Below are 57,671 nucleotides of genomic sequence, written 5' to 3'. Positions count from 1 at the left end.
GCGGAGTGCCCGCACAGCTAAACATAATGGCTGCCAGTAAGCTGATAACTAAGATTCTCATGGTTTTTATACTTTTGGTGAAATATAGCATCTGTAAATATAAGCATCCTCTGGCGTTAAACTTCTTTTCCTGGGTGCTAATATCTGCCTTTGCCCTGCTGTTAAAAGTTTTTGCAGCCATTGATACAGCTGATGATATTAGTGATGGCAGAATCGGTGAGGGAGTAGTAAACGTGCTTGCCTTGGCGCTGGGTATCTACCACCCCCTTGTCGCGCATATTGGTGAGGTGGTGCGACAACAGCGACTGCTCTACCTGCAGCACCTCCTGTAGCTGGCTCACGGTCAGGCGTTCACGCTGCTCCAGGAGGTCTATAATACTGATACGGACCGGATGCGCCACACACTTCAGCACGTATGCCGCCCTCTCCAGTTTCTTCTGTTCCACCCGAACTTTTAAGGTACTCATGTAAAGGAATATTAGGTTGAGCTTATACATGAACATATTTTCATGTACGCCCTTTTACTACACCTCCCACCCGCTTATAGTTCCTGTTTGTAGTCCATTTAAGTCAATTTGAAGTGTAATGCATACTTACAATTTCAGAGTGGCACCTATTCAAATTATCCTACAAATTAATCTATAAAAATATTAATAATACCATTGAACTATAAAGGGAAACTTAAAGTTGGGGCTAATATTGACCTCACTATCATAAACCCTGACCATTAACTGTTTATCCTTGCTTTTAAATGAAAACACTCTTTACACTTACCAGGCGCATCTCTGCCCTGTGCTGTGCCTTTCTGGTTGTGTCAGCAGCTGCTCAAGCCCAGATAGGCATGGGGCCACGCCAGAATAGTTATACCCAGAACTTTGATGAGTTGCCCGCTACCGGTAAAGCCACCTGGAAAAACGGCCAGGAATATTTGCCAGGCTTGGCCGTATACCGTTCTAAAAATGACACTATCATTACGGCTAATACAGGCCAAGCCAATACTGGAGGGCTCTACAGCTACGGCGCTACTGGATCAACTGACAGGGCTTTGGGCTCTCTTGCGTCCACAAACGCTGGTCAGTTTACCTATAACATGCTGTTCCAAAACAACACCGGCAATACGATAAAATCGGTTGAGGTGAAGTATACAGGAGAGCAGTGGCGCATCTCAAATGCTACAGCCCCACAGCATGAGCTTTCTTTCTGGTATGCCATAACTAGTGATCCAGCAAGTGTCAGCACCATTCCTACTAACAACAAAGGCTGGACAGAGGTGCCGGAATTAAAATTCTACGGGCCAAAGTTTTACCTCACAGGTGGACCTCTTAACGGTAATGCTGCTGAAAACAAAGCGTTGCTACAACACATGCTGCAAATAGAGGTGCCGGCAGGCTATTACCTGATGCTGCGCTGGAAAGACGCTGACGAGATAGAGGCTGATCATGGCCTGGCAGTTGACGATGTAACAATTACCTGGTATGCCCAAACTGTGGAAGCGCCCGCCCCGCTGCCTGTTGAGCTGGCACATTTCGGAGCAAGTATAAAAGGTGCGCAGGTAGAGCTGCAGTGGCAAACTGCCAGCGAGGACCAGAACAGCCATTTTGTGGTGGAGCGGAGTCCTGATGGAAAAAGCTTTGAGGGTATTGGCCTCGTGAAAGGCAACGGCACAACCGCCCTCACAACAAACTATACTTTTGTGGACCAGGTGCCATTGGCCGGGATATCTTACTACAGGCTGAAGCAGGTGGATGAAGACGAAACTTACACTTACTCCAAAGTAATCTACCTAACTAGAAAAGTGGCCCAGGAGATTAAAGTGTACCCCACCATTACAACCAACGAGCTTCAGGTTACGTCTGACAGGCAGCTGCGCCAGATGTTTGTTGTGGATGCGATGGGCAGAAAACTGCTGGAGAAAAACCTGCATAAACCCGCATTGCAACATGCCATTGATGTAAGCAGGCTGGAGAGCGGCACTTACGTACTGGTTCTGCTGGATGAGCAAAGCAAGCGCCACACCAGCCGGTTTGTGAAGCGGTGAAATTAACTTCCGGGTGCAGGCATTACATTAAATTTTATACCTTTGGGTTAAGTCAAGCCTCAGAAAGATGAATCTATACTTTACCCCATCGGTTACGAAACAGCTTAGAAACGCAGCCTTTATACTTGCACTTTGTACCGTCGCCTCCTGCCAACCAGCAGAAACTGAGCAGCAGGAACAAGCACCAGAAGTTACTGAAGCGCCTGCGCAAACAGCAGCAGTAGCCGCAGAGAAAAGACCGGCGCCGGAATTCTTTGTGATTCCGGAGAATATGCTGAAAAAGCGTGTCTGGATTTGTGAGGATGGTGTATCGGATATTTTCCATGTGCAGCACGACTGCCCCGTGCTGATTGAGTGCCGGGGGAAAGGCACTTTCCGGAACCTGGTGCTGCCAAGGGCTATTGAAGACTACGGGCGCTATAACTGCCAGGTATGCAGCAAAGACCTGGACATGATCTTCGATAAAGATGCTGTAAGAGAGATGAACAGATAAAAAAAGTCCCCGCCTCGGCGGGGACTTTTTTTATAGCGTAGATTTATTTCATACTTCAGGCCTTTATTCTTTCCCTCCGTGCAGTACCAGCAAAGGTACCTTCGCCTGATAAGTCATGCGTTCCGCCAGACTCTGGGAGAACAGACTCTTCAGAAACCCTTTCTCCCTTCTCACTAAAGCCATTATATCGCCACCAGACTGGGTGTAATACTGCGTAAGCCCCTCGTCACGGTGTTTGCTGGTGATCTCCTGAAAAGTAAGCGGTACGCTCGGGAAAAGCCCCTGCAGTTCCGTCCGGAAGGCTGCGGCCTCTTCTCCATCGTGCTCTTCACGTTCCTTCACAATGTGCACCACATCTATTCTGGCTCCAAAGCAGCTTCCCAGCTCTACCACTTCCTTCATGGCTGGCACGTCTTCGCCGCTATAGTCGGAGGCGTAAACGATATGCTCTATTTTGGGCGCGGGCGCATTTTTTGGTACAGATAGTACCGGGCATTTCACTTCCTCTATTACCGCTTCGGTGTTGCTGCCAATCAGCAGCTCTTCCATGGTGCTGTCACAGCCGGTAGTGCCCATCACGATCAGGTCGTACCCTTCCTGTTTGCTCAGCTGTTCGGCAACGTCTGTAAGTAAGGCTTCTTTCAACAGGTAATCGCAGGTAAAACCGCCGTCGCGGTTAGCCCCGTACTTCTCCTCCAGTTGCAGCACTTTGGCTTTCAGCTTGTCAGCGGCATCACGCATCTGCTCCCCCAGCAGTTCGGTTGCCACCAGCGCCGTCTCCGATGTGTCTACAATCGGCAGGTGCACCACATGCAATAGCGTGAGGTGCGCCCCCGCATGCTGTGCGATGTACACAGCATACTCCACAGCTTTATCCGAGGTACCGGAAAAGTCCGTGGGACATAGTATTTTATCCATTTTAGCGTTGGTTGGTTATTTTGCTTGTGTGTTTATATCAACATATTACTATGTATCCGTCAAATTAAAAAGCGATTGTAAAACTATTTTGTTGGCGCAATAGCTTTTATACTAGTTTAAATCCATAATATTCGATAAAACCAAGGTATATTCCTATTATACGTTCATACCTTTAAATTAAAACCACAAGCGTAAGTCCAATTCAGAAAAAAACCACCCGCCCATAAGGCTGCGGGTGGAGCATTCTTAATTTTAATACTTTATTAACCTGTCATCAACGCGCCGGAAGATTGCTCCGCTGCACTGTTCTGCACGAGGCGGTCCAGCATTTCGCGGGCTTCCTCGCAAGTATCCACGTGGTACTTGGCCACTGACGAGGCGTTACCTACTTTTATCGTGTAGGAGTTGCGGGGCATGGCCTTAAAAATATCTTCGTCGCCCCAGTCATCGCCCATGGCCATCACGAACTTGTGCGGGAACTTGCTCAGCCAGTAACTGGATGCCTTGCCTTTGTTTATCTCCTGCGCCTTTACCTCTACGGCCATCTGGCCATCCAGCACCTGCAGGTTGCTGTTAGAAGCCAGGAAGTTGAGATGGCTCACCAACTCACGGGCACGCAGCTCGCCTAAGCCGGTCTCTACGCGGCGGTAGTGCCAAACGAGTGAGTATTCCTTCTCTTCGATAAAGGAGCCCGGCGTGCGGTCCACGTACAGGTCCAGTATCAGGCGGATATCCTTTTTCCAGTCGTCCATGAGGCTGAGCATGGTTTGCCAGCCGGTGCCGCGCTGCTTTATCCAAACGCCGTGTTCGGCTATTATATCGATGTTGAGGTGGCCCAGCCAGTCCTGCATGGTGGCTTTCTCGCGGCTGCTCATCACGACCACCCTGTTTTTGGGATTGCTGCTCAGGCGCTCCAGCAGCTCCATCAGGTCATCATCAGGCCGTGCCATTAGCGGGCGGTGGCGGTAGTCTACTAGGGCGCCGTCATACTCCAGGAAGAACAGGCGTGAGCTGGCTGACTCATAGGCATTGCTCATCTCCAGGAAGGTAGCCTCGTCGAGGTAGGTAGTGGCCAGCGACAACTGCTTGATCTTGACGTAAGAAAGCCGATCCATGAACATACTTACCCAGTGGTGTATGTTGTAGCGCTTCAGCGACTCCTGCATGGTTTCCATGTGCTGCTGCTGCTCCTCCTCCGGCATGGTAAGCGACTGGTGAATGGCCTCCACCATCTGGTTAATATCGTTCGGGTTGATCAGGATGGCGTCTGAGAGCTCTTTGGAGGCACCGGCCATCTCGCTAAGTATAAGCACGCCTTTCTGGTCCAGCTTGCTTGCCACATACTCCTTGCACACCAGGTTCATGCCGTCGCGCATGGGGGTTACCAGGGCCACATCGGCCATGCGGTAAAAGGCCGAGAGCGTCTCCAGCGGGTAAGAGCGGTAGAAGTACTGGATAGGGTTCCAGCTGATGTGGCTATACTTGCCATTGATGCGGCCCACCAGTTCGTCCACCTCCTCTTTCAGCTCTTTATACTTCTCCACTGCATCGCGACTTGGCACCACCAGCATCAGCAGCGTTACCTTATCATGAAACTCCGGGTACTTCTCCAGGAAAAGCTCAAAGGCGTTCAGGCGTTGCGGTATCCCTTTCGAGTAATCGAGCCGATCTATGGAAAGTATGATTTTCTCCGCATTAAGGTTGCCACGGTAAATACGCTCCCGCTTCTTCACTTCTTCCAGTGCGGCAGTTCCGGCATACTTCTCATAGTCAATCCCCATCGGGAAAGAATCTACCAGCAGGGAGCGGTTGGGGGTATGAATCCAGCCGTGCATGCTGCCGTAGCCCACGATGCGGTTCACAGAGCTGAGGAAATGGCGCATGTCGTCGTAGGTATGGAAACCGATCAGGTCAGAGCCCAGCATCCCCTCCAGAAGCTCTTTGCGCCAAGGCAGCAGCCGGAACACCTCGTAACTCGGGAACGGGATGTGCTGGAAGAAACCGATGGTACTATCGGGAAGTTTCTCGCGCAGCATACTTGGCAGCAGCAGCAGTTGGTAATCGTGCACCCAGATAGTATCCTCGGGCCCGGCCTGCTCCACCACCGCATCGCAATATTTCTGGTTCACTTCTACATACGTCTCCCACAATTGCTGATCGTAAACGGCGTACTGGCTGAAGTAGTGGAAGGTTGGCCACAGTGTTTCGTTACTAAAGCCCTCGTAAAATTCTTTGATTTCTGTTTCGGTGAGGAAAACGGGGTGCATGTTTTCACTCTTGATGTCCTGGGTTATCTGCTCCTGCTTCTCCTGCTCGGTTACCACAAGGCCCGGCCAGCCGATCCAGACGTTATCGCCCTCTTTGTAGATCGAGCCCAAGCCGGTCGCCAAGCCCCCCTCGCTCGTCTTGTAGCTTAGTTCTCCGTCTTTCTCTTGCAGTTTTACAGGTAACCTGTTAGAAACTATAATCAGTTTTGCCATGCTCTGTGGTTTTTTCCCGGCAGGCAGCGCAGCAAATGGTTCAGGCGCAGTAAGAAAACTGCAGCTGTATGCCGGGTATTGGTTTATCTCCAGCGGTTGACACACATCAACCTACCTCACATACGTATAATTTGCGCCTCTCGTTCTCTAATATAGTTAAATATATATTAAGAAATAAATCTTAACACAAGTTGCAGGCTTTGCGCTGTCAGAATAACCCTTAGCGGCCTTACACAGTATTTTCATCACACAGCGGTATAACGAATGTCTATGAACTACTTTGATTCCCTTTACGAACGGTTTGAGAGCATCCTTGGCGGGCTGGCTGTGGTGGCCGTGGCTATAGTGGCGGGTATTATCACAAAGTACCTGCTCTTCAAGCTGCTGGATATCTACAACCGCCGCGAAAACCCGTTCTTCTTTAAGTCCCTTACCGCACACCTGAGCAAGCCACTCGCTCTTTTTATACCCTTGCTGTTCGTGTCTATTGCGCTGCCTGCCCTGCCCTACCGCGAAGAGTTGCTGTACAACCTGCGGCGGCTGGTGGAGACCCTGAACATTGTTACCTTCGCCTGGATTCTGATAGAGCTGACCAACGTGGCCCGGGACCTGGTGCGGCATAAGTATAACATTGAGCAGAAACCGGATAACATGCGCGAGCGCCGGCTGATAACCCAACTGCAATTTCTGCGCAAGGTAACCGTGGTCACCATTATTTTTCTGGCTGTAGCGCTGATACTGCTCAGTTTTGAGCCCGTGCGCAAGCTGGGCACAGGATTGCTGACCTCGGCCGGGGTGGCAGGTGTCGTGATTGGTTTTGCCGCCCAAACTTCTATTGCCAACCTGCTGGCAGGAATGCAGATAGCCTTTACACAGCCTATCCGCCTGGACGACGTGCTGGTGGTGGAAGGCGAGTTTGGCCGCGTGGAGGAGATAACCCTGACCTATGTGGTGCTGAAACTGTGGGACAACCGCCGCCTTATTCTGCCGCTAAACTATTTTATCCAGAAGCCGTTCCAGAACTGGACACGCACCGGCTCCGATATCTTAGCCTCCGTGTACCTCTACACTGATTATACCATGCCCATAGAACCCTTGCGTGTAGAATTTGATCGTATACTTGCCGGCACAGACCTCTGGAACAAACAGGTTTCGGTGCTGCAGGTAACCGACTCCAAAGAACGCACCCTGGAACTGCGTGCCCTCATGAGTGCCAGGGACTCGGCCATAGCCTGGGACCTGCGCTGCCTGGTACGCGAAAAGCTCGTCGGGTTTATCCAGCGTAACTACCCCGATGCACTGCCCAAAACCCGCAGCGAGTTTATCGGAGATAAGTTGCCCCCTTTATCAGACCTTTCGTAACTTAAGGCTGCCTATCATTAAAGTATAGCTTATGAATTTCTTTGAAGGAGTTGACCCGGTGGTTGTTGACTGGGTTATCATACCTGCCCTTATATTTTTTGCACGTATCTGCGATGTTACCCTTGGCACCCTCCGCATTGTGTTTGTGTCGAAGGGGGATAAGATAGTAGCTCCCATACTTGGTTTCCTGGAAGTGCTGATCTGGCTTGTTGCCATAACGCAGGTAATGGAAAATCTGAACAACGTGGCCTCATACCTGGCCTGGGCCGGGGGCTTTGCCATGGGCAACTTCCTGGGCCTGCGCGTGGAGCAGAAGCTGGCGCTGGGGCAAATGGTGGTGCGCGTAATCACCGTGGAGCCTGCCGATAAGTTGATCAGAATCCTGTCGGAGCATGGCTACCGCCTGACCTGCATCGATGCCAGGGGCACGCGCGGCAAGGTAAACCTGCTTTTCCTTATTGTGAAGCGTAAAAAGCTGCAGCACGTGCTGGACATCATCCGCGACTACAACCCGCAGGCTTTTTACTCGGTGGAGGATGTTCGTTCTGTTTCCGATATAGAAATTCCACAGGCCGAGAATGAACGCGCGGTAAGTATGCGCAGGTTCTTTCCGCTCCGTAAGGGGAAGTAAGTGTGCTATTATGCTTGAGTCAGATGGTCTAAAGCTTTACCTTGATTCCATTTATACTTTGTCCGGCACCTCAGCCATCATTCAGGGCTTTGTGGGAGTGTCGCGTAAAAGAGTAAAACCTTCCTGCAGACCCTCACTTTCAGAGATTGCCACCTCAGGTCTGCTGACAAGCAACAAGAACAGCTAACTATACTTGCGTACATTAAGCTCTTTTATGCCACGTCCTGCATCTCTTGAGGCATTTTTAGAAAAGTCTCAAGAGATGCAGGACGTGGCATAAAAAATTCCGGAAAAGCTCAGGAAGTGCGTACCGGCTACTTAATACTATCGGGTGCAACCAAACTATCGGCTGCAGTTATAGATGTATCGCTCATCATAACCCCTATTGGGTTTGTTGTATCGGAGGTTGGAGGAGGCGTGGTGCTATTGACAGTTGCCGTGCTGTCCGCATCGGCAGAACTCCCCCCTCCCTTTCCGCACGCCGTGAAAACAACAGCCAATAAGAGGGCTAAATATATCTTTTTCATATCTCGTTCATTTCTTATCTGAGAACTGTCTCCTTAAACCAGCGGTTGTTTGTCCTGCAGGAAGGGCTGGTTGTATTTCCGCTGGCCTGTTGCCCTGTACAAGGCGTTTGCCAGCGCCCCAAAAATAGGTGGGAACAACGGTTCTCCTAAGCCGGTGGGATCCGCCTCACTTTTCACAAAGTGAACTTCGATAGACTTTGGCGCCTCGCTGTGCCGAATCATGCGATAGGTTTCAAAGTTGCTCTTCTGGGGCACCCCATCCTGAAAGGTCATCTCTCCGAAAAGGGCATTTCCGATACCGTCCACAATGCCCCCTTCCGCCATGTTGGTGGCGGCATCCGGGTTCACCACCACACCGCAGTCAACCGCAGCATACACCTTCTCCACTACAGGCTTGTTTTCCTTCATCAACAGCTCAACCACTTCCGCAACGTACGTGTTGTGACAAAAATAAGCCGAAACACCCCGGTGCACATCGCTCTTACCCCTCTTCCAATCCGACTTGTCCTTCACCAATTTCAATACGCCGGCATAGCGGTCCGGGTCATAGTCATTCTGCTTTCCCACAGGCTTGCGTTTGGCACGCTCCAAAAGCTCCAGGCGAAACTCTATCGGATCCTTGCCTGCCAGCTCGGCCACTTCGTCCAGGAAAGACTGCTCCACCCCACCCAGGAAATTGGAACGAGGCGCCCGGAACGCCCCGATGGTGATGTTGGAATTCAGCGCCCACTCCTCTGCCAGGTAGTTGTCCACGGCACCGGCCGGGAAGCGGTTCTGGGCAAAGCCAAGAGGGCTCTCCGGAATACCCCCTGCCTTCACTTGGTACGCAATCATGTTGTTGTTTTCATCCAGTGCAGCTTTATAGGTAGCTGTGTACGTGGGCCGGTAAATGCCGTAGGTCATATCGTCTTCCCGGGAATAAACCAGCTTAACCGGGGCCTTCAATTTTTGGGAAATCACCGCTGCCTCCACCAAATGGTGCCCGTAAGCTCTTTGGCCAAAGCCGCCTCCCATTCTGGCCAGTTTGATGTGGATCTTTTCCTTAGGCATATCCAGGCGGGCCGTAAGGGTTTGCATGATAGACTCCGGTGCCTGGATGGGGCCGATGATTTCAGCTTTTTCTGCGGTGACATGGGCAAAGCAGTTCACCGGCTCCATGCAGTTGTGTGCCAGGAAGGGAGCCGTGTACGTTCGCTCGATCACTTTGGCCGCTTTTTTAAAGGCTCCTTCCGGATCCCCGTCTTTCCGAAGCTCTTTCCCGGGCTTTTTTGCCATTTCCGCCATCTTAGCCAGATGCCCTTGGGTGCTCTCCAGCCCGGCCGGGATGGTGACGGTCTGCTGATTACCGCCCCAGCCAGCCACTGTAACAGTAGAATCTGAAATCTTTTCCCATTCTACTTTCAATGCCTTCTTGGCGTTCATCACCTCCCAGGTGGTATTGCCCACCACCACGACCAGCTCTGTAAAACTGGTGGTATCGAAACCGTTTCTTACATAACCCTCCTCCAGCGTTTTGATGATAAATACATCCTTAATGCCAGGCATGGATCTGGCAGCACTGTCATCTACTGCTTTCACTTTCTGACCGAATGCCGGCGGATGGGCAATCATGGCAATAAGCATTCCCTCCTGCTTGTGGTCCAGCGTGAACAGGGGTTTCCCGGTCACGATATTCAGCCCCTCAACGTTCTTTTTCGAGTTGCCGATGATCTTGAAGTCGCCCACTTTCTTCAGGGGTACCTCCTCTGGCACCGGAAGCCCAGCTGCCTGGGAAGCTATCTCCCCATATCCCGCTTCTTTGCCGCTCGCCTCGTGGTACAGCATGCCGTCCTTCGTGGTGATTTCACCGGCAGGCACCTGCCAGGCTTTTGCAGCTGCCTGAACGAGCATATGCCGGGCGGTAGCACCTGCGGTGCGCAGCGGTTTCCAGGCCATCTGCATGGCCAGGCTGCCCCCGGTAAACTGGCGGTCAAACCGTTCAGGATAAAAATCAGCCTGCTCCACAATGACGTTCTTCCAATCAATGTCCAACTCCTCGGCCAGCATCATCGGCAGGGAGGTCTTGACGTTAGAACCGAACTCCGGGTTAGGGGCCATCAGGGTGACTACCCCGTTGTCTCCGATTTTAATGTAGCTGTTGAGCTCAAACCACTCTTTAGATAGGTTCGAAACCTCTTCCGGTGTGGGCTTGCAGCCGGCCAGCCAGCTAAAACTGAGCATCATACCCCCGCCTGCCAGGGCAGAGACTTTCAGAAAAGATCGTCGGTTCATCGGTGTTTTTACCTGTGTCATTTGCTCGGAAGGTTTAAGTGGTTAAGACTGAGCGGCTGACTTGATGGCCGCCTTGATACGCAGATAGGTAGCACAGCGGCAGATATTGCCGTTCATAGCCGATTCTATTTCCACGTCGGAAGGATTGGAGTTGCTTTTCAGCAAGGCCGCCGCGTTCATGATTTGCCCGGCCTGGCAGTAGCCGCACTGTGCCACATCGTGCTCCAGCCATGCCTGCTGCACCGGGTGGTCGCCTTTTTCTGACAGCCCCTCGATGGTTGTGATCTGCTTGTTCTCCACGGTTGATACCGGCAGCACGCAAGAGCGCACGGCTGTTCCATCCAGGTGAATCGTGCAGGCACCGCACTGGGCCATACCGCAGCCATACTTGGTTCCGACCAGGTTCAAATGATCCCGTAGTACCCAAAGCACAGGGGTGTTGGGGTCAACATCCACCACTCGCTTCTCACCGTTGATTTCAAGGTTGATCTTTGCCATCGTGATTTAATTTAAGTATGTCTAAATATAGGTCATTTTTACCCAAAAAGGTGCATCATTCAAAAGTTTTACTGCCTGTTGTACTCTTCATCCGTTACCGGTTCCAACCAAACTGTTGGGCCTTTTTCTCTTCCTGTTATAGCGATTTGTATAAATTCACTACCCGCACTTGCCCCGTGCCAGTGGGGTAGATCTGCCGGACACTTTACCACGTCCCCCTTGCGGAGAATTACCTTCTGTTGTCCTTTTTCTTGGTAGTACCCTTCCCCATCAAGCACCAATATAATTTGGCCGTTCGGGTGGGAGTGCCAGTTCGTCCTTGCGCCGGGTTCAAAGGTGACACTTCCTACTGAATTTTGGTTGATACTATCTGCTTGTACCAACATGGTTAGAAATGCGTTGCCTTTAAAGTTGTTGTTCTCAATTTTTTCACCCTTTGGGAAAATAGTTTTTCCCTGAGTTTCCAGATTCATTCTCTGTGTGGATTCGTTTTGCTTTGTGCATGAGAATACCAGCGCACCAATAAGAAATAATATAGGTATATTTTTAAAGTTCATCATATTGAATTTCAGAGATTGGATTGGTAAAAAGTGCCCAGTTTGTCCACCGCCTGCGACACATACTCGGGTTTCCAGTACGTTTGTATATGAGTAGCCCCATTGATAAGAAGCAGTTCCTTATTCTTGGCGTTGACGGCTTTACTGAAGGCATCATCCGTCATATAGTAGGTGTCGGCTTCACTACCCGCCATCATCAATAATGGCTGGTTTATCAAATCCATATTCGTACTGGCATCAAAGGTCATCAAGTCCAGCAAACTACTCATCGTGTACCTGAATGTGGAGTTCGGGTGTGCATGTGTTCTGTGGTAATAATAATGGCCTTCCCGATACAGGTCAAACGGCATTTTGTCTGCCATTTCATCGGTAATTTCTGTGTCGGCAGCGTAACGTATTTCACCTCCGGCAGCTTCTGATGCACGGGCTTCTGATGCTTGTTTTAACCGTTCCTGAATGGTTGAAAATTGGGAGTTCATAAAGCCATTCCGCCTTACTACACCAGAATTGAACATACTTAAGGTAGCAACTGCCTTGAAACGTTTATCTGATTGGGCAGCTTTTAAAGAGTATCCGCCACCGCCACAGATACCAAGTAGCCCTAGCCGGTTAGCATCAACACCTTTATATTGGGAAATAAAGTCACCCATTGCATGTATATCCTCAATACGGTTGGCGGGTTTATCAACATTACGAGGCGTGCCGCCACTGGCACCCTGATAAGCTGCATCTGCCGCAATGGTAATATAACCCTGCTCCGCCAAACGTTGTGCATACAAACCCGCAACTTGCTCTTTTACCCCTCCGTTGGGATGGGCGATGACAACGGCCGGGTACTTCTGCTTTGCATTGTAATTGGGCGGTGTGTACACATTCGCGGCTATGGTAATGTCTTTGATTTTATAGGTAACCGGATGGATGTTTACCTTGCCCTTTACATTTTCGGAAATGGCCCCGGCATATACCAAAGTATATGGATTTTGTTCATGAGACTTCTTGGTGGTTTGACCCTGTACCATACTTACAGTTACTATTGCCAATACTAAAACGAGTATTAATGATGTTTTTTTCATCTTGTAATTATGAATCTTATTCGGATTTCACGGACCTCAGAACCTCGTCCAACACAGATTGAGCCGCTTTAGCTTCTTTTTCTCCTACGCTTGCTTGTATGATGTTCACAAATTGCTGCAGTTGGCCAGGTGTTAGGCCGACATTCAGGCAGATTCTCATATGTGATCGCAGCATTGGCTCTACGCCACCAATACTGCTGAGCACCGATATGGTCACCAACTCTCTTTCGGAGTAGCTTAAGACATCTCGCTCAAAAATATCGGCAAACAGGTGTTCTTTGAGAAAGACCTCTATTTCAGGCGAAAAGGCTGCATAACCTGTTTTGGGACCATCTTGCGGTGCTCCTGTTAATTCTCCCAAAACCTCCTTGCCCTGGTCGTATTTGCTCCGCTTATCTTTGATTGGAGAGGCCTCAGCACCCCATTCATCGTTGATACCTTTGGCCTTGCGATCGTCCAGTACAGCCATCAAGGTTTGCAGCCCGCGAATACTGCGGGGAAAGCCACAATAGGCATACAGATGCACCATCACCTCCTTGGTTTCATTGATAGTCAGGCCAGCATCCAGCCCGTTATGCAAGGCGCCTTTCAAACTATCCAAATCACCACTAGCGGTAAAGGCAGCAATAGGAATTATAGCTTGTTGCTTCTTAGTCAGGCTTTGGCTTTCAGAAGTTATACTTTGTGCCCCAGCCTGGGCTGTAAACCCCAATAACACGACTAGCCAAAGGAGATATTTAAGACCGAACATTTTCATTTCTTTACCTAGTTTGAGTTTTTATGCTGGTTGATTCGAGCGCTTACAGCACTTTTATACTTCGCAGCCATTCTATAACTTCGGCCCGGACTTCTTCCCTTCTTTCTCCTTTTATCGCCAGGAGTATTCCGTCTCTTTCCAAACCACCTTTTATGGAAAAGCCTTCCAGTACATTGGCGTCAGTAGATAAGTCTTCTACTGTCTGAAAGCTACTTCCCACTCCGTATCCTCCATTGGTATTAAAGGGGATTACTGTTTTGCCGCTCAGATCATACTCCTTCAAAAAGCTTTTCATCGGGGGCGGCAGCTGCATGTCCCAGGTAGGGAAGCCAAGGAACACCGTATCATACTTCTGTATGTTCTCAATTTTAGTATTAAGTGGCGGCAAGTATCCCGTTTCATTTTCGTTGTCTACTTGTGCTACTATGGCATCGTAATCTTCCGGATAAGGTGTTTCCAGTTCAAGCTCTACCAATGTGCCGCCAATTTCTCTATGTATTATTTCAGCGATGGCCTCCGTGTTCTTGGTTCGGGACAAGTAAACGATAAGAATTCTGTTAGTTCTTGCTATTTCCTCTTCTACAGGGGGTAAGTTTTGTGCTTTGGAACAAGATGATAGCAAACAAAAAGCTGTGCTGACCAGTAACCATATCTTTATTATACTTCTCATTTCAATCCTTTTTCCTACACTGTAAAAATCCAAAAAACATAGGAAATTTATTGTAGACAGATTACAGGAATTCCTACCAATATTACTGATCCAGGCCTTTTTCCTTTAGCCATTCTGAAAGCAGATGCGCTACCTTCACATTGTTCAGGTCTGACATGGGGAAGTGCGTATTTCCTTTTAGACCTACATCAGGCAGGTAAACCAGGGTGACATCACCGCCGTGCTTGTTTACGACATCTCTCCACTGCCTGGCCATGGTATAAGCCGCACGCCACTGTTCCTGGCCAGGGTTCTCAACTGGCTGCTCTGGAATGTAATCCCCGTAGTAGATGATGATGGGGATTTTCGTCAGATCCTTAAACTCCTCCATTGGTACTCCCCTGGCACTTAACTGGCCCCCAACATAGGGAATGGGTTCAGGTACCTGGCCCTCCGGGAAAACAAAATTGCTCTCCGGCTCATAAGAAGCAATGGCTTTGATGTTGCTGTTCTTGATGGCGGCGAGCCACCCCTGTCCGCCGCTGTGGGAATGCGTCACCAGCACGCCCTGACCGATTTTGTCGAACAGGGCAGATACCGCATTAATATTTACTTCTATATCCAAAGGACCAGTATCTGGCGTTATGTGGCGAAAAAACTGGTCCAATGCCTCGGGGTCTTTTGAGAACTGAACACCAGGAAAAAACTCCCTGCCAATACCCATGCGGAAAATGCCAAACCAAAGCTGGTCGTCTGGTTTTGCGGGAATGGTGTTGGGTTCAGTACTTCGTCCTGCTTTGCCCCGCTTTGGCTGATCGATCAGGTAAACCGGATAGCCATTACGCAGGAAAATGCTTTGGAATCCCTCCGGCCCGTCAGGAGTGGTTTCCCAGGTCTTTGCAGACTGCCCATACCCATGCCAAAACACAAGGGGGAGTTCGCGCGCCTTCTGCGGTTTCTGGTAGAATACATAGGCATGGTCGCCGTGCAGCGTCTGCCCCTCCGAAGCCTGGTTTGCCGGGTTGAATGCTCCATGTGCAATAGGATCAAAGGTGCCGGGAGCGATCACCACCGTGCCCCCTACGGCAAAGCTGCCTTGTTCCTGAATAACCATCGGGGCGCTGCTTCCGCCTTCTTTCAGAGCGGCACAGGCCGTCATAAGCACAGTGGCAATCAGGTGTAACAGAATAAAACATATTTTACGGCTTATCTTTTCCACTTTATCGGATATCTTGAATTGTTTGCAGTTTCTTTTACAGCCCTATGCCCATTAGCTTCTATGTTCTGCAATAACCTGCCTTCGATACACTCCAACCATTTCTGGCTCTTTCCTCTGGTAAGGCCATGACCTGACCTCTCTAATGCTCAATCTGATGGGTGTCCCGCACACTGCTAAACGTCATCGCTAACAATACCCAACTGTCTCCTTGTTTTTTATAAACCTCGGTAACTGTAAATTCATTTTTAGCGTCATTGCCCCGGACCACAGCCGTCAGGGTGATGCGGTTCCAAAGGACGGCGACATCGTCAGTAATTTCTACCGCCACATCGTGTATATCCGCCTCCTTGTACCAAATACTCCCGGTTTTAATGATATCCAGTTCCTGGTTCTTTTTCCAGGTTCCACTCATATGCACAAACTTTGACTTGTCATGAAAGAGTTTGGCAAGCTTGTCCACATTTTTGTCTGCCATCCATTGCCATTTATCCTTAGAGAGATTGATGACCTGCTCTTCCGCGTTGGTCCTACTCGTCGTAGCAACGCTTGCTTTGTTATCTTGTGCGAAAGTCCCTTGTATACCCATTAGTAGGATACAGAGCGTGAGAATTGATGTTTTCAATCGGGTATTTATTTTAAAGTTAATTAACAGACAGATTTATTTTACCAGAGAATTACAGACATGCTACCTACTCCATTTTAACCGGCCTGCTTAACCTTGAAAAAGTGAGGGAACCCATCTTCCATTTACCATTTTCTTTGATGTAAACCTCCGTCACCATAAAGGGATTTATAACCTCGTTTCCGCCGACTACGGCTACTAAGTCAATGTCATTCAGCAGGATGGCCGTGTTACCAATGAAGTTCACTGCCGCTGAATAGACTTCTGCTTTCTTATAATGAATACGCCCGCTCTCAATAACGCTGAGTTCCTGCTCTTTCCCCCAGCTTCCTCCCATATGAACAAACACAGACTTTTCATCGAACAAGACTTTCAAAGAATCTACAGTCTTGTCTGCCATCCAGCGCCACTTGTCTTGAGAGAGTTGGAGGATTTCCTGCTCTGATTTTGTCGTGTTGGTTGTGGTGAAATTCGGAAGTTTCGCCTGGGCATATGATAGCTGCACACTGGCAATGCACAAAAACATCACAATAATTACTTTTTTCATAATTTTTAATATTATAGTTAAAGCCTCTTTTATACATTAAAGTCGTCACAGGGCCGCTTTCCCTCATTTTTAACGGTTTATCATTTTTTGAGCTTGTTCTGAATACCTATGACCTTGAATCTCGATATTCAACAAGGCCTCATTAATATCCTGAAGGTCATTAGCGGCCAACTTAAGCTCAGCCGCCCCCAAATTCTCCTCCAAACGATGCAGTTTCGTTGTCCCCGGTATCGGAACGATCCACGGCTTTTGCGCCAGTAGCCAGGCAAGGGCTATTTGTGCTGGTGTCGTCCTCTTTTCGTTTGCAATCCTGCCGAGCAAGTCGACCAACGCCTGGTTGGCTTTCCGGTTTTCTTCCGAGAAACGGGGAACAGTATTCCGAAAATCATCTTTTTCAAAAGTTGTACTTTCATCAATTTTGCCCGTCAGAAACCCTTTGCCAAGTGGGCTGAAAGGGACAAAGCCAATGCCGAGTTCTTCCAGGGTGGGCAGTATCTCCTGTTCAGGCTCCCGCCACCACAGGGAGTACTCGCTTTGCAGGGCAGTTACCGGTTGCACAGCATGCGCTTTGCGGATGATTTGAACCCCAGCTTCTGAAAGCCCAAAGTGCTTCACCTTTCCCTCCTGGATCAGCTGCTTAACTGTGCCCGCTACCTCTTCTATGGGAACGTTAGGGTCCACCCGGTGCTGGTAGAATAAGTCAATCGTATCTGTTCTAAGCCGTCTAAGGGCTGCTTCTGCTACTGCCCTGATTTTTTCTGGGCGACTGTCAACACCTGTCATAGCCCCGTTTTCCAATTTAAAGCCAAACTTGGTGGCGATGATAACCTTATCACGGAACGGCTCCAACGCCTCGCCTAGCAGCTCTTCGTTTGTAAAGGGGCCGTATACCTCCGCCGTATCAAAAAATGTAACACCGAGTTCATAGGCTCTTCGGATAAGTTTGATAGCTTCTCCTTTTTCTGTTGCAGGCCCATACCCAAAGCTCAGTCCCATACAACCAAGGCCGAGAGCAGATACTTCCAAGCCGCTTTTGCCAAATGTTCTTTTTTGCATGGCTTTCTTTTTAAAGTGCTTTAACTATATAATTTATAGCTCCCTAGCTATCTTCTCAGTGCTGAATCTGGATGGTAGCAGAAGGGCCAATTTTATACCTAAAGGTTCGAAGGCTAACAGGGCTATTTATTTACCGCCAAAGTATTCCTGCTCAGTCAGCTTTTCCAGCCATACCGTCTTGCCATTTTGAGCAGGTGTGGTAGAGAGGTAGGTAACCCCGCTTTCGGGTGAGGCACCGTGCCAATGCACCACGCCCGGGGAACATTTTACTACATCCCCTTTGCGAATAGTTTGCCTGGGTTTGCCCTTCTCCTGGTAATAACCAACTCCCTCCATAATCATCAGGATCTGCCCGCCCGGGTGCTGATGCCAGTTTAACCGTGCACCGGGGTCAAAGGTCGCCACAGAAATGCCGTAGTTGAAGGTACTGTCAGGCGCATGCACCTCATAGAGCCATACATTCCCGACGTGATTTACATTAGGGGCTTTCTCACCTTTCGGGAAGATGGGTGCACCCTGTGCAAAGGCTTGGGTGGTGCCCATGGCGAGCAATAGCATGGTTAATTTCAGTATCTTCATTAGTTATAAAATTTTAAGGTTTGGCAAAGAGATCAGCACTCTCCCCTCGGACTGGTATTATATTTAAAGGCAGAAGAGTAAGTTCCGTTACAGCCATACCAGGGTACATGGTTTTTGTGAATCAGAGTCTGCATCATATAGAAACTACTGCTTTGAGTTAAATGCAGGCTGTTCCAACTTACCTGCCTTTCTGCTTTCCATTTGCTTGAGTGGCGCCGTTTTCCGGAAAGGTTGCCGTTTCATGTAGGTTGCCGAGCGCCACAGCCACTCCAGCGGACCATACAGAAAGTACGTAAGCCAGAATTTACTAAGTATGATCTGTGCTACGTAGATGATTATTCCCAATACAAAAACCTCCGTGGGGTGCCAGCCACTAAAGATCGGACCAAAGGCCCACATAGAGAACAAAAGGCTACCGATCACGCCCTGCATAATGTAATTGGTTAACCCCATCGCCCATACGGTGATAAGACATCCAGGTAGCTGCCCGTTGATTTTGTCTGGTAGAGAAGGATGAATCCCATTGTCATGGCGCCGGAGAAAAGCACAAGATTGATATCATTCAAAGCCTGTACAGTTAAAAGAGTGGGTGATATGTAGGTGCCAGCGGGGTTAAACAAAGTGCGTAGCTCTACTGGTGGAATCATACTTTTGATCCAGCCTATCAACAAGGCGGCTGAAACGAAGCCTGCAAAAAGGAGCACATTCCTTTTTCTCTTCGTGCCTACCTCCTCAAAGAAACGGAGACGACCGACCACTAACCCCAGCATAAACAGAGCAAGGGTCACATAGCCACGCCCAACCATGCCAAACTGGTAGTTTAACTTTCCTTCCAGACGCTCTTCATAGTTATGCTTTGCCGAATTTAGAAAGGAGGGCTTGGCGATGTATTCCGGCACCTCAGCCGAAGCTTGCCCATTACCGCTGGTACGTCGGTCAGATGTTTGCTCGGATATAGCGTTGTTATTGATAGTTGCCTGAATAATACGTGGCGTCCCTACCAGTAAAAGGCAGGCAAGGGCCACCAATGTCCAGTTTTTAAACCGGTACAGTGGTATCATCAATAACCCAAAGACCGCGTAAACCGAAATAATCTCGAGGCTATAGAAAGAGTGCGCGAGCAGGCCGAGCATGAATAAAAGGAGCATCCTCCACACAAAGCGCTTTCGAAAATCGACTCCCTTTCTGGCGGCACTGTCCATTTGTATGAAGAAGCTAAGGCCAAACAAGAAGGCAAAAATATTGATGAACCTGCCCATGATGATGTTCTGGCCTATCCATTGAATGGCTTCATCTAGTGCAGGAAAGCGAGGGTCCATCTGCTCCGAAGGAATAGCATATATCCCGAAGCGCTGTAGCATGTGGATGAGAATAACACCCAATAAAGCAAACCCTCTTAGCGCATCTAAAACCGTAATGCGTTTAAGGGGCGATGACAATGATCTGGTTTGTTTCATTTCTTGATTCAACACTATACTATTCTTCATCAGTTACTTTGGTTTAATTCATTTAAGCAGGCATAAATACATGGAGCACTGCTATCCCTTTGGCGGCGCCTCAACGCCCATAGCCTCCATGACCGGTTTCGCATTTTTTGCTCCCGCAATCTCAATCTTCGACAGGCCATCATTGAATGCTTTCAGTTCAGCAGCAGAGAACTTTACCGAATCGGCCTTCAAATTTTCTCTAAGATGCACTGATTTTGATGTTCCAGGGATAGGCACTATCCAAGGTTTTTGAGCTAGTAACCACGCCAATGTTATTTGAGACGCCGTGGCATTTTTATGGAGCCCCCACTCTTCTATATAGTAAAGCATTTCAAGGTTCTGAGGTATGTTCTCAGGTGTTGTCCGGGGTAAAATAGCGCGAAAATCACCTTCAGAAAACCGGGTATTTTCGTTGATCGCATCCGCAAAAAATCCATAGCCTAACGGACACCATGGAACAAAACCGATGTTCAGCTCTTCGCAAAGAGGCAAAACCCCGGTTTCCGGATCACGGGTCCAGGGGGAGTATTCGTTTTGGATAGCAGCGAGAGGTTGTACCGCGTGTGCCCGGCGAATGGTGTTCAGACCAGGTTCAGAAAGCCCCCAGTGCAGCACCTTTCCTTCCTGCATCAGCTCCTTGACGGTGCCCGCAACGTCTTCAATGGGTACATTCGGGTCAACACGGTGCTGGTAGAGGAGGTCAACATAATCCGTTTTCAGCCGTTTCAAAGACCCCTCCACAGCCCTGCGAATGGTTTTCGGTCTACTGTCTAATCCCCTTCTTTCGCCGGTTTCTGGGTCCACATCAAATCCAAATTTGGTAGCGATTACCACTTCTTTCCTAAACGGCGCTACCGCTTCGCCAACCTGCCTTTCATTAATCAGAGGCCCATACACCTCAGCAGTGTCAAAAAGTGTCACGCCATTGTCAAAAGCTTCCCGGTAAAGTCTATTAACCTGACGCTGCTCCCGTACGTCTCCGGTATAGAATCCCACAACAGAGAGTCCTCCCAACCCAAGGGCCGAGACTTCTAAACTCCCTAACCTGCGGCGGTTCATAGCCTTGGGTTTCTGCAAGGCAGCACTGCTGGTTTCATTCTTTGCTGCTGCCCATGACAGAGGGCTCAGGGCCAGCCCTGCTCCTGCAAGTGCCGATCTGGATAGGAAGTCACGTCGGTTAACACCTTCGCCTTGAGCGTTAGATGCGTTTTCGCTGTTCATTTTCTCATTTTCCATAACCAACTCTTTTAATTGTTTAGATGTCAACCTCGGTTTCGCTGATCCACTTTACCACAGCCGGATCGCGGTGGTCGAAGAAGAGGCTTGCCTTTTGGTCCAGGGTGGCGATGAACTCCATGTCTTCCTGGCTCAGCTCAAAATCGAAAATATTGAAGTTCTCTTCGATGCGTGCCTTGTGCACAGACTTCGGAATGGACACCACGCCTCTCTGCGTAAGCCAGCGCAGCACGACCTGTGCCACCGACTTATCATACTTATGACCGATGGAGCTCAGTAGCTCATTCTTGAAAAGGTCATTCTTGCCTTCCGCAAACGGTCCCCACGACTGGATCTGTACGTTGTTTTCCTTCAGGAATTGTTGCTCTTCCACCTGCTGATTAAAAGGATGCGTTTCGATCTGGTTCACCGCCGGAACCACCTTGTTGTGAATGATCAGGTCTATCACACGGTCCGGCTGAAAGTTGCTGACGCCAATGGCTTTGATCCTGCCTTCGCTGTACAGCTCTTCCATGGCATGCCATGACCCGTGCACATCCCCGTAGGGTTGATGAATCAGGTACAGGTCCAGGTAATCCAGCTGAAGGCGCTTTAATGACTTCTCAAAGGCCCTTTTAGTATTCTCATAGCCGGCATCCTGCACCCACACTTTAGTGGTGATGAAGAGCTCTTCTCTTGGAACACCGCTTCCTTGAATGGCTCTGCCTACTGCTTCCTCGTTAAGGTAGACCGCAGCCGTGTCAATCAACCGGTAGCCTGCATCAAGGGCATTGGCTACGCTTCTTTCACACTCGGCTGCGTCGGGAATCTGGAAAACACCAAAACCCAGCAGGGGCATCTCCACGCCGTTGTTTAACTTAACCTTTTGCATATATTGATTCGTTTATCTCCTAAAATCTCGACACTACAAAGGTATAGTACATTAAGAGCCTGCATGTTATACAGATTACATGTTTGTATACCATTATTACTGATTCGGCAAGGCGCATGAAGCAAAACTTGAAAAAGGTGGTAATTTTGAACAACTGTAAACGATAGCGGTATGGATAATTTGCGAAGATTTGAGACCATCAATGATTACAACGCCTTCAACAACAATGAGACGCTGCACCCGCTGGTGAGTGTGGTGGATGTCTCGAAGGCAAGCCCCAGGCAGGCCTCCAATATGTATTTTGGATTTTACACCGTGTTTTTGAAAGAAGTCAATTGCGGTAATCTGCGGTATGGCCGCCATACTTATGACTACCAAGAAGGCACGCTGGTGTTCATTGCGCCGGGACAGGTGGTGAGCGTGGAGAACAGTGGAGAAACGTATCAACCCAAAGGGACTGCGCTTATCTTTCACCCTGATCTGATACATGGCACCCCGCTCGGGCGGCACATGCAGGACTATACGTTCTTTGGCTACCAATCTAATGAAGCCCTTCACTTATCAGAACGTGAAAGGAAAATTATCCTGGACTGCCTTTCCAAGATCGAGTACGAACTGGAGCATGCCATTGACCAGCACAGTAAACGGCTCATCGTATCCAATATCGAGTTGTTCCTGAACTACTGCATCCGTTTTTATGACCGCCAGTTTATTACCCGCGATAACGTACACAAAGGTATTTTAGAAAAGTTTGAGAGTTTGCTGATTGAGTATTTTCAATTCGATAAACCACAAAGGATCGGCTTGCCTTCTGTAGCTTTTTGCGCAGGTGAGCTGAACTTATCCGCCAACTATTTCGGCGATCTGGTAAAAAAAGAAACTGGAAAATCAGCGCAGGAATACATACAGGCAAAGGTGATCGATGTGGCGAAAGAAAGAGTATTTGACCAAAGCAAATCGGTGAGCCAAATTGCCTATGAATTAGGCTTCAAATATCCCCAGCATTTTACGCGCCTGTTCAAGCAAAGGGTGGGGCAATCCCCGAATGCGTATAGGATGCTGAACTAAATACTTCCTTAACCCGGAATACGAAGTTCTCGCCTGCTTTCTATACTAATCATTTATATTGGCGTGATTAGTGAGAAGGAAGTCCGAAGTATAATCTGCTGTTGAGAAAGAAAAAGCCGCTGCCAAAGTATAACTCATACTTTGGCAGCGGCCCATTTTATACTTTCACTGAAAAGGCTGCCTCTCCTAGAAGAACACCTCACAGTTATACGTACTGCTTATTCAGTCAGCAACTTAAAGTATACCACGGCTAATGGCGGTAGTTTTAATGTCATGGAGTGGGCCTGCCCGTGGAACGGCTCCGGCTCCGTTTGTATCGGCTCCGGGTTGTGCACGTCGCTGCCGCCGTAGCGTTTGTCGTCTGAGTTAAAGATCTGCACCCATTTGCCGGCATGCGGAGCGCCTAAACGGTAATGCTCGTGCAGGGCCGGTGTAAAGTTGCACACCACCAGGATCTCATCTCCCGGTTTATCCCCCTTACGCAGGAAACTCATGACCGAGTTATGGGCATCGTTCAGGTCTACCCACTGGAAGCCCTCGGGGCTGAAGCTGTGCCTGTACATGCCCGGCTCCGCCTTATAAACGGCGTTAAGTTCGCGCATCAACTGCTGTATACCCTGATGCGGGGTGTAATGCAGCAGGTGCCAGTCCAGGCTGCTGTCGTGGTTCCATTCAGTGCTCTGCGCAATTTCGCAGCCCATAAACATCAGCTTGCCACCCGGGTGGGCATACATGTATGAGTACAGCGCACGCAGGTTTGCAAAGCGTTGCCACTCATCACCCGGCATCTTACCCAGCAGCGATCCTTTGCCGTGCACCACTTCGTCGTGCGAAAGCGGCAACATAAACTTTTCGGAGAAAGCGTAGATAATGCTGAAGGTTATCTCGCCCTGGTGGTAGCGGCGGTAGATCGGGTCTTTGGAGAAATAGTGCAGCGAGTCGTGCATCCAACCCATCATCCACTTCATGTTAAAGCCTAGGCCTCCGTCCTCCACATGGCCTGTTACCATCGGCCAGGCCGTAGATTCCTCGGCAATGGTGAGCACCTCCGGGAAATTATCGTGCACTGCGTGGTTAAAGTCCTTGAGTAAGGAAATCGCCTCCAGGTTTTCGCGGCCACCGTACTCATTCGGAATCCACTCGCCTTCTTTGCGGCTGTAGTCTAAGTATAGCATCGAGGCAACGGCATCTACCCGGAGCCCGTCTACATGGTACTTGTCCAGCCAAAAAAGCGCATTGCTGATCAGGAAGGAGCGAACCTCGTTGCGTCCGTAGTTAAAGATGTAGCTGTTCCAATCCGGGTGGAAGCCCTTTCGCGGGTCAGCGTGCTCAAACAGGTGCGTTCCGTCAAAATAGGCCAAGCCATGTTCATCCGAAGGGAAATGCGACGGTACCCAGTCCATGATCACGCCAATGCCGTGCTGGTGTAGCACATCGATCAGGTGCATGAGGTCCTGCGGCGAACCCAACAGGCTATGGGCGGCAAAATATCCCGTAATCTGGTAACCCCACGAGCCGCTGAACGGGTGGTACATCACAGGCATGAACTCCACATGCGTAAAGCCCATTTCCTTTACATAAGCCGGCAGTTCCTCGGCCAGTTCGCGGTACGTAAGCGGACGGTTATTATCCTCTGGTTTGCGGCGCCAGGAGCCCAGGTGCACCTCGTACACGCTGTAAGGCTGCGGCTGCCCTGTCTTGCTCTTGCGCTCATCAATCCATGCCTGGTCCTGCCACTCGTACTGCAGGTTATTTACAATAGAGGCTGTCTGCGGCGGCACTTCACGGCAAAAAGCAAAAGGGTCGCTCTTCTCCACGTGGTACAGGTGGTACTTGGATTTAATATGATATTTATACATCATACCTGCCTGTACATCCGGTATAAAGCCCTCCCAGATGCCGGAACCGTCGTGGCGCACATGCAGCTGGTGGTTCTCCCGGCTCCAGCCATTGAACTCGCCCATCACCGACACCTGCTCCGCATTCGGGGCCCACACGGCAAAGTATGTACCCTGTCGCCCGTGCACCTCCATCGGGTGCGACCCCAGCTTCAGGTACAGGCTAAAGTGCTTTCCTTCCTTAAACAGGTAGATATCGTAATCCGTGAAAAGACTGGCATACCACACCGGCTGATCGGGCTGTTGACCGGCTGGCACCAGCACATCGCCGGCTTCTACTACCTTGGTGGCAGCAGCTTTAGCCCGCGTGCGGGTTTTGGCCTTCACTACCTCCTGCACACCACTTTTCGAGGCTACCTGCACCGGCACCTCTGCCCCTGCTGCCTCTCCTTTCTTAGGCCTTCCGCGCCTCTTGGCAGGAGCTGCTTTACCGGCTGTGGTAACCGGGGCGCCCATCTCGGCAGCGGGTGCATCCGTTGCTTTTTTTCGCGTGGTGCGTTTGGCCTTGGCCTCCGCTTTTGCCTCCTCAGCCGCCATAGGTTCCTCCTTCTTTTTGCGGGAGGTGGTTGCCTTGGTGGCTTTTGCGGTGATTCCCTTGTTTTGATCGGTAGTCTCGGGGGTTATGCTTTCTTTTCTCTTAGCCATTCTTATACTTTTTCATGATGTACTTGATGCCTCTGATAGGGATGAGCACCCAATCCGGACGGTTATTCAGTTCATAGCCTAACTCATAGATGGCTTTCTCCAGCAGGAAAGTATGGATGAGTATCTCAAAATCCTCTTCCTTGGCTGGCACGATGCCGGTACCCATAGTTTTGCTCAGGTAGGCGTGCATGTAGAAGCCGCTGCCGTAGTGGTACCACTGCTCGGCCCAGGCCTCCAGGTAATCCACGTCCTCCTTGCGGAGACCTTCTTCCTGGAACAGCGCACTGTAGGCGGCGTAATGGAACGAGCGGATCATTCCGGCCACATCGCGCAGGGCAGATCGCTTCAGGCGGCGCTCGCTAAAGGAGCGTGCCGGTTCGCCCTCAAAATCGATGATGTAGAAATCCTTGCCCGTAAACAACACCTGCCCCAGGTGGTAATCGCCATGGGTCCGGATCTTCTGCGTGTCAATCTTATGGGCGAAGATCATCTTCAGGCGCTCCAGAATCTCGCCGCGCATCTGCAGCACCTCCTCTGCCTCACCGCGCACCTGCTCCGGCAGGCCAGGCAGGTGCTTCTGCAGGCTATCGAAGTTGCTGCGCACCAGTGAGGTGAGCGAAGAATACAATGAGCGCTGGTAGTGCAGCGAGAAGTTCTCCGGTGTAAAGTCTTTGTTATCGGTTACAGAGCCGAGGGCCAGGTGCATCTCTGCGGTGCGCTGCCCCAGCAGTTCCAGCCGTTCCACGTGGGCACCGCCAATCTGCATCTGCATCTCTTCTGGTATATCAGAAAAAGCCAGCGGCCGCGACAGTGTACCAGACACCGGTCCAATCTTCAGTCGCTCCGTCTGTGTTTGCAGGCGCTCATACAGTCGTTTCAGCGCATCACCCATGTAGTTCCAGGCATCTCCCTGGTTCGGCACCAACTCCTGCAGCATCATCAGCACCATCGGCGGCTTGTTACCCTCCTGCTGTTCCAATGCTCCCAGGAAACGAGGCACATGGTCGTAGCCGATGCGCTCTGTTAGCATCTGTACCACTTCCACATCCGGGTTTAGGGTGCGGTCGAGCTTTCGGTATACCTTCATAAAGAAAGCATTATTGTAGATAATGGAGGTATTGCTTTGCTCCGCCGAAAGAATTTTAGAGGTGAGTGGCCCCTCTATGTTCTTGATCTCAGAACTTACTCCGCGGTGGCTGTGCCCTACCAGTTCTGCCCCATCGTGGCGCAGCTTCTTGCGTCTTACCATCAGCTGCAGCAGCATCAGACGGAAATCCTCACTGTAAAGCGCATCGTACAGCACACCATCCTTACTGTCTATATTTACGCGTGAGATGACGGCGTTCGGGTTATGATCACGCAGCTCCTGCTCCTGATCGCCGGTGGCGAAGGCTATAGGCAACTGGTATACTTCCGGCAGCCCCTCGTTGTAACTTACTTCCACAAACAGCAAAGCTGCACCGCCTTTACTCAGCGGCAATGGCATACTTTGCACTACCTGCATGCGCTGCAGGGTGCGGGCTTTGCCTCCAAACCAACGGCGCTGCCAGATGTATTGCGGCAGCACCCTGCTCTCCAGCTCGCGGAGGGTGCGGGCACTCAGCGGTTGCTTTAGGCTACCCATTTTCATAGCCGGGCGCGCCTGGTCCCCCTCCGACTCCTGCACAACCTCCTGCGGACGAAGCTCCATCCAGTAGTAGCCGTGGCCACCTATGGTAAACAGGTACGGTTCGTCTTTTACGGATGGGAATTTATTCTTACTGAACACCTCCATCGGCACATGCCCCTTGTAATCCTGCAAGTCCAGCTCCACGGCCTCCGGGAACCGCGACAGGTTGGCGATGACAAGTATGATCTCCTCCTCGTACTCGCGCACAAAAGCCAAGACTTTAGAGTTGCTTGGGTTCAGGAACTTTATACTTCCGCGGCCAAACGCTTTGTAGCGCTTGCGCATGTTAATGGTGCGGCGCATCCACCAGAGCAGCGAGTTACCATTGTGGTTCTGCGTGTCCACGTTAATGGATTCATACTTATACTCCGGGTCTATGATGACAGGCAGGTATAGCTTTTGTGGGTTGGCTTCGGAGAAGCCGGCGTTACGGTTGTCGTTCCATTGCATCGGGGTGCGCACACCATCGCGGTCACCCAGATAGTAATTGTCTCCCATGCCAATCTCATCGCCATAGTATACCACCGGCGTTCCGCGCATCGAGAAGAGCAGTACGTTCATCAACTCAATTTTGGCGCGGTCGTTGCCCAGCAGCGGTGCCAGACGGTGGCGTATACCCAGGTTTATGCGGGCCATTGGGTCCTTAGTGTATACTTTGTACATGTAGTCACGCTCCTCGTCTGTCACCATCTCCAGCGTCAGCTCGTCGTGGTTGCGCAGGAACATGGCCCACTGGCAGCTCTCGGGTATAGGCGGCGTCTGGTTAAAGATGTCGATGATCGGGTAGCGGTCTTCCATCTTCAGGGACATGAACAGGCGCGGCATGATCGGGAAGTGGTAGTTCATGTGGCACTCATCGCCGTCGCCAAAGTAGGAGGCGGAATCTTCCGGCCACATGTTGGCCTCGGCCAGCAGCAGCTTGCCAGTATACTTCTGGTCCACGTGTGCACGCAGTTTTTTCAGGAAGTCATGTGTTTCAGGCAGGTTCTCGCCGTTGGTCCCCTCGCGCTCAAACAAGTATGGCACGGCATCCAGGCGGAAGCCATCCACCCCAAGGTCGAACCAGTAATCGAGCACCTTGAAAACCTCCTTCTGCACGGCAGGGTTGTCGTAGTTCAGGTCAGGCTGGTGCGAGAAGAAGCGGTGCCAGTAGTACTGCTCCGCCACAGGGTCCCAGCTCCAGTTGCTCGGCTCATAATCGGTAAAGATGATGCGCACATCCTTATACTTGTTGGGGTCGTCGCTCCATACATACCAATCCCTGTACTTAGAGCCTTTTTTTGCCCGGCGTGCCCGCTGGAACCACGGGTGCTGGTCAGAAGTATGGTTGATAACCAACTCCGTGATCACTTTCAGCCCGCGCTTGTGGGCCTCCCGCACAAACACCTTAAAGTCCTGCATTACCCCGTAACTTGGGTTAATGCTCAGGTAGTCGGCGATGTCGTATCCGTCGTCGCGGAGGGGGGATGGGTAAAAGGGCAGCAGCCAAATAGCCGTTACACCTAAATCTTCCAGATAGTCCAGCTTCTGCATCAGTCCCTTAAAGTCCCCAATGCCGTCGCCGTTCCCGTCTTTAAAGGCTTTTATGTGCAGTTCATAGATAATGGCGTCTTTATACCAATGGATGTTGTCGTCAAGCTCGAGTTTTTCGTCTGCCATAGTTGTGGTCAAAAGGGTTCTTTTTTATTCGTTGGTGTGGTGCTCAGATGGCAGCCAGGTATCGTCTAAATTATCGTGCCCCATGCCAGGGCTGGCCTCCTCTATCCGGAAAACGTGTACCGGCATCTCGTGCGGTCGCAACTCCACGTAGTTATATTCACCGGTCCAGGTATACTTGCGCTCGGTCAGCAGGTCGTGCACCATGTATTGCTTGTCCGATTTCATCTTCAGCTTCCAGAGTGGCACTTTTACCCAACCGCTTTGCGTATGATGCGGATCCAGGTTTACCACTACGAGTATCTTGTTCTTATAGTCGCTGCTCCACTTCACGTAGCTAAGTATGGCCTGGTTCTCACAGTCTCCAAAGTGGATGTTCCAGGTGGTCTGCAGAGCCGGGTTCACCTTACGTATCTTGTTGATGAGCGAAATCACCTCCCGTATCTTTGTCAGTTTGCCCCAGTCCCAGTGCTTCACTTCGTACTTTTCGGAGTCATAGTATTCTTCTTTGCCCGGCACCGGCTGGTTGATGCCAAACTCATACACGGGGCCGTAGAGGCCATAGTTAGAGGACAAGGTTGCGGCCATCACCACGCGGGTAATGTGGGCAGGCTCTCCGCCCTCCTGCAGCGCATAAGGGAGTATATCCGGGGTGTTGGGCCAGAAGTTCGGGCGGAAGTACTCGCGCAGGTCCGACTGCGTCAGCTCGGTCATGTACTGCTTTATCTCGTCGGCGGAGTTGCGCCAGGTAAAGTATGTATAGGATTGCGTGAAACCGATCTTGGCCAGGCGCTCCATCACGCGCGGTCGGGTAAAGGCCTCGCTCAGGAAGATCACCTGCGGGTACTGCTTGTGTATCTCGGCGATCACCCATTCCCAGAAACTGAAGGCTTTGGTATGTGGGTTATCCACCCGGAAAATAAACACACCCTGATCTATCCAGTGCAACAGTACGCGCTTAAGCTCACGCCATAGGTTTGGCCAGTCCTCGGTCTCAAAGTTCACCGGCAGCACGTCCTGATACTTTTTAGGTGGGTTTTCGGCATACTGCACCGTTCCGTCTGGGCGCCACTTAAACCACTCCGGGTGTTCTTTTACATAGGGATGATCGGGAGAGCACTGAATGGCAAAGTCCAGAGCCACCTCCAGTCCGTGCTCCCGTGCCTGATGCACAAACTCGCGGAACTCTTCGGGTGTACCCAGGTCGGGCAGAATGGCATCGTGGCCACCCTCGGCTGCACCGATGGCCCACGGAGAACCCGGCTCCCCCGGCTCGGAGGTAACGGAGTTGTTTTTGCCTTTGCGGAATGCGCGGCCGATCGGGTGGATAGGAGGCAGGTAGATCGTGTCGAAGCCCATCTCGGCGATGCGGGGCAACAGGCGGATACAGTCGTTAAACGTGCCGTGGCGGCCAGCCTCCTGCGCCGACGACCTCGGGAAAAACTCATACCAGGCGCTGAAGAGAGCCTTCTGCCGCTCCACGTCCAGCTGCAGGATCTTATCGTAGACTGTCACGTTCTCTTTTTCGCAGCAGGCATGCATCAGTTCGCTTACATCAGGCCCGGTGGCAAAGGCAACGTCCTCCGAGTGTGATTGGCTGGTACGTAGCTGCTCGGACCACTTGCGGAGTCGCTTCTGCTGACCTGGCTTGGATTTCTCAGCGGCGGCCTCCATCTGTTGCGCACCAATCTGCAGCTCCACCGTTACATCCTGGTTGGCCTCAAACTTCTTCTTCAGCCCTTTCTGCCAGCTATAGAAATGGTCCACCCAACCCTCAATAGTATATTCGAAACGCCCCATGGCATCCGGCACAAAAGAGCCTTGCCAGCGGTCATTCCCTAAAAACTCCATCGGCACTTCGTTCCATTTCTTGCGGCGAGAGTGGCGGTACAGCAGCCTTGCCTGTACCTCGTCGTGGCCGTCGGCAAACACGTCGGCGGTAACCACAAACTCCTCCCCTACCACGCGTTTGGCCGGGAACCTGCCGCAGTTAATTTCGGGCTTTACATTTTCTATTACTATCCGTTTCGTTCCTTCGAGCTGTTCCATTCAGTATTATTCTGCGTTAACCGTTGTACGTACTTAACTCAGAATAAATATGTTTCGCTGTATATTACAGAAGGTGCCGCTGGCTTCGTCAGCAGCACCGCTAATGAAGCCAAGACACTAAAAAAACACCAGGCTATACATACAGACCTGCAAAACGCACAACCTAAAACCAACAAACTCAGTTAATGAGTGCTGAGAAAAACCACGTTTTTATGGCTGTACTGAGAGAGATAGGAGCGCATTATTCCCCCGAAAAAAAAGGAACGGTTTTTACCGTTTGGGCCCCCAAAGCAAAACATGTGGAGGTGCTGCTGCACAAGCCCGAACCGATACAGGTACCGCTGCAGCGCGAGGCCATGGGCTACTGGACCGCCCTCAGCGAGTTTGCAAACCCTGGCACCCGCTACACCATTATGCTGGATGAGGAAACAGAGCGCCCGGACCCTGCCTCACACTTTCAGCCTGATGGCGTGCACAAAGCCTCTGCTGTACTAGACCACACCTCCTTTTCCTGGACCGATAAAAAATGGAAGAACCTGCCGCTGCACCAATACATCATCTACGAACTGCATGTGGGCACTTTCACCACGGAGGGTACTTTTGAGGGGATTATGGAGCGCCTGCCGGAACTGAAGGACCTGGGTGTTACGGCCATTGAACTGATGCCGGTGGCGCAGTTTCCGGGGAGCCGCAACTGGGGCTACGATGGCGTGCTGCCCTTTGCCGTGCAGAACTCCTACGGCGGCCCCGAAGGGCTGAAGAAGCTGGTAAACGCCTGCCACGAACAGGGGCTGGCCGTAGTGCTGGACGTCGTCTACAACCACATGGGTCCGGAAGGCAACTACCTCCACGACTTCGGCCCATACTTTACCGATAAGTATAAAACGCCCTGGGGCATGGCTCTCAACTTCGACGACAATTACTCCGATGCTGTCCGCAATTACTTCTTCCAAAACGCCCTCATGTGGTTCCGGGAGTACCATATTGATGCGCTGCGCCTGGATGCCGTACATGCCATCTACGACATGGGTGCCAAGCATTTTCTGCAGGAGCTGCAGGAGCATGTGCAGGAACTGGAGGAGCAGGCGGGCCGCGACTTTATACTTATCGCCGAAAGCGATCTGAACGATGTGCGCCTGATAAACCCGATGGACCGCGGCGGCTACGGCCTGGATGCCCAGTGGAGCGATGATTTCCACCACGTGCTGCATGCCATGGTAACCGGCGAGCAGGAAGGTTATTACGTGGGCTTCGGCAAACCGGAGCAGCTGGCCAAGGTTATGAAAAGAGCTTTTGTTTATGACGGTCTGTACTCAGAGCACCGCCACCGCACCTTTGGCAGCAGCACCGAGCACAACAAAGCGGAGCAATTCGTAGTCTGCTCCCAGAACCATGACCAGGTAGGCAACCGTATGCTGGGCGAGCGCCTATCCGACCTGGTGGATTTCAAGACGCTGCAGGTGTTGGCCGGGCTGGTTATACTTTCGCCGTACCTGCCCATGCTGTTTATGGGAGAGGAATACGGCGAAATGAACCCTTTTTTATACTTTGTGAGCCACGGCGACGAGGATCTGATAGAGGCTGTGCGCAAGGGCCGCCGCGAAGAGTTCAAGGCCTTTGCCTGGCAGGGCGAGGCCCCGGACCCACAGAGCAAGGACACCTTTAACCGCTCCAAACTCAGCCGAAGCTATACTTCCAATACACAGCAAAACCAGTTACGAGAGTACTATAAACGCCTGCTTCAGCTGCGCAAAAACTCGGCAGCCTTATCCAAACCTGACAAGGACAAAGTGTCGGCTCGCCTGGATGACCACAACATGGTGCTCCACCTTATTCACCAAACCAGGGAGCCGTACCTGTACTGCCTCTTCAACCTCCACGACTCTCCTCAAAGTATAAACCTGGCACAACCCGAAGAGAACATCGGCAGCTGGAAAACCATACTTCATTCGGCAGCAGCGGAATGGGGCGGGCCGGGCAGCGAACTTCCTGATATGATGGAGCAGAAGGCAGCGGTTGTTTTGCCTCCAAAGTCCGTTCTCATACTTCAACAACAATAGCGCATGAACAAGTATATCTGCATACACGGGCACTTTTACCAGCCCCCTCGCGAGAACCCCTGGCTAAATGAAGTAGAATTACAGGAATCTGCGGCGCCCTACCACGACTGGAACGAGCGGATCTCCGATGAGTGCTATGCCCGAAACTCTGCCTCGCGCATACTTAACGGAAGCGGGAACATCGTGGATATCATCAACAACTACAGCTATATCAGTTTTAACTTTGGCCCCACCCTGCTGGAGTGGATGCAGAAAAAAGACCCGGATACGTACCAGGCCATTCTGGATGCCGACAAGCAAAGTATGAAACGCTTCTCCGGCCACGGCTCAGCCATCGCGCAGGTATACAACCACATCATCATGCCGCTGGCCAACGAGCGCGACAAGCACACACAGGTGATCTGGGGCATCTATGACTTTAAGAAACGCTTCGGCCGCGACCCGGAAGGTATGTGGCTGGCCGAGACCGCCGCCGATACCCCCACCCTGGAGGTGCTGGCCGAGCATGGCATCAAGTTCACCATCCTGTCGCCGTACCAGGCCAAGGCCTACCGCAAGATCGGGGATAAGGAATGGACAGACGCCGTGGGAGCCAACATTAACCCGCGCCGCCCATACCTCTGCAAGCTGCCGTCGGGCAAGGAGATCGTACTGTTCTTCTATGATGGTCCGGTTTCGCAGGGGATCGCTTTTGAGGGCTTGCTGGAACGCGGCGAGGATTTTGCCAACCGCCTTAGCAGCACATTTGAGGAGCATACCAAAGAGCCGCAGCTGATGCACATCGCCACCGACGGCGAAACCTACGGCCACCACCACCGCTTCGGCGAGATGGCGCTCTCCTATGCCCTCAACCACTTACAGGAAGAGAAGCTGGCGCAGGTTACCGTGTATGGCGAGTACATGGTCAAGCATCCACCAAAGTATGAGGCCCAGGTCATAGAGCCCAGTTCCTGGAGCTGTGCGCACGGCGTGGAGCGCTGGCGCAGCAACTGCGGCTGTAACACCGGCGGCCATCCCTCCTGGAACCAGGAGTGGCGCAAGCCCGTGCGGGAGGCCTTTGACTGGCTGGTTGAGCAGGTTACGCCGCTGTACGAGCAGGAAATGCTTAAGCTCGGGGCCGACCCGTGGATTACCCGCAACGACTATATCCAAGTGATTATGGACCGGTCTGAGGAAAACGTAGCCGCCTTTATAAAAAACCATACATTGCGCCAGCTCACAAAAGAAGAGCAGGTGCGTTTCCTGAAGCTGATGGAGATGCAGTACCATACTCTGCTGATCTACACCAGCTGCGGTTGGTTTTTTGATGAGGTGACAGGTATCGAGACCGTGCAGGATATTCTGTATGCCGCAAGGGCACTCCAGCTGGCCCACGACCTGGGCAGCCATGACCTGGAGCCTGAGTTTATAGAGCGCCTCAGCAAAGCCAAAAGCAATTACAAAGACCGTGGCGATGCCGGCGCAACATACCAGCGTATCGTGAAGCCTACCATGATCGATTTGCTCCGCGTGGGTGCCCATTATGCCGTGTCCTCTCTTTTCAAGGATTTTACCGAAGTACTAGAGCTTTACAGCTATACCGCCGCCTCCGAAGAGTATGACATAATACAAGCCGGCCGACAGCGTCTTGCCATGGGCCGCGCCAACATTAAAAGCAGAGTCACCTGGGAGGAGATCACCATCACTTACAGTGTGCTGCACCTCGGCGACCACCAGCTTTTTGGCGGCGTGCGGGAGTTTATGAGCCATGAGGAGTATGACCGGCTGCGTGAGGAGCTAAAGTCAGCTTTTGAGCGCGGCTACGTAAGCGAGGTAATCATGCTGCTCGACAAGCATTTTGTGTCTCACAACTACTCTTTCTGGCACTTGTTTAAGGATGACCAGAAGAAGATACTGGACCAGGTGCTGGCACAAACCATGGAAGGCCTGGAGAACGATTTCCAGCAGCTCTACGACAACAACTACTCCCTCATTTCGGCCATTATGACCATTGGCATGCAGATGCCGCGCCCGCTGCAAACCACTGTAGACTACATTGTGAACACACGCCTGATGCGCGAGCTTGCATCAGAGGAGCCGAGTCCGCAGGAGATAAAGCGCCTGCTGGAGGAAGGGAAGCGCATGAAGGTGACCCTGACCTACGAGGACCTGGAATTTGCCCTGTCGCAGCGCGTGGACCTGATGATGAAAAAGATACAGGAGCACCCGCAGGACACCGCCACCATGGACCTGCTGATAGAACTGCTGGAAGTAGTGGGTGGCTCTAAGCTTGAAACAGACTACTGGCAGGCCCAGAACATTGCCTTCCAGATGCAGCAGGACGGTTACCTCGACCTGAGAAAGCGAAGTGAGCAAGGCGACAAAGAAGCCGCTGCCTGGGTCCAGAAGTTCGAAAAGCTTTACCAAAACCTCAACCTGAAAGTATAATATGACCTATATCCCATCGGCCACCTACCGGGTGCAGACATCCCCTAAGTTTAAGCTGAGCGACATAAAGCAAATTATCCCGTACCTGCACGAGCTGGGCATCAGCACCATCTACTCGGCCCCTTTTTTCTGTGCCCGCCCCGGCAGTGAGCACGGCTACGATGTTACCGCCCCCTACGACGTAAACCCTGAAGTAGGCACCCAGAAGGAGCTGCAGGAGATCTCACTGGAGCTGAAGCAGCGGAGTATGGGCTGGCTGCAGGACATCGTGCCCAACCACATGGCTTTCCACCCGGACAATGTATGGCTGATGGACGTACTGGAGAAAGGACCGCAGTCGCACTTTTATACTTTCTTCGACATCGATTTTCACCATCCTGATTTTAACGGGCAAGTGATGGTGCCTTTCCTGGGGGAGCCGCTGGAAAAGGTGCTGGAGCAGAACCAACTGGAGCTGAAACTGAGCGAGAAGGGCATCAGCCTGAATTATTACGATAACATGTACCCGGTCAGCGTTTCGAGTTACCGCACGTTGCTGGAGGAGGCGCTGCAGGTATCGGGCAACCCGGAGGTGACGCCGCAGGCAGCGCAAAGCCTCAAGGAGCTGGCGCTGCACGAGCAGGAGGAAAGTATAAACCCGGCTGCCTGGGGTAACTTTAAGAAGAAAATCTTTCGATCGGTGGCGCTGCGGCAGGCCTTGGAGCAGGTTCTGCAAAGTATAAACGGCAAAGACAAGAAGCTGCGGAAGCTGCTGCAGAAACAGCATTTTATACTTTGCCACTGGCAGGAAACGGAGAAACAGATAAACTACCGCCGCTTTTTCACCATCAATGACCTGATCTGCCTGCGTATGGAGCACCCCGAGGTGTTCGAGCAGTACCACCAGTTCATCAAAATGCTCTGCGACCAGGAGTTGGTGCAGGGGCTGCGCGTAGACCACGTAGACGGCCTTTTTGACCCGACCACCTACCTGAAGCGCCTGCGCCGGCTGGCCGGTCCGGAGCAGTATGTGGTGGTGGAGAAGATACTGGAGGGGGAAGAGCACCTACCCGAGAACTGGCCCATACAGGGCAACAGCGGCTACGACTTCCTGGCCTGGGTCAGCAACCTGTATACTTACCAAAATGCCCGCGAACAGATCACCCAAACCTATAGCCGCCTGGTGCCCGGTGCCGCCACAGATTACGAGCAACTGGTGTTCGACAAGAAAATGTTTATCCTGACCAACTACATGCAGGGTGAGCTGGAAAACCTGCTGCGCCTGTTGCAGGAGCGCCAGTTGATACCTTTGGAGCCGGAGGAGCAGTGGCGACAGGCGCTGGCTGTTATGCTGGCCGCCTGGCCGGTGTACTGCATCTACAGCAACAATTTACCTATCAACAAGGAGGAGATGAAGGTGGTAAATGCCGCTTTTGAAGAAGCACACAAACAAGCTCCTCAACTGAAAGAACAGCTGCAGCACCTGCACACGCTCTTTACCGTAACACCCGAAGACACAGAGGAGTCGCAGCACCACAAGTTATACTTTGTGATGCGCAGCCAGCAGTTTACCGGCCCATTGGCAGCCAAGGGCGTGGAGGATACCACTTTCTACAACTATAACCGCCTGATTTCGCTCAACGAGGTGGGCAACAGCCCGGACATCTTCTACCTGGAGCCACAGGACTTCCATGAGCGCATGCAGTACCGGCAGCGCACCTATCCGCACTCCATCAACGCCACCGCCACCCACGACACCAAGCGCGGCGAGGACGCGCGCCTGCGCCTGAACGTGCTGACCGAGCTGGCTGAAGAGTGGGAGCAGAAGGCGCAGCACTGGCTGGAGATCAGCAGAAAGTATACTTCCAAGCCGGTGGAGAACGATTTATACTTCCTGCTGCAGACACTGCTGGGTGTGATGCCGCTAAATGAAGAGATGGATGATACGCTGGTGAAGCGGGTGCAGGAGTACCTGGAGAAAGCCCTGCGCGAGGCCAAGAACAACTCGGACTGGTCGGCGCCGAACGAGCAATATGAGCAGGCGATGAAAGACCTGGTGCCCCAACTGCTCTTGCACGACGAGGATTTCATGCACTCCTTCCAACCGTTCTTCCTGAAGGTGGCGCACTACGGCTGGCTCTACTCCCTTGGTCAGACGCTGCTGAAACTTACTTGCCCCGGCGTGCCGGATGTGTACCAGGGCACCGAGCTGTGGGACCTGAGCCTGGTAGACCCCGACAACCGCCGCCCCGTAGACTACGACATGCACCGCCGCTACCTGCAGGAACTACAGCAAGCCGAGGAGCAAAGTATAGAAAAGCTGCACGAAGCCCTGCTACATCACCCTGAAAACGGGAAAGTAAAACTATACCTGCTGCACAAAGCCCTCACCACCCGCAGAGAGCTACAGACACTTTTTGCCAGGAGCGAGTACATGCCGCTGCAGGTGCAGGGGCCGAAAAAGGAGCACTTGCTGGCCTTTGCCCGCCACCACCAGGGGCAGTGGGTGCTGGTGGCCGTGCCGCTGCAACTAGTAAGCTTGGTGGGTAGCCACGACCAGCCGCTGGGCCACGAGGTATGGCAGGACACTATTATCCTTTTGCCCGATAAAGCGCCGCAGGCGTGGCAGCAGGTGTTGGGCAAAGGCACGGTAAACGCATCCCCTGCCCTACCCGTAGCAGAAGTATTTAAAACGTTTCCGGTGGCCTTGTTAACTGCCGGAGGTTAGTTGTTGGTTATTGGTTATTAGTTGTTCGTTACTGGTTATTTTCGGTTAAAGCGCAACGTATGGCGCCTCTACAACTTTCTAACTTTCTAACTCCTAAACTCTCTAACTCTACTATGATCGTACCTAAACGCAGCGCAGGCATCCTGCTCCACATTACCTCCCTCCCCTCCCGCTTCGGTATCGGCGACCTGGGGCCAGAGGCCTATACGTTTGCAGATCAGCTAGAGCAGGCGGGGCAGCGGTACTGGCAAATCCTACCGCTAAACCCCACCGAAATCAGCTATGGTAATTCGCCCTACAGCAGCCACTCCGCCTTTGCCGGAAACCCCCTGCTCATCAGCCCCGAGGAGCTGGTGCACGATGGCCTGCTGCACCAGAAAGACCTGCAGCATAAAGAGCAGTTTGACGATGCCCGTGTGGATTTTGAGAAGGTGAGCAAGTATAAACTCAAGCTGCTGCGCAAGGCCTACAAAAACTTCAGCGAGGAGCTGCCGGATGTGCTCTGGAAGGATTTCACAAACTTTCAGAAGGTGCATAAATTGTGGCTGCAGGATTATGCCCACTTCGCGGCGTTTAACCAGCACTTTAGGCATAAAAGCTGGACCGATTGGCCTGAGGAGATAAAGTGGCGCGATGGGCAGGCTGTGGAGCAGCTGGCCGAAAAGCTGAGCGAGCAGATAGAGTTTGAGATGTTTCTGCAGTTCCTGTTTTACCGCCAGTGGCAGCGGCTAAAGGAGTACTGCAACAGCAAAGACATCCTTTTCTTTGGCGATATGCCCTTTTACGTGAGCCACGACAGTGCCGACGTCTGGAGCCACCCCGACATTTTTAAACTGGACCGCGATGGCAAACCCACAGCCGTGTCAGGTGTGCCGCCGGACTATTTCAGCGAAACAGGCCAGCTCTGGGGCACGCCGGTATTTGACTGGCAGGTACTGAAAGAGCGCAACTTCGACTGGTGGCTGCACCGCATCGAGCACAACCTACAGCTTTTCGGCCTGCTCCGCCTCGACCATTTCCGGGCTTTCTCCGCCTACTGGGAGGTACCTGCCGGGGAGGAGACCGCTATTAATGGCAGATGGGTGAAAACGCCCGGAGCACCTTTCCTAAAAGTAGTGCAGCAGGAGTTTAAGGAGCTGCCGATCGTGGCCGAGGACCTGGGCGAGATAGACCAACCCGTGCGCGACCTGATGGACAAGTTTAAACTGCCGGGCATGCGCGTGCTGCTTTTTGCCTTTGGCGAGGATCTCCCGCAGAATATTTACGCCCCGCACCATCACATAAAAAACAGCATTGTATACACCGGCACCCACGACAACAACACCGTGCTTGGCTGGTTTACGAACGATGCCTCCCGAGCAGACAGGCGCCGCCTGCGGGAGTATTGCACCCACCGCGTGAACCAGGACAACGTGCACCGCATCATGAACTGGCTGGCTTACAGTTCCGTTTCGCAATTGGCTGTACTGCCGATGCAGGATGTACTTGGGCTGGGCCAGGAGCACATTATGAACAAGCCCTCTACCGGCTCCGGCAACTGGGAATGGCGCCTGCAACCCGGGCAATTCACCGAAGGGCGTGTAAAAGAGCTAAAGGAAATGGCCACCTGCTATGGCCGTTGGCAGGAACCTGAAAAAGAGGGATAAACATGAAAAAGCATAGCTGAGCAACGGCCATACTTTTTTATGTGTGTTGGATTTATTGCATATTGCTTTGGTACTATGTTTTATAGGTAGAGTTGTACTAGCTCAACTTAGCACATAGTGCAGATAAGTGTATGTTTACGTTTATTTGGCCGTGATTGGGATTATTTTCAGGTTTTAAAGTGGCGTGTCTTTCAGGCTTTTTTAGGGCTGGGCGGCATCAAAGGCCACTAAAGCGGGGCAACGATCAGAAAAAGAGCCAAAGGAAGAAATGGCGTTTCTGACTGGAAGTCTTGCCTGGGCGAAGCCGGGAGAAAGCTGGCTTTCGGACGGGAGCGTCCAGGCAAGACTTTGAGCGGGCGAAGTTATGGTTGGGAAATGACAAAGTCAAGAGCATAACTTCGGCAGGTGGCTCTTTTACAGAGGGTTGCCCGGCAATAGAGAGGCCAATGATAGGATTGGTTTTTCTTTTGATGGTGGCCACCCCGGAGCCTGACGCCTCTGGCAACGTCGCCAATACTGCATTAACGGCATTGCCGCCGGCTAAAGCGCCACTTGAGAAGGAGTTTAAAAGGAGAAAATAACCCAACCATCCGGGTTGCTTTTCCCTTGTTTTTACAACGCAGTGCCGGGGGGAAAAAGGGAAAAACAACCCCGGCCAACACACCCTAGCAAACACCCTCGCAAGCCTGACAAGCCAAAGCGTCTGCTAGACCATTTCGTTGAGCTTAATAACAAAGTATAGAATGGGAGTAATTAGACTAATATTGTTTTTGCTGATTCTAATTCAGACAACAGCTTACTCTCAAGTTGACTATTATAAGATTAAGCAAAAAAGGTTAGAACCAATCACCATCGACACTGTCAATGAAGACGTACTGATTGTAGAGAAGCGCTTTGCCACTCTATACTTCAAGAAAGCCGATGTCAGGAAGTATGCTATACCTTATAACAAGTTGGGCGTTCGCATAGACCAGCATCATGATAACCTGTTGGAAGTGGTGAATGCATCTGGAGATACAAAGTTAGTGGACTGGTGGAATGACTACACAGATGAAGAAAGGAAAAGCATCCATGGTAACCCCAATTTTGTGAACGAGCACAAGAAAGCCCTATCAGAGCTATATTATGTCGGAGCCGACTTGATTCATGACGGGAAATTCATGGTCGTAGACAAAGCCACTGGCGAAGAAGTCAGAAAAAGGTTAAGAATGAAAAGAGTAAAAGGGTTGTATGGGAGCCGTTATGTTGAGTTCCTCTTGCCAAACGGTAAGAAATTTTGGCACCTAGTAACCCGCCTTGGAGAATAAAACTATTTAGCCCAACACAGTTTATACCCTGTGCTTCGGCTGATGGCCTCGCACAAGGCATACACGAGTAACGTTACGTAAACCACAAAACCACCATGGAAGAAATCAAAAAATCAGACATCAAACAGGAAGTGTTTGACCTTTACGATGATTACGCGCACAGCCGCATTAACAGGCGCGATTTTGTGCAGAAGCTATCGATTTATGCTGTGGGTGGCCTTACGGTGGGCTCGCTCATGAGCTTCCTGATGCCCGACTACCAGGGTGCTGTGCAGGTGAAAGCTGACGATCCACGCATTAAATCGGAGTACATTTATTACCAGTCGCCGAAAGGTGGCGGCAAGATAAAGGCCTTGCTAAGTATGCCGGCAGATGCAACAGGAAAGCTCGGCGGCGTGGTGGTGGTGCACGAAAACAGGGGCCTGAACCCGCACATTGAGGATGTGGCCAGAAGAGCCGCGCTAGCCGGTTTTATCTCCATTGCCCCGGATGCCCTCACGCCGCTCGGCGGCTACCCCGGCACCGACGATGAGGGGCGTGAACTGCAAAGCAAGCGCGACAGAAACGAGATGCTGGAGGACTTTATAGCCGCTCACGATTACCTGAAAAAGCACGAGCACTGCAACGGCAAAGTGGGTGTGGTAGGCTTCTGCTTCGGCGGCTGGATAGCCAACATGATGGCCGTTCGCATTCCGGAGTTGGCGGCGGCCGTTCCGTTTTACGGAGGTCAGCCAGCCACTGAGGATGTTCCAAAGATACATGCTCCGCTGCTGCTGCACTACGCCGAGCATGATGAGCGCGTAAATGCCGGTTGGCCCGAGTATGAAAAGGCGCTGAAGGCGCACGATAAAGAATTCACCGCCTACCTGTACCCCAACACCAACCACGGCTTCCACAACGATACCACCCCGCGTTACGACAAAGAGGCAGCAACCCTTGCCTGGAACCGCACGGTTGATTTCTTTAAGGAGAAGCTGAAGTAAATTAAGCGCTTCTTCTGCAGCAGATTTTATACTTTACCAAATACAAAAAGCCGTGGCCGGTATTCCTGTAGGTTTGCCGGCCACGGCTTTTTGTATTTAGCTTATACTTTGGGAAGTCCCCATACTTTACCGCCACCCTAATCTCCTTACATACTGTTTGTTATCTACTGGCAAAAGCTTATCTTAGTAGCACAGCACGGCAGCAGACGGCTCCGCAGATTCAACCTCTAACGAACCAAAACTATGGCACAGCAAAGCACCCAGATTGCCCTTGGCTCCCGGGCCCACAACTTCGCCCTCCTTGATACGGTTTCTGATAAGATCGTGACGCTGCAGGATATGGCCTCTACAAAAGCCACGGTTATCATGTTTATCTGCAACCACTGCCCTTATGTAAAGCATATTCTACCGGAGTTGGTGCAGCTGGCCGGAAAGTACAAGATCAAAGGTGTCAGCTTTGTCGCGATTAATGCCAACGACGCCACACTGCACCCGCAGGACGGGCCGCAGCACATGAAAGAGCTTGCGCTGCAAATGCAGTTCCCCTTCCCTTACCTCTACGACCATACCCAGCAAATAGCCCGTAACTACCAGGCCGTGTGCACTCCGGAGTTTTATGTGTATGACAGTAATCTGCGGCTGGCCTACCATGGCCAGTTTGATGAGACCCGGCCCGGCAACAAAGTATCTGTAACCGGCAAAGACCTTAACCTTGCACTGGATGCCCTACTCTCAGGACAGCCTGTGCCGGAGCTGCAGCACCCTAGTATTGGCTGTAGTATAAAATGGCGTGCGCTTAGCCCTGCGTAGGCAACGGCGCATCTAGTTTATTTTCTTTTACAAGTTCGGTCATTGCCGTAACGTGGTCCAGGTACTGCGATGTATACTCGTCCTGGCCGGCATGTATGTACATGGCAGTGCCACCTTTTACAGTACCGATAATTTCTTCATGGTCTTCCATCGGTATGGCGGGGCATCCCAGGCTACGACCTAAGCGCCCTGCCTGCTTTATAAACGCTTCGGAAGCGTACTCGGCACCGTGCATCACAATGTAACGCTCCTTAGCGTTGGTGTTGAAGCCTTCGTCCAGACCGTTCAGCTTTAGCGAGAGGCCATGTTTGCCCGTGTAGGTACCCTCCGTCACGTAAAAGCCAATGCTACTCATAAAGGACTTGTTCTCGTTGGAAAACTCCCGGGCAAACTCATTACCCGAGTTACGGCCATGCGACACGTAGGTGTTATACAGCAGTTCTTTCTTCTCGACATCCACCACCCAAAGCCGTTTCTCGTTCGAGGACTTTGTAAAATCCACAATGGTGATATATGGCTTACCCGACACCTCGTTGTTATGCCGCATATTAAAGTAGCCTGTAAGCGCTTTGTTAAACACATCAAACCGAAGCCCGGCGTCCTGCAGCTTCATGTTGCTGTACAGGTTATAAGCTACCTGGTTAAAACGCATGAGCCTGATATTGGTCATCTTTCGTTTCAGCGTGGCTGGGTCTGGGTGCGGCATGGCTGCACTTGGGTTTACAGGTGTGGCCAGTGGGGTTAGTATAAGCGGCGCAAACAGAGGCAGCAGCTTGCGGCTCAGCTTACGGCGCATGTATCTCCATCTCGGTTTTCTCATCTCTTCATAATTTTATACTTCTTGATTTTACGGACAGCTGCGCCTACGGTTTACAGCCGGGCATACTTACATTCTCAGCCGCAATGCATTACAACAACATTAAAGCATTCATCACCAGCTTTATAATATTTAAAAGGCACCATTTTTGCCCTGTTCCATGTTTAACATACTCCGAGACAAACTTCCTATATGATTTCTAAAAGAACCAGGTATATCAGCTTACTTTTTTATACTTTAACCATACTACTGCTAGCCAGTTGCAGCCAGCAGCAAACCTTGCGCGGCGTGTTTAAAAACCAGACGCCCCACGAGAAGTATGCCGCTAAATTAAAAGATGCCAACCTGCACGAAACCGCCTTGGGCAAGGAATGGCTACAAGCCAGTGAACAGGCCCTGCAGGACTCCATCACCATCACACTGCCTTTTAAGGAAACGGGATATTTTGCCCCTGATAAGCCCCGCGCGCTAGGTTACCGCATACCTGCCCAGCGCGGCCAGCGCCTGGTCGTGAACCTGGAGGTGCAAGCACGCGAGCAGCTGCAGGTGTTTCTGGACCTATTTGAGGATGAAAACGGCAAGCCCAGCCATGTAGCCGCCGCCGATACCACCGCCACTACTTTAGCTTATGAGGTGGTAGGTGACTGGCAGCATATACTTCGGGTGCAGCCGGAGCTGTTGCGAGGCGGACAGTATACGGTAACCATACAGGCCGAGCCCATACTTGCTTTTCCGGTAGCAGGCAAAGGGAGCCGCCACATTGCCAGCATCTGGGGCGACCCACGCGATGCCGGCGCCCGCAGCCACGAGGGCATAGATGTTTTTGCCAAACGCGGTACGCCCGCCCTTGCCGCCACAGATGGTATTGTAAGGCAAGTGGCCACTACGCCACGTGGCGGCAAGGTAGTGTGGCTCTCCGACATCAGCCGCAGGCAAAGTTTATACTATGCCCACCTCGATAGCCAGTTGGTACAGGTGGGGCAGCACGTACAGGCCGGTGATACGCTGGGGTTGATCGGGAACACCGGCAATGCCCGCACCACCGGCCCGCACCTGCACTTTGGCATTTACCGCTACGGCCAGGGCGCTACCAACCCTTACCCATATGTACACCAGTCGGCGGAACCTGTTCCTGCTGTAAAGATCGACGGTGAATTGGTAGGTAACTGGGTACGGGTAGCAAGCCGCATCGCCAACGTGCGGCTGCAGCCAAGTATAAAATCGGGCGTATACCGCTCGCTGCCGCAGCACACGCCGCTTCAGGTTTATGGCGGCACCTCCACCTGGTACCGCGTCGCGTTGCCCGATGGCGAAGAGGCCTATATTGCCAGCAGTGTGGTAGAGCCTGCAGCCAAACCGGTAAAGTATGAAAAACTTGCCTCCGACACCAAGCTGCTGGACCACGCACACCCCAGCGCCGCCACAAAAGTCAGCCTTCCGGCCGGAACCAGCATCGCCATACTGGGCAGTTACCGGGGTTTTGATTTTATGCGGAACTATGCCGGGGAACTCGGCTGGATAAACCCGCAACTGACGGTGAGTCTGCGGTAGGTCTGCTTCTGTATAAACAGAGAGGGATGGAGCTTATGCCGCACCGGGTCTAACTGCCTCTGCCTATGACTGCTTTGGCTTTAATATAGTCTTATAATTGCTGGTATTCTCAGAAGTATAAACCCACCCCTAGCCCCTCCGAGGAGGGGAATTAAGTTGCATCAGCAGTATAATCAAACCACCCCTGCCCCTCCTTGGCTAAGGAGGGGAACCTGTAATTGCTTTGGCCAAAGTATAAGTTGCATAATGGTGCAGCGCGGACAGGTCGCGCCCTGTCTGTGAGGAGGTGTAAACCCAACCCTAGAGCTACGCTCGCTAGCTCAAAACTCCCGTTTTGGTTAGTCCAGAGGAGAGGAATCATACCTCTCCCCAGCCCTCTCCTTTTCTCAAGGGCCCCTACCCCCAAAACAGGAGAGGGAGTCCGGTTCAAGTGGTATGGCGATGGCTATCGAAAACTAACCCCAGTCTTTCCGTTGAGCGCCTTGTGAGATCCGGTGCCCGAAGGGCAGCGCCCTGGCGCAGGAGGGAACACCGCGCGATGCGGGAAGACGAGCCCTCCCGGGCTGGAGGGAGCCAAGGCTGAAGATGAAACAATAGGTATGTAAGACTGCGGATGAACTGCAGCTAATAAGTATAGCCAAAGTATAAATGACACAAAGCAGCGGCTAAGAAAGCATAAAGTATGGCTCACGCAAATTAGGAAATCCGCGGCAGAGTGAGTTCCGGAAAGGGATGTCCGGAACAGCGGGAGTATGAGAATACCCAAAGTATAAGGTATGGCTACAGTTGCGTTACAAACGCAACATCATAAAAAGACACACGTCTGAAGACTTGCGCCAGAAAGGGAAGCCTGGAAAAGTATGAACCGAAGATAAGCGGAAGCCAGAAAGGATAGCCAAATGAAATATAAACCAAGAGCCAGCAGCAGCTATAAAGTATAAGCGGAAAAACCGTTTTGGAACTAGAGATAACTCCCGCCCCATACTCTCACAGTGCCTGATATTTCTTATATTTACCTTTGAGAAGAACCAAACACTTGTTGCCTTTGAAGTTAGCTGCCATAGATATCGGGTCGAATGCGGTGAGATGCCAGATCTCCACAGTGCTGAATCAGAACGAGAGAGTATTTTTTAAAAAAGTGGAATATATACGCTACGCCATCCGCTTTGGCGAAGACGTGTTTAACACCGGCTACATCAGCGACCTGAAGATTGAGAAGTTTATAAAGCTGCTCAAGGCCTTCGAGCTGCTGCTGGATGTACACGGTGTGAACCACCATATGATCTGTGCCACATCTGCCATGCGGAGCGCCTACAATGCCCCAGAGATTATTGAGCGGGTAAAGCAGGAAGTAGGCTTAGACATACAGGTGATAGACGGCGAAACAGAGGCTGACCTTATTAACAAGGTGATCTACAATTTCCTGGATGAGCGCAATTACCTGCACATTGACGTAGGCGGCGGCAGCACCGAATTCAACATCTACGTTAACCGCGAAAAGGTCGCCTCGCAATCGTTTGAGCAGGGCTCCATCCGGCACATGCACGGCCGCGACTCCGAAGAGCTTTGGAATAGCATGCGAATGTGGATCGAGGCCAATGCCAAAAAGTACCACCTTTCCCGCGCCATAGGTACAGGCGGAAACATCAATAAGATTTATGAGATAGCGGGTAAATCGGGTGGTAAACCCATTTTTCGGAAGCAGATCGAGGAGGTAGCCGCTTACGTAGCCAGCCTAAGTATGGAGCAACGCATCACGGATCTGCTCCTGAACCCCGACCGTGCCGATGTAATTGTACCTGCCTCCGAAATTTACCTCTCTGCCATGAAGTGGGCCAAACTGGAAAGTATGATCGTGCCGGCTGTAGGCCTGAAAGACGGCATGCTGCACTCCCTGTACGAGCGCTATCACCCGGAGCGCTTCGTCATCACCCGCATCAGCTAAGTCAGTTACCATTTATCAATTACCAGTTATCAATAAAGCGAAACCGGCTGCAGCTTTCTTCATCAGAAGGACTGCAGCCGGTTTTAGTTTTCAGGTTAAGTATAAACTTTTCTGATTATTGATAACTGGTAACTGATAAATGAATCAGACCAACTCTACCTGCTCTGTGCTACAGGCCTTGTTGTAGAACAGTTTATGTATATCTACTACCTCCTCACTGGCTCCTGTGCGGCGCTTAATGTACGTTCCGTCCTCCCGCATAATGTAGGAGTTCTGGTTATCCAGCAGGTTATAGTACAGGATGTTGATGGCCTCACGCTTCAGCTCCGCGTTGGCTATCAGGAAAAGGGCCTCAATACGGCGGTCGAAGCTGCGTACCATCATATCGGCACTGCCACTGTATACTTTCGGGTCGCCATTGTTGTGGAAGTAGTAAAGGCGTGAGTGCTCCAGGTACTCGCCTACTATACTTTTCACGGTAATGTTCTCGCTCAGGTCCTCCCGGCCCGGGCGCAGGCAGCAGATGCCCCGCACGATCAGTTTGATCGGTACACCCGCCTTAGAGGCCTTGTACAGTTCATCTATAATCTCCCGGTCTTCCAATGAGTTGATTTTCACCACAATACCGCTCTTTAGCCCTTTTTTTGCATTTCGGGCCTCGTGCCGGATAAGTTCCATTAACTGGTGGCGCATCCCTTTCGGGGAGGTCATCAGGTATTTGTACTCGTTCGGGCGCGAGTGGCCGGTAATTACATTAAAGAACTCCGAAACGTCGTGGGCATAGATCTCGTTGGTCGTCAACAAGCTCACATCGGTATAAAGTCGCGCCGTCTGCTCGTTATAGTTACCGCTGCCGATGTGTACATAACGCGTCACCTTCTCGCCTTCCTTGCGGATGATCATCATCATCTTGGTGTGCGTTTTATACTTGCTGATGCCGTAGATCACGAAACAACCGGCTTTCTCCAAACGCTCTCCCTCGCGCAGGTTACGCTCCTCGTCAAAACGGGCTTTCACCTCAAACAACACCGATACGTGCTTGCCGTTCTCGGCCGCCTTCAGCAGTGCTGCAGTTACCCGACTCTGATCGGCTAAACGGTAAATAGTTTGCTTGATACCCAATACAGAGGGGTCTTCGGCGGCACGCTCCAGCAGGTTTACCACCGGCTCCATGCTGTTGTACGGATGGTGCAGCAGCACATCGTGCTCCTTCAGGTACTCAAACAGGTCCACACCATCGCTCGGCAGGCTCAGAGGAGGTATGGAACCAGGCTGTTTAAAACCCCTGTCCTTAAACTGGCGGTGGTTCACGACCTGCCACAAGGCACGTAAATCCAGCAGGCTGTTGATGGTGAAGACGTTGGCATTATCTATGATCCAGCGCTCCTTCAGGATCTTCATCATGAACTGCGACGGGTTACGCTCCACCTCCAGGCGCACCACACGGCCTTTCTTACGCGTCTTGAGCTTAGCCTTAATTTCCTGCACAAAGTCCGCCTCCAGGTCATCCGACTCCTCCAGGGTAAAGTCACCGTTGCGCGTAATGCGGAACAGGTTCACCGATACGATGTCCACGTTTCGGAACAGCTTTTTGATCTTCCAGCGAATGATCTCCTCGATCGGCACAAATATGATCTTGTCCTTACGGTTGATCTCGTAAAAGCGCGCCAGGTTCTGCGGAATCTGCACGAAGGTTACGCGGTCCTGCGGCTTGCCCTCGTCGGTGGTGCGGGTTACCACGCCAAAGGTCAGCAGTTGGTTCATCAGCAGCGGAAAGCCATGGTAGTTGTCGAACACCATGGGCGTGAGGAGCGGGTAAATCGTGTTCTTAAAGTATGAATCGGCCTTCTTCTGCTCTATCTCGGTCAGCTCGCTCACCTTTAGTATATCAAAACCACTCTTATGGAAAAGCGGCTTCAGTTCGTTGTTAAAGGTCAGGTACTGGTCGTTTACAAAGCGATGGGCGTAGTCGAGCAGTTTCTTGCGGAAGGGCAATTCGCGCAGGCCGGAGTAGTCGGTACGCTCCTTGCCATAATCGAGGTAATTGTACAAACTGCCCACCCGAATCATGAAAAACTCATCCAGGTTAGACGAGGTGATGGCCATAAACTTCAACCTGTCAAAGAGGCTTTTGCCGGGGTCGCGCGCCTGGTCCAGCACACGGTAGTTGAACCGCAGCCAACTCAGGTCGCGGCTAATGTATTTACTTTTCTTTATCTGGTCAGAAACCTTACTGATAAGCATGCTTTCTCTGTTTATGCGAGCTCCTGGGTAGCCGGAAGGCAACAGGAGCCAATTGTATTCACAACTCCAAAATATAAGGATAAAGTATAGGTTATCCCTCATATTCCGGTTAAAAATTATCTTGTGGCGGGTTCCCGACTGTACCCCGGGCCAAATACCCACGTACAACCAAGGCAACCAACGTAATATTGTATGTCATCTGCCCCTACCACCCCACCTGTTTTAGACGAGTTTCCGGCGCTGCCTTTAGAGGAGTGGGAACACACTAAAGACACACTTCACTTATATATACAGGTAATTGGCAAGATCAGGCTAAAACTGATGCCGCGCCGCAACCACTGGTGGAACGTAACCCTGTACGTAACCAACCGCGGTTTGGCCACAGGCCCGATGCCCTATAAGTTTTATACTTTAGAGTGTGCGTTTGATTTTATTGACCACCAGCTGCACCTGCACACCAGCACCGGCGCCTCTGAAAGCATATCCCTGCAGGATGGCCTGAGCGTGGCTGAGTTTTACGCCCAGGTGATGAAGGCGCTGGAAGTACTGGGTGTGCATGTGGACATACTGGCAAAGCCATACGACAACAAAAGTACCGTCCCTTTTGCCCAGGATCATACCCACGCTACCTACCACCCGGAGCAGGTGCACCGTTACTGGCGCGTGCTGGTAACCGTAGACCAGGTGCTGCAGGAGTTCAGCGGGCGCTTTTACGGCAAAACCTGCCCTGTGCAGCTTTACTGGCACCACATGGACCTGACGGTTACGCGTTTCTCAGGCAGAAAGGTGCCCGTTAACCCGGAGGCGAGCGTGGTGGAACAAGACGCTTACTCGCATGAGGTGATCAGCTTCGGCTTCTGGCCCGGCGACGACCAGGTACGGTATCCGGCATTCTACGCTTATACTTTCCCCTCGCCGGAGGGCCTGGATAAAGAGCCCTTGCAGCCCAGGCAGGCCACCTGGGTAGACTCCAACGGAAGCCCTATGGCCATACTTAACTATGAAGAGTTACGCCAACTGGAAAATCCACGGCAGGCCCTGCTCGACTTCCTGGAAAGCGCCTACCAGGCGGGTGCAAAACTGGCAAAGTGGCCGGTAGAGGAGATGGAAGTTAAGCCATTGAAGGTTACGTAATGTATAAAACCCCATGAAGTGTGTTTATACTTGAGTCGAGTTGATTTGTCGGCACAATCGTTATGCAGTCGTTCAGCCGCGTACATATACTTGCCAATTTATACTTTCCTCTTGCCCTTTCTGGCGCAGGTCTTCAGACGTGTGTCTTTTTTACGATGTTGAGTTTGTAACGCAACTGTAGCCATACTTTATACTTGTCGCTCCCGCTGTTCCGGACATCCCTGTCCATAACCTGTCTGCCGCGGATTTCCTAATTTGCGTGAGCCATACTTTATACTTCCATAGCTACTGCTTTCTGTAGCTTGAACCAAGCTATCCTTTCTAGCTTCTGCTTACCCTCAGTCTTACAACCTACAGTTTCATCTCCAGCCTTGGCTCCCTCCAGCCCGGGAGGGCTTGTCTTCCCGCATCGCGCTGGGAGCTTTTCCTTTGCTCCTGCGTCGCAATGCCCTCACGGGCACCGGAAAAACTCCAAAGGCGCTCAACGGAAAGACTGGAATCATTTTCCAATAGCCACCGCTGATGCAACAGGAACTAAGTCCCCCTTCGAAGGGGACAGGGGGTTGACAATCGCCTGCCGAAATTCCCCTCTCGGGAGGGGCAGGGGTGGGTTTACACCTTCTAGGAACAGGTCCCGGGTTGTCCATATAACGGCAGCAGCCACGCAACTTATACTTTAGCCAAAGCAATTACAGGCTGCCCTCCTTGGACTACCGAGAACGCGAGTTCAAAACTAGCGAGCGTAACTCCGAGGGACTGGGGGTGGTTGGATACTCCCTCCCCCTGTTTTTAGGGAAGAGCAAGTATTATTAACCCCGACAATAAAATTCCAGATAAGCGTTTAGCCTCCGAACCCTCCTTCATCCTGATGCGAATAATATATCGTACCTTTGCTTTACGCATTACTTAAAGCAACTTCTCATGTCCTTTTTATCCCTTGGCCTATCGGCACCGCTGGTTAGAGCTGTAGAAAACCAACAGTACACCAAGCCATACCCTATCCAGAAAGAGGCCATACCGGCCATGCTGCAAGGCAAGGATATACTTGGACTGGCGCAAACCGGCTCGGGTAAAACGGCCAGTTACGTGCTGCCAATCCTAGAGATGCTGCAGCGCAGATCTCCTTCTTCTGACCGTGCTGTGCCTGTACTGGTGCTGGTGCCTACCCGGGAGTTGGCGGTGCAAGTGGATGAGGTGCTCCGCTCCTTTGCAACAGCCCTTCCGCGCCAGGTAAAATCCATGGCGGTGTACGGAGGCGTGTCCATTAACCCGCAGATGATGAAACTGCATGGCACTGATGTCCTCATCGCCACGCCCGGCCGGCTTATCGACTTGGTGGAACATAAGGCAGTGCAGCTCTCGCAGGTAGAGGTACTAGTGCTGGACGAAGCCGACAAGATGCTGAACCTCGGCTTTAGAGAGGAGATGGAGAAGATCTTCGCCCTGCTACCCTCCAAGCGCCAGAATGTGCTTTTCTCGGCCACGCTGCACGAGGAGGTCGCATTTATAGTGGCCGATATCCTGCACAACCCGGTAAAGATAAAGATTGAGGAAGAGGCTGTTGTGCCTGAGTTAATCAACCAGATAGTCTACCAGGTGGCCGCCGAGCGCAAAGGACCGTTGCTGCGCTACCTCATCACGCAGGGCAACATGCAGCAGGTGCTGGTGTTCGCCTCCTCTATCCGGACGGCCAACAACGTGGCGGCCAAGCTGGTGAAAAACGGCATCGAGGCAGCCGCTTTCCACGGAGACAAAAGCCAGGGCGCCAGAACCGAGGCGCTGCGCCAGTTTAAGGCGGGCAAGGTGCGTGTGCTGGTGGCCACCGACCTGGCCTCTCGCGGCATCGATATCAAGTTCCTGCCCCATGTGATTAACTACGAACTCCCCCGCTCCCCCAAAGACTATGTGCACCGCATCGGTCGCACCGGTCGTGCCGAGGCCTCCGGCGAAGCCATCTCCCTTATCTCACCGGATGAGGAACACCATTTTAAAGTGATCCAGAAAAAGATGGGCAAGCGCGTGCCGATGACACCGACGGATGAAATCGACCTGGCCGGGTTCTAATAAAGTATAAATTGAAAGTGGCGAATTCTTTTATTTTGTCATTCTGAAAGAACCTTGATGGCAAGCAGTAGTTGCGCATGATCATCGTGTATTTGGTTCGCCCACAAGATCCTTTCAGGATGACAATAAAATAATGATGCTTGTGCGGTTACTTATAAAACAGAGAGAGGCGAGCCTTGCGGTTCGCCTCTTTTTTATACTTGGTTTCCTGTTACGGAATCCATTTGATGTCTGAGAAATCAGGTTTGCGCTTCTCCAGGAATGCGTTTCTACCTTCCTTGGCTTCTTCGGTCATGTAGGCTAGGCGGGTTGCCTCCCCGGCAAACACCTGCTGGCCAACCATGCCGTCGTCGGTCAGGTTAAAGGCAAACTTGAGCATTTTGATGGAGGTCGGCGACTTTGCCAGAATCTCCTGCGCCCACTGGAAAGCCGTGTCCTCCAGTTCTTCGTGCGGAATAACAGCGTTTACCATGCCCATGTCGTAGGCCTCCTGTGCGGAGTAATTTCTGCCCAGGAAGAAAATCTCACGGGCGCGCTTCTGCCCCACCATCTTAGCCAGGTAGGCAGAGCCGTACCCGCCGTCGAAGCTGGTAACGTCGGCATCGGTTTGCTTAAAGATCGCGTGCTCCTTGCTGGCCAGCGTCAGGTCGCATACCACGTGCAGCGAGTGGCCACCGCCAACGGCCCAACCCGGCACCACGGCAATCACCACCTTCGGCATGAAACGGATCAGGCGCTGCACCTCCAGAATGTTCAGGCGCGGCATCCCGGACTCATCCACATACCCCTGAAAGCCACGTGCGTTCTGGTCGCCGCCGCTGCAGAAAGAGTACACCCCGTCTTTGGTGGAAGGGCCTTCGGCAGAAAGCAGCACCACGCCAATCGACGTATCCTCGCGGGCATCCAGGAAAGCCTCGAAAAGCTCCGCCACCGTTTTGGGGCGGAATGCGTTGCGCACATTCGGGCGGTTAAAGGCGATTCGGGCAACCCCACCTGATTTTTTATAGGTGATATCTTCGTATTCTTTGACTGTTGTCCAGTTTGCTATGCTCATATTTTGAAAATTTTCTGTAAAAATAAGGCTTTTCATACTTTAGTGCATAACGCAACCGGGGTTTTGGTGGATAAGTGGCTATACCCTAAGCATTGGCAACGTATAAAACTCACATCCATACCGCAAGTTTAGCGTGAGCGTAACTTGTGGCATAGGATGGCAGCAGTTTGTAACTGCTTTGCTTCGGAGAAGCAAGGGGTTCAAAAGCGCTGGCTATCCTCTATACTTTGCCAGTGGCCGGTAAAATATAAAGCTGTACAATATTATTTCTTGCTCCGCAGAAAGCCAGTTACAAACTGGCATCATGCTTAACCACAAGCTACGCTCTCGCTAAACTTGCGGCATACTTACAAAAACAGAAAAGCCGCCCCGGTTATACTTCCAGAGCGGCTTTTCATACTTTATACTTGTGTCAGACCCGGGTTACCAGATTCTGATTCTCTCTTCAGGAGCTTTGTACAACTTGTCGCCAGGCTGTACGTTGAACGCCTCATACCAGGCATCCATGTTCACCAGTGGTCCAACGGTTCTGTACTGGCCAGGAGAGTGCGGATCGGTTACGATCTGCTGGGCAGCGGCCTCTGGAAGGATATTGCCTCTCCATACTTGCGCCCACGACAGGAAGAAACGCTGCTCTGGTGTAAAGCCGTCTATCTTCTCGCCAGACTTGGCTTGCTCCGTCATCTTGAAGGCTTCATAAGCGCCAGCCAGACCACCCAGGTCACCGATGTTCTCGCCCAGCGTCAGCTGTCCGTTTACATGCACCGTGTCCAGTACTGTGTAAGCGTCATACTGCTCCTTCAGCAACTTTGCTTTGGCTTTGAACTTGGCTAAGTCTTCGTCTTGCCACCAGTTGCGCAGCGTGCCGTCTTTGTCGTACTGGCTGCCTGAGTCGTCGAAACCGTGAGATATCTCATGGCCGATAACCGCACCGATACCGCCGTAGTTCACCGCGTCATCCGCGTTCGGGTCGAAGAACGGGAACTGCAGGATACCTGCTGGGAACACGATCTCGTTCATCACCGGGCTGTAGTAGGCGTTTACGGTCGGAGGTGTCATGCCCCAACGCTCGCGGTCTACTGGCTTGCCCAGTTGGCTCACCATTTTGTTGTAGCCCCACTCACCGGAGTTGCGCACATTGGCAAAGAAAGCGTTTCGCTTGATCTCCAGGCCTTCATAAGTCTCCCACTTGTCAGGATATCCTACTTTCGGACGGAAGGCGTGCAGTTTGGCAAGTGCTTTCTCCTTGGTCTCGGCGCTCATCCAGTCCAGGTTGTTGATGCGGATCTCGTATGCCTTGATCAAGTTGGCGATCATCTCATTCATACGGGCCTTCGCCTCTGGCTTAAAATGCTTCTGCACATACAGCTGTCCAAGCAATTCGCCAATGGTACGGTCCGTTAGCTGCGACATGCGCTGCCAGCGTGGCGTTTGTACTTTCTGTCCGCTCAGAGCCTGCGTGTAGGCAAAGTTAGCGTCTGCAAAAGGTGTGCTCAGGTATGGCGCAGCCTGCTTCAGCACGTTCCACTGCAGGTAGGTCTGCCAGTCAGTGATTGGCGTTGCTTTTAGCAGGTCGTTCAGTTCCGCGAAGAACTTCGGGTTGTTCACCAGGATGGTATCCTCGCCGGTTACCTTCATCTTGGCCATCAGTGGCTGCCAGTCTATGTTAGACGTGGTTTTGCTGAAATCGGCAACAGCAAATTTATTGTAAGTTTTGTATGGGTCACGCATCTCCACGCGCGCCATCTGCGCCTCGGCCATCTTCTTCTCCAGGTTAAAGATAGTCTCGGCATGCTGCTGTGCCTTAGCCTCAGAAGTGCCTGTCAGGGTGAACAGCTTGGTGATGTAGGTTTTGTATGCTTCCTGGATTTTCTGACTACGCGCATCATCCTTCAGGTAATAGTCGCGGTCTGGCAGGGTGGTGCCGCCCTGGCTGAACTGCGGGATCATCGTGTTCGGGTCCTTGCGGTCCTGGCCTACGTAGAAGCCAAACATTGGAGAGCCCACGCCAGAAGTACGCTGGTACGCCACTTCGTTCAGCACGCCCTGAATGTTTTTTACCTTGCCGGCTCTTTTCAGGTCTTTTTTGATCGGCTTGTAACCCAGTTTATCAATAGCGGCGCTGTCCATGGCAGAAGCGTAGAAGTCGCCCACGCGCTTGTTCACAGATCCAGCTGCTGCGTTTTTGTCGGCTGCAGCCTCCTCCAGAATGTCTTTTACCGCCTGGATGTTGAACTCGCGCAGCAGGTTAAAGCTGCCCCAACGGGTTTCCTTGGCCGGCACAGGGTTGCTCTTAACCCAGGCACCGCCAGCGTAAGTATAAAAATCATCGCCCGGCTTCACCGAAAGGTCCATATTGGCCTTGTCGATAAACGGCGCTTTCTGTTGTGCGGAAGCCTCTGCGCCGTAAAGCACAGCAGCCCCGAAAAGTAGTAGTCGGAGGTGATTTTTCCAGTTCGACATGTTTTTGATCGAAGGTTGTTTAAGGTTGTAAAGTATAGATTAATGAATACCGGAAAGCTTTAAGCTTCAATTCCGGCTCTAAAATAATGCTAAAAAATTAAAATGCACTATCTCCCATGTTTTAGCGGCTTTTGTGCTCTTCTAACACGCTAAGCTCCTATAAAATTCACACGTTCAAGTATAGCGATGTAAATACATAGCTTTGGAAGCATGGCTTTAGCTGCTTCTGCCCTGTTAGAGTGGGTTTGGAGGGGAAGGTTTAATTGAGGATATAATGGGTTGGCTTTGTAAGGCCATTGACTGAGCTTTACTTTACAACGAGAGAAATTAAAACGCGACAAACCGAATTTGATGGAAGCAATTTCTGCCCTGTGTTTACTTAAATGTTGCTGGGATACATTTTATTTTATCAGTACATCGTGTTCGGGTTGGCTGACTTCTTCGGAATTTGTTGAATTGCATCCCAATGCTCACAGATCTTTCCATTTTCATCAAATCTGAAAAAATCCATTGTCACGTATTGGTCGTTGTTAGGCCAAATTTGATGCGTATGCAGAGCGACCAGATCATCTTCAGCTATGCATCGAACAAATTCAATAGATTTTTCGGGGTAGTCCGCCTGCATTCTTTCAAAATATTCAACGAAGCCTGAAAGCCCATCTGCAACATCAGGATTATGCTGTATGTACTTATCACCAACATAAAGTTCTACTGCCTTTCTGGGGTTGCCTTCATATGCCATTTTATAAAAAGCTATCGCATTTTCTTTATGCTTTTTCAAGTCCATTATTGATATGTTTATGTACTTGTCCAGATTGCTGCCACACGTCTTTGTGTATCGCGTAGCAGCTACACTTTTCATATTCTGGATATTCTCTCAGTTTTGGATGGTTGAAGTCTCCGATTTTCTCCATCCCGATTTTTTTCATCACGTTTTCTGATTTAGAATTTTTCTCGGTACATGTTGAGATGACTTGATCTAAATTCAGCTCGTTGAACGCAAACGCAAGACATTTTTTTGCTCCTTCGGTCGCAAAGCCTTTTCCCCACGCACTTTTCTTCAATCGCCAACCAATATCAATGGCAGGCGTGAAGTCCGTTTTGTAATCTTGAAACGCTAAACCTATGAATCCAATTAACTCTCCGCTTTCTAAAATTTCTGTTGCGAAGTAATTGTATCCATGTTTGTCATAATGGCTTCTAAGTCTCTCAATAAATGCTGCTGTTTCTTGTTCGGTTAATGGTTTCGGGAAATGTTCCATCACTTCTGGGTCCGAATTTATCTTCGCGAACTCAGCTAGATCGCTATTAATCCAATTGCGAAACCCAAGCCTCTCAGATTTAAAGATGTATTCGTTTTCCAATTTCACTGTGTTTATTTACTATATGTTAACGGGCTAATCTTTATTTAAAAGGTGATTTGTCTCAATGAAAATTCTGTTCAACGGACTTTGCCATAAGGCGGCGTAGCTGGCTTATGGGTGTGGTGTGCGCCCAGTATGGGCACCTGATACGAAAGGTATCATATTATTCCAGAGGGTGCAAGTCCCTTACAGGCGAGTTGGTGAAGCCTGTTAGCAAGCCGCAAGCTGGCTGGCCGTGA

General features: G+C 51.4%; 45 protein-coding genes (1 of these 45 running past the window's edge). 17 read left to right on the top strand and 28 right to left on the bottom strand.

Features of this window, described 5'->3' with window-relative positions; translation table 11 throughout:
- Together OO017_RS09250 and OO017_RS09245 are read right to left on the bottom strand one after the other, a co-directional pair.
- A protein-coding gene (locus OO017_RS09250) for a rhodanese-like domain-containing protein (protein WP_266052196.1) crosses the window boundary here: on the bottom strand, nucleotides 1-61 show its 5' end (the start). It extends 347 nt beyond the left edge of the window; only the first 61 of its 408 coding nucleotides appear in the window; the start codon lies at nucleotides 59-61; its stop codon lies beyond the left edge, outside the window.
- Between the two features lie 100 nt (nucleotides 62-161).
- On the bottom strand, nucleotides 162-467 hold the full coding sequence (locus OO017_RS09245) for an ArsR/SmtB family transcription factor (RefSeq protein WP_266052195.1): 306 nt from the start codon (nucleotides 465-467) through the stop codon (nucleotides 162-164).
- Between the two features lie 284 nt (nucleotides 468-751).
- Here OO017_RS09245 and OO017_RS09240 point away from each other — a divergent pair, with 284 nt between their 5' ends.
- Nucleotides 752-2,038 carry a T9SS type A sorting domain-containing protein gene (locus OO017_RS09240; RefSeq protein WP_266052194.1) on the top strand — a complete coding sequence of 429 codons (1,287 nt, stop codon included), beginning with the start codon at nucleotides 752-754 and terminating at the stop codon, nucleotides 2,036-2,038.
- Between the two features lie 67 nt (nucleotides 2,039-2,105).
- Nucleotides 2,106-2,531 carry a hypothetical protein gene (locus OO017_RS09235; protein ID WP_266052193.1) on the top strand — a complete coding sequence of 142 codons (426 nt, stop codon included), beginning with the start codon at nucleotides 2,106-2,108 and terminating at the stop codon, nucleotides 2,529-2,531.
- A gap of 63 nt (nucleotides 2,532-2,594) precedes the next feature.
- Here the strand turns inward: OO017_RS09235 and OO017_RS09230 are convergent, their stop codons facing one another.
- On the bottom strand, nucleotides 2,595-3,449 hold the full coding sequence (locus OO017_RS09230; protein WP_266052192.1) for a universal stress protein: 855 nt from the start codon (nucleotides 3,447-3,449) through the stop codon (nucleotides 2,595-2,597).
- A 263-nt stretch (nucleotides 3,450-3,712) separates the two neighbouring features.
- The gene (locus tag OO017_RS09225; protein WP_266052191.1) at nucleotides 3,713-5,929 is read right to left on the bottom strand and encodes a bifunctional alpha,alpha-trehalose-phosphate synthase (UDP-forming)/trehalose-phosphatase; all 2,217 of its coding nucleotides are present in this window, start codon (nucleotides 5,927-5,929) and stop codon (nucleotides 3,713-3,715) included.
- A gap of 270 nt (nucleotides 5,930-6,199) precedes the next feature.
- On the opposite strand from OO017_RS09225, the gene OO017_RS09220 reads away from it, so the two are divergent.
- Genes OO017_RS09220 through OO017_RS09210 form a run of 3 tightly spaced genes read left to right on the top strand, consistent with a single transcriptional unit; the run spans nucleotide 6,200 to nucleotide 8,109 of the window.
- Complete coding sequence (locus OO017_RS09220; protein ID WP_266052190.1) at nucleotides 6,200-7,291, top strand: mechanosensitive ion channel family protein; 1,092 nt, start codon at nucleotides 6,200-6,202, stop codon at nucleotides 7,289-7,291.
- 31 nt (nucleotides 7,292-7,322) lie between these two features.
- Nucleotides 7,323-7,922, top strand: a complete 600-nt coding sequence (locus OO017_RS09215; RefSeq protein ID WP_266052189.1) for a DUF2179 domain-containing protein — start codon at nucleotides 7,323-7,325, stop codon at nucleotides 7,920-7,922.
- A gap of 10 nt (nucleotides 7,923-7,932) precedes the next feature.
- Nucleotides 7,933-8,109, top strand: a complete 177-nt coding sequence (locus OO017_RS09210; protein ID WP_266052188.1) for a hypothetical protein — start codon at nucleotides 7,933-7,935, stop codon at nucleotides 8,107-8,109.
- A 373-nt stretch (nucleotides 8,110-8,482) separates the two neighbouring features.
- Here the strand turns inward: OO017_RS09210 and OO017_RS09205 are convergent, their stop codons facing one another.
- The 15 genes from OO017_RS09205 to OO017_RS09135 all read right to left on the bottom strand — a co-directional run bounded on the left by OO017_RS09205 (nucleotide 8,483) and on the right by OO017_RS09135 (nucleotide 21,871).
- Entirely contained in the window at nucleotides 8,483-10,741 is a 2,259-nt protein-coding gene (locus OO017_RS09205) for a xanthine dehydrogenase family protein molybdopterin-binding subunit (RefSeq protein ID WP_266052187.1), read from the bottom strand.
- Nucleotides 10,742-10,762: 21 nt separating this feature from the next.
- The gene (locus OO017_RS09200) at nucleotides 10,763-11,218 is read right to left on the bottom strand and encodes a (2Fe-2S)-binding protein (RefSeq protein ID WP_266052186.1); all 456 of its coding nucleotides are present in this window, start codon (nucleotides 11,216-11,218) and stop codon (nucleotides 10,763-10,765) included.
- 68 nt (nucleotides 11,219-11,286) lie between these two features.
- Entirely contained in the window at nucleotides 11,287-11,778 is a 492-nt protein-coding gene (locus OO017_RS09195; RefSeq protein WP_266052185.1) for a cupin domain-containing protein, read from the bottom strand.
- Nucleotides 11,779-11,786: 8 nt separating this feature from the next.
- Complete coding sequence (locus tag OO017_RS09190; protein WP_266052184.1) at nucleotides 11,787-12,848, bottom strand: alpha/beta hydrolase; 1,062 nt, start codon at nucleotides 12,846-12,848, stop codon at nucleotides 11,787-11,789.
- A gap of 16 nt (nucleotides 12,849-12,864) precedes the next feature.
- Nucleotides 12,865-13,605, bottom strand: a complete 741-nt coding sequence (locus tag OO017_RS09185; protein ID WP_266052183.1) for a carboxymuconolactone decarboxylase family protein — start codon at nucleotides 13,603-13,605, stop codon at nucleotides 12,865-12,867.
- Between the two features lie 43 nt (nucleotides 13,606-13,648).
- Entirely contained in the window at nucleotides 13,649-14,275 is a 627-nt protein-coding gene (locus tag OO017_RS09180; protein ID WP_266052182.1) for a flavodoxin, read from the bottom strand.
- Between the two features lie 82 nt (nucleotides 14,276-14,357).
- Nucleotides 14,358-15,413 carry an alpha/beta hydrolase gene (locus tag OO017_RS09175; RefSeq protein WP_266052181.1) on the bottom strand — a complete coding sequence of 352 codons (1,056 nt, stop codon included), beginning with the start codon at nucleotides 15,411-15,413 and terminating at the stop codon, nucleotides 14,358-14,360.
- 199 nt (nucleotides 15,414-15,612) lie between these two features.
- Complete coding sequence (locus OO017_RS09170) at nucleotides 15,613-16,095, bottom strand: nuclear transport factor 2 family protein (RefSeq protein WP_266052180.1); 483 nt, start codon at nucleotides 16,093-16,095, stop codon at nucleotides 15,613-15,615.
- Between the two features lie 67 nt (nucleotides 16,096-16,162).
- Nucleotides 16,163-16,642: a nuclear transport factor 2 family protein gene (locus OO017_RS09165; RefSeq protein WP_266052179.1), complete on the bottom strand. Its 480-nt coding sequence runs from the start codon at nucleotides 16,640-16,642 to the stop codon at nucleotides 16,163-16,165.
- A gap of 69 nt (nucleotides 16,643-16,711) precedes the next feature.
- Nucleotides 16,712-17,698 carry an aldo/keto reductase gene (locus OO017_RS09160; RefSeq protein ID WP_266052178.1) on the bottom strand — a complete coding sequence of 329 codons (987 nt, stop codon included), beginning with the start codon at nucleotides 17,696-17,698 and terminating at the stop codon, nucleotides 16,712-16,714.
- Between the two features lie 126 nt (nucleotides 17,699-17,824).
- Complete coding sequence (locus tag OO017_RS09155) at nucleotides 17,825-18,277, bottom strand: cupin domain-containing protein (RefSeq protein ID WP_266052177.1); 453 nt, start codon at nucleotides 18,275-18,277, stop codon at nucleotides 17,825-17,827.
- A gap of 144 nt (nucleotides 18,278-18,421) precedes the next feature.
- A complete protein-coding gene (locus OO017_RS09150; RefSeq protein WP_266052176.1) occupies nucleotides 18,422-18,730 on the bottom strand; it encodes a DUF418 domain-containing protein in 309 nt (102 codons plus the stop codon).
- Nucleotides 18,721-19,764, bottom strand: coding sequence for a DUF418 domain-containing protein (locus tag OO017_RS09145; protein ID WP_266052175.1), 1,044 nt, complete (start codon nucleotides 19,762-19,764; stop codon nucleotides 18,721-18,723). The genes OO017_RS09150 and OO017_RS09145 overlap by 10 nt, the downstream gene beginning before the upstream one ends.
- Before the next feature lie 51 nt (nucleotides 19,765-19,815).
- The gene (locus OO017_RS09140; RefSeq protein ID WP_266052174.1) at nucleotides 19,816-21,000 is read right to left on the bottom strand and encodes an aldo/keto reductase; all 1,185 of its coding nucleotides are present in this window, start codon (nucleotides 20,998-21,000) and stop codon (nucleotides 19,816-19,818) included.
- A gap of 19 nt (nucleotides 21,001-21,019) precedes the next feature.
- Nucleotides 21,020-21,871, bottom strand: coding sequence for an aldo/keto reductase (locus OO017_RS09135; RefSeq protein ID WP_266052173.1), 852 nt, complete (start codon nucleotides 21,869-21,871; stop codon nucleotides 21,020-21,022).
- Between the two features lie 171 nt (nucleotides 21,872-22,042).
- Between OO017_RS09135 and OO017_RS09130 the strand changes: the two genes are divergently transcribed.
- Nucleotides 22,043-22,939, top strand: coding sequence for a helix-turn-helix domain-containing protein (locus tag OO017_RS09130; protein ID WP_266052172.1), 897 nt, complete (start codon nucleotides 22,043-22,045; stop codon nucleotides 22,937-22,939).
- 218 nt (nucleotides 22,940-23,157) lie between these two features.
- Here the strand turns inward: OO017_RS09130 and glgB are convergent, their stop codons facing one another.
- Genes glgB through OO017_RS09115 form a run of 3 tightly spaced genes read right to left on the bottom strand, consistent with a single transcriptional unit; the run spans nucleotide 23,158 to nucleotide 30,856 of the window.
- Nucleotides 23,158-25,482, bottom strand: a complete 2,325-nt coding sequence (glgB, locus tag OO017_RS09125; RefSeq protein WP_266052171.1) for a 1,4-alpha-glucan branching protein GlgB — start codon at nucleotides 25,480-25,482, stop codon at nucleotides 23,158-23,160.
- Nucleotides 25,475-28,810, bottom strand: a complete 3,336-nt coding sequence (gene treS, locus OO017_RS09120) for a maltose alpha-D-glucosyltransferase (protein WP_266052170.1) — start codon at nucleotides 28,808-28,810, stop codon at nucleotides 25,475-25,477. The genes glgB and treS overlap by 8 nt, the downstream gene beginning before the upstream one ends.
- Nucleotides 28,811-28,834: 24 nt before the next feature.
- Nucleotides 28,835-30,856, bottom strand: a complete 2,022-nt coding sequence (locus OO017_RS09115) for an alpha-1,4-glucan--maltose-1-phosphate maltosyltransferase (protein WP_266052169.1) — start codon at nucleotides 30,854-30,856, stop codon at nucleotides 28,835-28,837.
- Between the two features lie 212 nt (nucleotides 30,857-31,068).
- Here OO017_RS09115 and treZ point away from each other — a divergent pair, with 212 nt between their 5' ends.
- From treZ to OO017_RS09080, 7 genes are all read left to right on the top strand, one after another.
- A complete protein-coding gene (gene treZ / locus OO017_RS09110; RefSeq protein ID WP_266052168.1) occupies nucleotides 31,069-32,916 on the top strand; it encodes a malto-oligosyltrehalose trehalohydrolase in 1,848 nt (615 codons plus the stop codon).
- 3 nt (nucleotides 32,917-32,919) lie between these two features.
- On the top strand, nucleotides 32,920-35,343 hold the full coding sequence (locus tag OO017_RS09105; protein ID WP_266052167.1) for a DUF3536 domain-containing protein: 2,424 nt from the start codon (nucleotides 32,920-32,922) through the stop codon (nucleotides 35,341-35,343).
- A 1-nt stretch (nucleotide 35,344) separates the two neighbouring features.
- Nucleotides 35,345-38,050: a malto-oligosyltrehalose synthase gene (treY, locus tag OO017_RS09100; protein WP_266052166.1), complete on the top strand. Its 2,706-nt coding sequence runs from the start codon at nucleotides 35,345-35,347 to the stop codon at nucleotides 38,048-38,050.
- A 113-nt stretch (nucleotides 38,051-38,163) separates the two neighbouring features.
- On the top strand, nucleotides 38,164-39,696 hold the full coding sequence (malQ, locus tag OO017_RS09095) for a 4-alpha-glucanotransferase (RefSeq protein WP_266052165.1): 1,533 nt from the start codon (nucleotides 38,164-38,166) through the stop codon (nucleotides 39,694-39,696).
- 743 nt (nucleotides 39,697-40,439) lie between these two features.
- Nucleotides 40,440-41,003: a hypothetical protein gene (locus OO017_RS09090; protein ID WP_266052164.1), complete on the top strand. Its 564-nt coding sequence runs from the start codon at nucleotides 40,440-40,442 to the stop codon at nucleotides 41,001-41,003.
- Nucleotides 41,004-41,098: 95 nt separating this feature from the next.
- Nucleotides 41,099-41,986, top strand: a complete 888-nt coding sequence (locus OO017_RS09085) for a dienelactone hydrolase family protein (protein ID WP_266052163.1) — start codon at nucleotides 41,099-41,101, stop codon at nucleotides 41,984-41,986.
- 243 nt (nucleotides 41,987-42,229) lie between these two features.
- The gene (locus OO017_RS09080) at nucleotides 42,230-42,796 is read left to right on the top strand and encodes a thioredoxin family protein (protein WP_266052162.1); all 567 of its coding nucleotides are present in this window, start codon (nucleotides 42,230-42,232) and stop codon (nucleotides 42,794-42,796) included.
- Here OO017_RS09080 and OO017_RS09075 read toward each other — a convergent pair.
- Nucleotides 42,783-43,616 carry a murein L,D-transpeptidase catalytic domain family protein gene (locus OO017_RS09075; RefSeq protein WP_266052161.1) on the bottom strand — a complete coding sequence of 278 codons (834 nt, stop codon included), beginning with the start codon at nucleotides 43,614-43,616 and terminating at the stop codon, nucleotides 42,783-42,785. The two genes, OO017_RS09080 and OO017_RS09075, sit on opposite strands and share 14 nt — an antisense overlap.
- A 189-nt stretch (nucleotides 43,617-43,805) precedes the next feature.
- On the opposite strand from OO017_RS09075, the gene OO017_RS09070 reads away from it, so the two are divergent.
- Nucleotides 43,806-45,164: a M23 family metallopeptidase gene (locus tag OO017_RS09070; RefSeq protein WP_266052160.1), complete on the top strand. Its 1,359-nt coding sequence runs from the start codon at nucleotides 43,806-43,808 to the stop codon at nucleotides 45,162-45,164.
- A gap of 1,045 nt (nucleotides 45,165-46,209) precedes the next feature.
- Nucleotides 46,210-47,109 (top strand): Ppx/GppA phosphatase family protein, encoded by a 900-nt coding sequence (locus OO017_RS09065; protein ID WP_266052469.1) that lies wholly within the window; start codon nucleotides 46,210-46,212, stop codon nucleotides 47,107-47,109.
- Between the two features lie 144 nt (nucleotides 47,110-47,253).
- Here the strand turns inward: OO017_RS09065 and ppk1 are convergent, their stop codons facing one another.
- Entirely contained in the window at nucleotides 47,254-49,353 is a 2,100-nt protein-coding gene (gene ppk1 / locus OO017_RS09060) for a polyphosphate kinase 1 (protein ID WP_266052159.1), read from the bottom strand.
- A gap of 192 nt (nucleotides 49,354-49,545) precedes the next feature.
- Between ppk1 and OO017_RS09055 the strand changes: the two genes are divergently transcribed.
- Nucleotides 49,546-50,487: a DUF5996 family protein gene (locus tag OO017_RS09055; RefSeq protein WP_266052158.1), complete on the top strand. Its 942-nt coding sequence runs from the start codon at nucleotides 49,546-49,548 to the stop codon at nucleotides 50,485-50,487.
- Nucleotides 50,488-51,408: 921 nt separating this feature from the next.
- Nucleotides 51,409-52,551, top strand: coding sequence for a DEAD/DEAH box helicase (locus OO017_RS09050; protein WP_266052157.1), 1,143 nt, complete (start codon nucleotides 51,409-51,411; stop codon nucleotides 52,549-52,551).
- Nucleotides 52,552-52,762: 211 nt separating this feature from the next.
- Here OO017_RS09050 and OO017_RS09045 read toward each other — a convergent pair whose 3' ends face one another.
- The 4 genes from OO017_RS09045 to OO017_RS09030 all read right to left on the bottom strand — a co-directional run bounded on the left by OO017_RS09045 (nucleotide 52,763) and on the right by OO017_RS09030 (nucleotide 57,432).
- Nucleotides 52,763-53,605 (bottom strand): 1,4-dihydroxy-2-naphthoyl-CoA synthase, encoded by an 843-nt coding sequence (locus OO017_RS09045; RefSeq protein ID WP_266052156.1) that lies wholly within the window; start codon nucleotides 53,603-53,605, stop codon nucleotides 52,763-52,765.
- A gap of 423 nt (nucleotides 53,606-54,028) precedes the next feature.
- Nucleotides 54,029-56,068, bottom strand: coding sequence for a M13 family metallopeptidase (locus OO017_RS09040; RefSeq protein WP_439651303.1), 2,040 nt, complete (start codon nucleotides 56,066-56,068; stop codon nucleotides 54,029-54,031).
- Between the two features lie 409 nt (nucleotides 56,069-56,477).
- On the bottom strand, nucleotides 56,478-56,855 hold the full coding sequence (locus tag OO017_RS09035; RefSeq protein ID WP_266052155.1) for a nuclear transport factor 2 family protein: 378 nt from the start codon (nucleotides 56,853-56,855) through the stop codon (nucleotides 56,478-56,480).
- Entirely contained in the window at nucleotides 56,836-57,432 is a 597-nt protein-coding gene (locus tag OO017_RS09030; RefSeq protein WP_266052154.1) for a GNAT family N-acetyltransferase, read from the bottom strand. The genes OO017_RS09035 and OO017_RS09030 overlap by 20 nt, the downstream gene beginning before the upstream one ends.
- Nucleotides 57,433-57,671: the final 239 nt, after the last annotated feature.

This window comes from Pontibacter anaerobius, assembly GCF_026241195.1.
Taxonomy (GTDB): Bacteria; Bacteroidota; Bacteroidia; order Cytophagales; family Hymenobacteraceae; genus Pontibacter; species Pontibacter anaerobius.
The sequence above is the reverse complement of the archived record's forward strand: the minus strand, read 5'-3'. Positions and strand labels throughout refer to the sequence as shown.

What these genes read in the sequence shown, in the direction of transcription:
- OO017_RS09245 (WP_266052195.1), bottom strand. Translation starts at nt 467, where the DNA reads ATGAGTACCTTAAAAGTTCGGGTGGAACAGAAGAAACTGGAGAGGGCG.
- OO017_RS09240 (WP_266052194.1), top strand. Translation starts at nt 752, where the DNA reads ATGAAAACACTCTTTACACTTACCAGGCGCATCTCTGCCCTGTGCTGT.
- OO017_RS09235 (WP_266052193.1), top strand. Translation starts at nt 2,106, where the DNA reads ATGAATCTATACTTTACCCCATCGGTTACGAAACAGCTTAGAAACGCA.
- OO017_RS09230 (WP_266052192.1), bottom strand. Translation starts at nt 3,449, where the DNA reads ATGGATAAAATACTATGTCCCACGGACTTTTCCGGTACCTCGGATAAA.
- OO017_RS09225 (WP_266052191.1), bottom strand. Translation starts at nt 5,929, where the DNA reads ATGGCAAAACTGATTATAGTTTCTAACAGGTTACCTGTAAAACTGCAA.
- OO017_RS09220 (WP_266052190.1), top strand. Translation starts at nt 6,200, where the DNA reads ATGAACTACTTTGATTCCCTTTACGAACGGTTTGAGAGCATCCTTGGC.
- OO017_RS09215 (WP_266052189.1), top strand. Translation starts at nt 7,323, where the DNA reads ATGAATTTCTTTGAAGGAGTTGACCCGGTGGTTGTTGACTGGGTTATC.
- OO017_RS09210 (WP_266052188.1), top strand. Translation starts at nt 7,933, where the DNA reads ATGCTTGAGTCAGATGGTCTAAAGCTTTACCTTGATTCCATTTATACT.
- OO017_RS09205 (WP_266052187.1), bottom strand. Translation starts at nt 10,741, where the DNA reads ATGACACAGGTAAAAACACCGATGAACCGACGATCTTTTCTGAAAGTC.
- OO017_RS09200 (WP_266052186.1), bottom strand. Translation starts at nt 11,218, where the DNA reads ATGGCAAAGATCAACCTTGAAATCAACGGTGAGAAGCGAGTGGTGGAT.
- OO017_RS09195 (WP_266052185.1), bottom strand. Translation starts at nt 11,778, where the DNA reads ATGATGAACTTTAAAAATATACCTATATTATTTCTTATTGGTGCGCTG.
- OO017_RS09190 (WP_266052184.1), bottom strand. Translation starts at nt 12,848, where the DNA reads ATGAAAAAAACATCATTAATACTCGTTTTAGTATTGGCAATAGTAACT.
- OO017_RS09185 (WP_266052183.1), bottom strand. Translation starts at nt 13,605, where the DNA reads ATGAAAATGTTCGGTCTTAAATATCTCCTTTGGCTAGTCGTGTTATTG.
- OO017_RS09180 (WP_266052182.1), bottom strand. Translation starts at nt 14,275, where the DNA reads ATGAGAAGTATAATAAAGATATGGTTACTGGTCAGCACAGCTTTTTGT.
- OO017_RS09175 (WP_266052181.1), bottom strand. Translation starts at nt 15,413, where the DNA reads ATGACGGCCTGTGCCGCTCTGAAAGAAGGCGGAAGCAGCGCCCCGATG.
- OO017_RS09165 (WP_266052179.1), bottom strand. Translation starts at nt 16,642, where the DNA reads ATGAAAAAAGTAATTATTGTGATGTTTTTGTGCATTGCCAGTGTGCAG.
- OO017_RS09160 (WP_266052178.1), bottom strand. Translation starts at nt 17,698, where the DNA reads ATGCAAAAAAGAACATTTGGCAAAAGCGGCTTGGAAGTATCTGCTCTC.
- OO017_RS09155 (WP_266052177.1), bottom strand. Translation starts at nt 18,277, where the DNA reads ATGAAGATACTGAAATTAACCATGCTATTGCTCGCCATGGGCACCACC.
- OO017_RS09150 (WP_266052176.1), bottom strand. Translation starts at nt 18,730, where the DNA reads ATGGGGTTAACCAATTACATTATGCAGGGCGTGATCGGTAGCCTTTTG.
- OO017_RS09145 (WP_266052175.1), bottom strand. Translation starts at nt 19,764, where the DNA reads ATGAAGAATAGTATAGTGTTGAATCAAGAAATGAAACAAACCAGATCA.
- OO017_RS09140 (WP_266052174.1), bottom strand. Translation starts at nt 21,000, where the DNA reads ATGGAAAATGAGAAAATGAACAGCGAAAACGCATCTAACGCTCAAGGC.
- OO017_RS09135 (WP_266052173.1), bottom strand. Translation starts at nt 21,871, where the DNA reads ATGCAAAAGGTTAAGTTAAACAACGGCGTGGAGATGCCCCTGCTGGGT.
- OO017_RS09130 (WP_266052172.1), top strand. Translation starts at nt 22,043, where the DNA reads ATGGATAATTTGCGAAGATTTGAGACCATCAATGATTACAACGCCTTC.
- glgB (WP_266052171.1), bottom strand. Translation starts at nt 25,482, where the DNA reads ATGGCTAAGAGAAAAGAAAGCATAACCCCCGAGACTACCGATCAAAAC.
- treS (WP_266052170.1), bottom strand. Translation starts at nt 28,810, where the DNA reads ATGGCAGACGAAAAACTCGAGCTTGACGACAACATCCATTGGTATAAA.
- OO017_RS09115 (WP_266052169.1), bottom strand. Translation starts at nt 30,856, where the DNA reads ATGGAACAGCTCGAAGGAACGAAACGGATAGTAATAGAAAATGTAAAG.
- treZ (WP_266052168.1), top strand. Translation starts at nt 31,069, where the DNA reads ATGGCTGTACTGAGAGAGATAGGAGCGCATTATTCCCCCGAAAAAAAA.
- OO017_RS09105 (WP_266052167.1), top strand. Translation starts at nt 32,920, where the DNA reads ATGAACAAGTATATCTGCATACACGGGCACTTTTACCAGCCCCCTCGC.
- treY (WP_266052166.1), top strand. Translation starts at nt 35,345, where the DNA reads ATGACCTATATCCCATCGGCCACCTACCGGGTGCAGACATCCCCTAAG.
- malQ (WP_266052165.1), top strand. Translation starts at nt 38,164, where the DNA reads ATGATCGTACCTAAACGCAGCGCAGGCATCCTGCTCCACATTACCTCC.
- OO017_RS09090 (WP_266052164.1), top strand. Translation starts at nt 40,440, where the DNA reads ATGGGAGTAATTAGACTAATATTGTTTTTGCTGATTCTAATTCAGACA.
- OO017_RS09085 (WP_266052163.1), top strand. Translation starts at nt 41,099, where the DNA reads ATGGAAGAAATCAAAAAATCAGACATCAAACAGGAAGTGTTTGACCTT.
- OO017_RS09080 (WP_266052162.1), top strand. Translation starts at nt 42,230, where the DNA reads ATGGCACAGCAAAGCACCCAGATTGCCCTTGGCTCCCGGGCCCACAAC.
- OO017_RS09075 (WP_266052161.1), bottom strand. Translation starts at nt 43,616, where the DNA reads ATGAGAAAACCGAGATGGAGATACATGCGCCGTAAGCTGAGCCGCAAG.
- OO017_RS09070 (WP_266052160.1), top strand. Translation starts at nt 43,806, where the DNA reads ATGATTTCTAAAAGAACCAGGTATATCAGCTTACTTTTTTATACTTTA.
- ppk1 (WP_266052159.1), bottom strand. Translation starts at nt 49,353, where the DNA reads ATGCTTATCAGTAAGGTTTCTGACCAGATAAAGAAAAGTAAATACATT.
- OO017_RS09055 (WP_266052158.1), top strand. Translation starts at nt 49,546, where the DNA reads ATGTCATCTGCCCCTACCACCCCACCTGTTTTAGACGAGTTTCCGGCG.
- OO017_RS09050 (WP_266052157.1), top strand. Translation starts at nt 51,409, where the DNA reads ATGTCCTTTTTATCCCTTGGCCTATCGGCACCGCTGGTTAGAGCTGTA.
- OO017_RS09045 (WP_266052156.1), bottom strand. Translation starts at nt 53,605, where the DNA reads ATGAGCATAGCAAACTGGACAACAGTCAAAGAATACGAAGATATCACC.
- OO017_RS09040 (WP_439651303.1), bottom strand. Translation starts at nt 56,068, where the DNA reads ATGTCGAACTGGAAAAATCACCTCCGACTACTACTTTTCGGGGCTGCT.
- OO017_RS09035 (WP_266052155.1), bottom strand. Translation starts at nt 56,855, where the DNA reads ATGGACTTGAAAAAGCATAAAGAAAATGCGATAGCTTTTTATAAAATG.